The organism is Pseudomonas sp. (assembly GCF_041601375.1).
Classification (GTDB): Bacteria; Pseudomonadota; Gammaproteobacteria; order Pseudomonadales; family Pseudomonadaceae; genus Aquipseudomonas.
Genome location: NZ_JBFIIG010000002.1, coordinates 1 through 57671, shown reverse-complemented (window position 1 = coordinate 57671; position 57671 = coordinate 1). Strand labels below are relative to the sequence as shown.

The window sequence follows — 57671 nt, the reverse complement described above, 5'->3', positions numbered from 1 at the left end:
AGCGAACAGCGCCTGCACCAGGCGCAGGGCTGGTATACGCGCTACGGACGCTGGTCGCTGCTGCTCAGCTGGCTGCCGATCATCGGCGATCCCTTGACCCTGGTCGCCGGGGTGATGCGTGAGCGCTTGTGGGTCTTCCTGCTGATCGTCGGCCTGGCCAAGAGCGGGCGTTACCTGGCGCTGGCCGCGCTGACCCTGGGTTGGGGATCGTTCGTCGCGTCATAGCGCAATAAGCGCAGCAAGAGGCGCACGACTCGCATAGAATGCGCGGCCGTTTTTCTAGGAACAGCGCGTCGCATGATTTTCTCCACTCCCGCCCGCGCCTGCGGCATCGACTTCGGCACCTCCAACTCCACCGTCGGCTGGCTGCGTCCCGACGCCGAGACCCTGATCGAACTGGAAGACGGCAAGATCACCCTGCCCTCGGTGGTGTTCTTCAACCTCGAGGAACGCCGACCGGTCTACGGTCGCCTGGCCCTGCAGGAATACCTGGAAGGCTACGAGGGCCGGCTGATGCGCTCGCTGAAGAGCCTGCTCGGCTCCAAGCTGCTGAAGAGCGAAACCACGGTGCTGGGCAGCGCCCTGCCGTTCAAGGACCTGCTCGGCTTCTTTATCGGCGAGCTGAAGAACCGCGCCGAAGCCGTGGCCGGCAGGCCGTTCGAGGAAGTGGTGCTGGGCCGCCCGGTGTTCTTCGTCGACGACGACCCGGTGGCCGATCTCGAAGCGCAGAACACCCTGGTGGCGGTGGCATACAAGCTCGGTTTCAAGGACGTGTCCTTCCAATACGAACCGATCGCCGCGGCCTTCGACTACGAGTCCGGCATCGAGCGCGAAGAGCTGGTGCTGATCGTCGACATCGGCGGCGGCACCTCGGACTTCTCCCTGGTACGTCTGTCACCGCAGCGACGCAGCGTCGCCGAGCGGCATGACGATATCCTCGCCACCGGCGGTGTGCATATCGGCGGTACCGATTTCGACAAGCAGCTCAGCCTGCAGGGTGTGATGCCGCTGTTCGGCTACGGCAGCCGGATGAAGAGCGACGCACCCATGCCCACCAGCACCCACCTCAATCTGGCCACCTGGCACACCATCAACGCGGTCTACTCGGCGCAGTCGCAGCGGGCGCTGCAGAGCATGCGCTACGACATCGTCGACCCCACCGGCATCGACCGTTTGTTCAAGCTGATCGAACGGCGCGACGGCCACTGGCTGGCGATGCAGGTGGAAGACAGCAAGATCGCCCTGACCGAGCAGACAGAGCGGCCCATCGACCTGGGCCGGGTCGAACCCGGCCTGGTCGCCGAGCTGACCCGCGAACTGTTCGAGGGGGCCATAGCGCCGCTGCTCGAACGCGTGCGCGCCAGCGTCACCCAGTTGCTCGGCGATGCCGGGGTGGGCGTCGAACAGGTCGATACGGTGTTCTTTACCGGTGGTTCCAGCGGCATCCCGGCACTGCGCCAGAGCGTCGCGGCAATGCTACCGAATGCCCGCCATGTGGAAGGCAATACCTTCGGCAGCATCGGCAGCGGTCTGGCCATCGAGGCGCAGAAGCGTTACGGCTAAATAGCATCGCTCTGCAGCCCGGATAAGCGCCAGCGCAATCCGGGGAGCGATTTAGGCTGCCCACCCTACCCGGCTAAACAGCGCAAAAGCTCGCGCCTACAGCGGAACGCCGCCCGGCCCCTCCCACAGACATCCTGGATCCCGTGGGAGGGGCTTTAGCCGCGACAGCCTGTGGCCATTACAAGCCAATCAACGCGGCGCTACAGGCTTCCTCGGCGGCTTCTTGCCTTTGCCCTTGGCGGCATCGGCGCGCTCCTTGGCGGCCTGCTGGTTGCGCGCCTGGGCGGCGGCCTTGGCTTGTTCGCGCTTGTCCCATGGGTTGCCGCCCGCGGCACCGGTGTCGCGCGGCGGCAGGCCGGTGTGCTGGGTCAGCAACGGCCGGGTCTTGTCACCCGCGCCGCGCGCGGCACCACCGACCTTCTTGCTGCCGGCCGGGGTGGAATTCTTGCGGCGTGCACTCTGGTAGCTGTCGGTGGCCGGCTGATGCAGCGGGATCAACTGGTTTTTGCCCGGCCCGATCAGGTCGCTGCGGCCCATGCGCTCCAGCGCCTCGCGCAGCATCGGCCAGCCTTTCGGGTCGTGGTAACGCAGGAAGGCCTTGTGCAGGCGGCGCTGGGCCTCGCTCTTGACGATAGGCACGCCGTCGCTCTTGTAGGTGACCTTGCGCAGCGGATTCTTGCCCGAGTGGTACATGGCAGTGGCGGTGGCCATCGGCGAGGGATAGAACGCCTGTACCTGGTCGGCGCGGAAGCCGCTGCTTTTCAGCCACAGGGCGAGGTTCATCATGTCCTCGTCGCTGGTGCCGGGGTGCGCGGCGATGAAGTAGGGGATCAGGTACTGCTCTTTGCCCGCCTCTTTCGAGTACTTCTCGAACATACGCTTGAACTTGTCGTAGCTGCCGATGCCCGGCTTCATCATCTTGTTCAGCGGGCCTTCTTCGGTGTGCTCCGGAGCGATCTTCAGGTAGCCGCCGACATGGTGGGTGACCAGCTCCTTGACGTACTCCGGCGACTCCACGGCGAGGTCATAGCGTAGCCCCGAGGCGATCAGGATCTTCTTCACCCCCGGCAGCGCGCGAGCCGAGCGGTACAGCTGGATCAGCGCCGAGTGGTCGGTGTTGAGGTTCTCGCAGATGCCGGGGAACACGCAGGACGGCTTGCGGCAGGCGGACTCGATTTCCGGGGTTTTGCAGGCGATGCGGTACATATTCGCGGTCGGCCCGCCGAGGTCGGAAATCACCCCGGTGAAACCCGGCACCTTGTCGCGGATTTCTTCGATCTCGCGGATGATCGACTCTTGCGAACGGTTCTGGATGATCCGTCCTTCGTGCTCGGTGATCGAGCAGAAGGTACAGCCGCCGAAACAGCCGCGCATGATGTTGACCGAGAAGCGGATCATCTCGTAGGCCGGGATCTTTTCCTTGCCATAGGCCGGGTGCGGCACCCGCGCATAGGGCATGCCGAACACGTAGTCCATCTCTTCGGTGGTCATGGGGATGGGTGGCGGGTTGAACCAGACATCCACCTCGCCATGCTTCTGCACCAGGGCGCGGGCGTTGCCCGGGTTGGTCTCCAGGTGCAGCACGCGGTTGGCGTGGGCGTAGAGCACCGAGTCGGCGCGAACCTTCTCGAACGAGGGCAGGCGGATTACCGTCTTGTCGCGCTCCAGCCGTGGGTGCGCCAGCAGCTGCACCACCTTGGCTTCATTCGGGTCCTCTACCGGTCCCTTTTCCTGCTCGATGGCGCAGGCCTGGGTGTCCTGGGTATTGACGTAGGGGTTGATGATCTTGTCGACCTTGCCCGGCCGGTCGATGCGCGTGGAGTCGATCTCCATCCAGTCTTGCGGCGTGTCGCGGCGAATGAAGGCGGTGCCGCGGATATCGGTGATCTCTCCGATCTTGTGGCCGTAGGACAGGCGCTGGGCCACTTCGACGATGGCGCGCTCGGCGTTGCCGTAGAGCAGGATGTCGGCACAGGCGTCGATCAGGATCGAATGGCGGACCTTGTCCTGCCAGTAATCGTAATGAGCGATGCGGCGCAACGAGGCCTCGATGCCGCCGAGTACGATCGGCACGTGCTTGTAGGCTTCCTTGCAGCGCTGGCTGTAGACCAGGCTGGCACGATCCGGGCGTTTGCCAGCCAGGCCGCCGGGCGTGTAGGCGTCGTCGGAACGGATCTTCTTGTCGGCGGTGTAGCGGTTGATCATCGAATCCATGTTGCCGGCCGCGACGCCGAAGAACAGATTGGGCTCGCCGAGCTTCATGAAATCGTCTTTGCTGCTCCAGTCCGGCTGGGCGATGATGCCGACGCGGAAGCCCTGGGACTCGAGCAGGCGGCCGATGATCGCCATGCCAAACGACGGATGGTCGACATAGGCATCGCCGGTGACGATGATGATGTCGCAACTGTCCCAGCCGAGCTGATCCATCTCGTCCCGGCTCATCGGCAGGAAAGGCGCAGGGCCGAAGCACTCAGCCCAGTATTTTGGATAGTCGAATAACGGCTTGGCTGCGTGCATGAAGATGACCGAGATGTCAGGAGTAAACGGCCGCGAAATATAGCACAAAATTTGACCAAATCCGACCCTGGCACTGGGACAAACCCAGGTGACCGCACTTGTGCCCGACACCAGGCATTTGTGATCACATCCAGAGTTATGGCTATACTCGAGCGATTGCCACCGGTGGCGATAGCGGTGCCGGGCACAAGAGGTGCATGCAGTGCAGCGGATAGTCTCCTCATTCATTCTACTGTTGAGCCTGACCTGCCTGCCCGCCGCGGCCAGTGCGGCAACCATCCTGCTCGACAGCGCCAGCAGCGGGCACATGCTCAACGGTCAGATCGAGCTGCTGGAGGACACGGGCGCTCGGCTGAGCATCGCCGACATGGCGGATCCGGCCGTGCAAAGCCGCTTTCAGCCGGCGAATGGCCGTGCCACCGTCGGCCAGAGCCGCCATCCCTGGTGGATCAAGGTCACCCTGCAACGCGGCCGGGGCACACCCAGCCAGTGGTGGCTGGAAAACGCCGGCATCACCATCTTCAACCTGCAACTCTACCTGCCCGACGGCCGGGGTGGCTGGCACACCCGGGCAACGGGCACAGCGGTGCCCTACGCCGAGGGCCGCGACTACGCCTATAGGCGCATGCTGTTCAAACTGCCCGAGTTGGGTGAAGAACCCCTGACCCTGTACTTCCGCAGCCTCGACCCCGCCGGCAACTCCTTCCCGCTGACCATCTGGCAGCTCGGCGACCTCGAGCAACAGGCCAGCAACGAGAATATCGGCTTCGGCCTGGTCTACGGGATGATCCTGGCGCTGCTGCTCTACAATCTGTTCATCCTGATCGCCCTGCGCGACAAGGCCTATCTCTGGTACGTGCTGGCCACCGCCTGCGTGCTGGTGTTCATCCTCAGCATGACCGGTCACGGCTTCCAGTACCTGTGGCCCGACAATGCCGTGCCCTTCTGGCTGGACCGCATCACCCTGCCCTCACTCTGGGGCATCTTCGTCATGCGCTTCACCCAGGAGCTGCTCTACACCAAACGCGGCTTGCTCTGGTCGCATCGCCTGCTGAATGCCGGCTGCGTGCTCTATGTCATCGCCATCGCGATCAACGCCTTCGGCTATCGCGCCGAAGGTGCCCTGCTGATCGCCCTGACCCCGCTGGTCACGGTGCCAACCGCCCTGTTCAGTGCCGGCCTGCGCTGCTACCAGGGTTTCTTCCCGGCGCGCTTCTACCTGCTCGGCTACGGCGCCGTCCTCAGCAGCACAGTGGTGCTGGTGATGCGCGCGGCCGGGCTGATCGAGCCGTACAACTTCACCGCCTACCTGTTCCCATTGTCGGTCGCAGCAGAAACCATCCTGTTCTCCTTCGCCCTGGCCTACCGCATCCAGGTGCTCAAACAGGAGAAGGCCGCAGCGCTAAGACAAGCCGACCGCGAGAAAACCGCGCGCCTGGCGCTGGCCCAGAGCAACGCCGACGAGCTGCAACGCGCGGTGGAGCAACGCACCGCCGAGCTGGAAGCGACCAACCAGCGGTTGCTGCAACGCGAACTGGAACTGCAACATGCCGCCTTCCACGATCCGCTGACCGAGCTGCCGAACCGCCGCTATCTGGTCGAACGTACCGGAACCGCCCTGGCCCAAGCCGAGCGCCACGGAGAAAGCGTGGTCTTGCTGCTGATCGACCTCGACCACTTCAAGCCGATCAACGACCGCTTCGGCCATGATGCCGGCGACCTGATGCTGCAGGTGATTGCCCAGCGCCTGCGCGAGCATGTGCGCAGCGGCGATAGCGTGGCGCGCCTGGGCGGCGATGAGTTCGCCGTGCTGATCTGCGGCGACGAGGCCGAACGGCACGCCCGCGAGATTGCCGCGCGCCTGCTCGCCGAACTGGCCCAGCCGGTACTCTATGGCGCCGAACGGCTGCTGGTGACCATCAGCATCGGCGCGGCCCTCTACCCGCAACATGCCAGTCATTTCACCGGCCTCTACAAGGCGGCCGACGAGGCGCTGTACAAGGTCAAGGCAGGCGGTCGCTCGGGCGCGTCGGTCTGCGGCGACGACGGCGAACTGAGCGACAGTGCACGCCTGCAACTCGACGTGATCAAGGTCAACAGCGGCCTCTAGCATTCAAAGGCCGTGGCAATATCGAGCGCCGTCGCGGGAGCGTCTGCAGGCGATCGCAGCGCAACACCGTAGCGTGCGTCTGGAGGCGATCGCAGTAGGCGAGCGTTTTTTCACAAGATCTCAGGCATTGCGATAACGCCGCGGCACGCGCCGGGTCACCTTGGTCAGCAACTCGTAACCGATGGTGCCGGCCGCCCGGGCCACCTCATCCACCGGCAACTGCGCGCCCCACAGCTGCACTTCGTCGCCGATTTGCGCGGCCGGCAGGTCGGTCAGGTCCACCGTCAGCATGTCCATCGACACCCGCCCCGCCAAGGGCACGCGCTGGTCGCGCACCAGCAGCGGTGTGCCGCTCGGCGCATGGCGCGGGTAGCCATCGGCATAACCGCAGCTGACCGTGCCGATACGCGACGGCCGCTCGGCGCGCCAAGCGGCGCCATAACCCACGCTGTCATCGGCCGCCACTTGGTGAATCGCGATCAGTTGCGCGCTCAGGGTCATGGCCGGTTCGAGGCCCAGCTCCGCGGCGCTCAACTCGGCGAATGGCGTGGCGCCGTAGAGCATGATGCCCGGCCGTAGCCAATCCATATGGGCCGCGGGAATGGTCAGGATGGCCGCCGAATTGGCCAGCGAACGCTGGGCGAAATCGAGGTCGAGCAGATCGAGAAAAGCCTCCAGCTGCCGCTCGCTCTGCTCATGGCCGCGCTCGTCGGCGCAGGCGAAATGGCTTATCAGGTTCACTTCGGCGACTTGCGCCGCCCCCTGCAAACGGCTGTGACAGGCGCGCAACGCCGCCTCGTCGAGGCCCAGGCGGTGCATGCCGCTGTCCAGCTTCAGCCAGGTATTCAGCGGCCGGCTGAGGCTGGCGGCGAGCAACTGCGCGAGCTGCTGCTCGCTGTGCAGCACCAGGTCCAGGCCGAGTTGCGCGGCGAGCGGGTACTCGGCCGCCTCAAAACAACCTTCGAGCAACAGGATGCGTGCCTCGTCATGTAGCGCGCGCACCTCGGCGGCCTCCTCCAGGCTGGCCACGGCGAAACCATCGGCCACCTCATGCAGCGCCGTCACCACCTCGCCCAGGCCATGCCCGTAGGCGTTCGCCTTGACCACCGCAAAGGCTTGGCGACCGGGCGCACAGCGCTTGGCCACAGCGTAGTTATGACGAATGGCGGACAGATCGATGGTGGCGACTAGGGGGCGCATGGAGCGGGCTCTGCAGGGTGATGGGGCGACCATCTTAAACGTCGCCCTGCAAGCTGCAAGCGCCAGGCGCGGTGGGCGGCGCGCAGCCAACCGACATAACCGGGACGCCGGGCGGCGCCCCGGTGCTTCTCAAGCGGTGGTCTTGTTCGCCGCGGCGATCATGGTGTTGGCCATCAGCCCGTAGGCGCTGGTCCAGGCCTGCTCCACTTCCTCGGTAAAGGCATCGCCCAGGCCCTGGCCGAGGGTTTTCAGCAAGGCAGTGCCGACGGTGGCGTAGTGGCTGTCTTCCACGCCGTAGTCGACATGGCCTGCGCCGAGGCGCTGCAGTACCGGCACCAGCACCTCCAGCTCGTTCAGCTTGTCCACGGCCACGCCGATCATCTGCATCAGCTTCTTGCCCTGGGCCAGCATATCGCCCTTGAACAAGGGCTTGAGGCTCGGGTCGGCGGTGAACAGGTTGTGGTAGAACAGCGCCGCGGCCTCGTCGGCAATCGGTGCCACCTTGGCGAAGCTGCCTTGCACCAGCTCGATCTGTTTCGGGGTCATAGTTAGATCCTCTCAAGTTGTGGTGGCAGCGCTCTAGCGGCTCTGCGACACCATATATTTCACCGCGGCGGCCACCTGCGGATCGCTCAGCGCGGCGTTACCACCGCGCGCCGGCATGCTGCCCTCGGCACCCTCGAAGCCATTCAGCGCATGGCCGATCAGCACCTCCATGCCTTGCTCGATGCGCGGCGCCCAGGCCTTGCGATTGCCCTTGGCCGGCGCACCGCCGAGGCCGTTGAGGTGACAGACCTTGCAGGTGCCCTGCCATATCTGTTGGCCGAGTCTCAGCTCGGCCTGCTCCGGGCTCTCGCCGCAACCGGCCAGCAGCAGGCTGCCGGCCAGCCCCGCACTAACCGCCCAGCGGGACACGGATCACCACCCCGCCCAACACGTCGCCGAGCTTGAAGTCGGTACGCGGGCTGTCTTTGTGTTCGTTGTGACAGGAGGCGCACACCGGCGCCACGGCGGCGTCGGGGTAGACGGCGGTGAAGTAGCTCTGCTCGCCGAGTTTTTCCTCGGTGTAGTAGTTCTGCCCCGGGTTATCGATGATGAACTGCAGGCCAATCTTCTCGGCCTCGGTGCGCGGCGCGTTCTGCTTGTTGATCGGCCACAGTGACTGCAGCGAATAGCTGAAGGCGTCGGTCTTGGCCGCCACCGCTTCGGCGCCGAAGCGGAACATCTGCGCCGGCAACGGCAGGGCCTTGTCGTCGATGAAGTGTTCGCTGGGCTTGATCACGCCCTCATCCTTCAGGCGATTGACCACCTGTTTGGTGTAGACGGCGCGGTCGGATTCCATCACCAGATGCAGCATGTCGGTGAGTTGCTGCGGGCTGAAGCCGCTCGGTTTGCTTTCCTGGCAACCGGTGATAGTCAGCAGGCCGGCGGTAACGGCGACGGCGAGCATGGGTCGTAGAGTCGTGTGCATGGTGTTCTCCCTATCAGGTTTTTTTAGGTTGGCAGAGGCATCTGTGCTACTCATCGCCGGGCACGCTCCAGCGCCATGTCCACACTGGGGACATGTTGCGCAGGCGCGCCTCGGAAGTTGTTCTTGAGCAACAGCGGGTCGGCCAGGGCATCGAGGGCGAAGGGCAGCCCGTGACAGTCGAGGCAGACGCCGCGCAGCATTTTTTCGTTGGGACGCAGGTTGGCGTTCTGGTTGTGCTGCACCAAGCGGAGCTCCTGGCCGTGCACCTCGGCGGTCTCGCGCGGCAGATGGCAACTGGCGCAACTCACCCCGCTACCCGGCGGCAGCTCGCCGCGCTGTTCGGCTTGCCAGAGCCGCTGGTGAGGCGAGCCTTGATAAGCCAGCGAGTGCTGGTCGGCATGGCAGCCGAGGCAGGCCTCGACGGCCGCTACCACCCGGTCGACCCTGTGCGCGCCATGGCAGCTGCTGCAGCTCAGTTCATGCCCGGCGCTCTCGGCGGCAAACGCCAGCAAGCCCTGCTCCGGGCGCATCGGCGTCAATTTGACCGGCAGTTGGGGATTCAAGCGCATACCGTGCTTGCCGGCAAAAAAGCCCTGGGCCTCACCGGCATGGCAGCCCTGACAGGTTGCCAACGCCGGCTTGGCTTGCCAGGCGACGCCCTGGGGTTGGTGGCAGCCGCTGCAATTGACCCCGGCTTCGGCATGGCCGCTGGCCAGCCAGTCGGCGACCGCTTCGGCGTTCAGTTGCTCACGCGGCGCATCGGGCAGCGGCACCTCGGCCGGCTTCTGCCAATCCGGATGCTTATCCGCCAACGGCGCCGGCGCGGCGATGCGGGCGATTTCCAGCAGCAGCGGCTGGTCGGCGCCCTTGACCAGGAAGTCTTCGTAGAGCGCGCGGTTGTCGTGGTAGTTGTGGCAGCCGGCGCTGGCGCAAGTATCGAACGCCATACCCTGGTGACTGGGGCGGTCCTCGGCGATCTCGGCATGGCAGTGCACGCAGAAGTCATCGGGCTGGGTCACCGCCATCGGCCGGGTGCGCTCGGGCGCATGCTCGACATGGCAGGCCAGGCAGTAGCGCGCGTCCAGATGGGCCAGGCGGTCGGCGTTGCGCGGATCGGTGAATTTGCTTTGCGGGTGGGCGTCACGGGTGGCTTTCAGTTCGTCGCCGTGGCAATTGACGCAGGCCTTCTGCAGCACCTCGCCGCCGCCCAATGGACTGACATGACAGGCGCCGCAAGCCTGCTCCAGTTGATGATGACCGGCCGACAGCGGCCCCGGATTGAAGGCTTGCAGATCCTCGCCGGCATACAGGCGATAGCCGTACCAACCGGCCACAGCCAGCAGGGTCGACAACCAAAGCGCCCAGATTGCGTACTTCATCGCCCGTCCTTAAAAGTAATAAACCGACAGCACATGTACGCCGAGCAGCGCCGGCCATGGCCAGACCGCGACAATGTGACCCCACAGCAACAGCTGCCGAGCGCGCCGGGCCAGGGCCGGCGGTAATTTGTGTTCGACCGCGAGCAAAGCCGACGCCAGGCCGCCAACGCCAAGCAGCAGAAGGAAATCGAATAGCAGCCAGCGATTGAGGTTCTGTCCGTGGTCCAAGCCGGTGTGCAGCACCAGCAGCGCCAGGGCCAGCACGCCGAGGGCCACATGCAGCAGGCGCCAGTTGGCGAAGGCGCCGAGGGGCAATTTCGGCAGGCGCTTGCGCAGTGACATCAGCAGGCCGAGCAGGGCCAGACCGAGCAGCGAGAAGCCGCTGACCTGACGCCAGAAGCCGTCCTGCCACAGCCAGCTGAGGCCCGCCTGCAATACCGAAGTCGGCGCAGCCAGGGCCGGCAATTGGCTAACGGCCAACACCGCGGCCACGGCCAGGCCACCGCCCAGCGCCAGCCCCGCAGCACCGCGCTCGGCCTGGCGCGGCGCACTGTCGCCCAAGAGGTTCTGCAGCAACGGCTTGCAGCCGCCGCATACCGTACCGGCACCGCATTGCTGCCCGAGCGTCGCGATATCCGTGGCGCCGGCGACAATGCAGGCGCTGAGCTGGCCGCGTTGCACGCCCATGCACTGGCAAACCACGGTGTTCGTTGGCCACTGCGCGACCTGCTCGCTGGCCGCCGGCCACAAACGGCCCTCGCGGCGAAAGCGCCAGAGCATCAGCGGGCCGATGCGCCGCCCTTGCTGCAGGGCATCCAGCCAGCGCCGGCTCTCCGCACACTCGCCCACCGCCAGGGCGCCGAGCAGGCGGCCACGGTGCACCAGCAACTTGCGGTAGCCGCCCTGCTGCGGGTCGTTGTAACTGTATTCGCGCTGGTTGATGCGCTTAAGCGGCTCGACCACTTCGCCGGCGCTGAACACCGGCAAGCCGGCGACCTTGAGCTGGGTCGCCTGCAACGAGCCACGGTAATGCGCCGTTTCGCCGGTCAGCCGCGCGGCCAGCACCGCGGCCTGCTCGAAGCCCGGCGCGACCAGGCCGTAAGTCAGGCCACGGTGCTCGGCGCATTCGCCGATGGCATGGATGTCGGCGTGGGAAGTCAGCAGTTCATCGTCGACCACAACGCCATGGCCGACCCGCAATTGCGCCGCCAGCGCCAGTTCGATATTGGGCCGGATGCCGGTAGCCAGCAGCACCGTATCGCAGGCCAGTTCGCGGCCGTCGCGCAGGCGCACGCCACTGACCCGCCCGGCACCGAGCACACCGCCCAGGCCGGCAGCGAGCAGCACCTCGATACCCAGCTCGCGCACCTGGCGCAGCAACAGCTCGGCAGCAGGCTCGTCCAGTTGCCGGTTCATCAGGCGCGGCGCCTGCTGCACCAGGGTCACCTGGGTATTGCCGCGCTGCATCGCCCGCGCCGCTTCCAGGCCGAGCAGGCCGCCGCCGACCACCACGCAATGACGGCTGCGCGCGGTGCGGGCAAGCAAGGCGACGGTATCGCCCAGATCGCGAAACACGAAAACGCCGGATAAATCGACCCCAGGCACCTCGGGGATATGCGCGCGCGAGCCGGTGGCGAGAATCAGCCGGGAATAGTGGAAACGCCGGCCCTGAGCATCTTCCACATACTTGCTCAGCGGCTCGATATGGCTGACCCGGCAACCCAGATGACTGCTCAACTGGCCTGGCAGACCCGGGGTGGTGATGCCTTCCAGGTCGACCTCGCCGGCCAGCAAGGCGCTCAGGCGCACCCGGTCATAGGGCGCCCAGGGCTCGTCGCCGAACAGCAGGACCTGGCCGGGATAGCCACGACGCAGCAATTCCTGGGCGCAACGCACGCCTACCGGGCCGGCGCCGACGATGATCAAGGGCGCAACGGCGGGTGCCGGCGCGGCCATGGGCAGCGCAATAGGGGATGCAGCGGATGAAATGGCGGTGACACGATCGAGCAGCATCTGCGTCCTCCTCCGCGCACCGCCTGTTCGGCAGGCGCGAGGTTGAGCCGAAAAAAAACGCCGCGGCCGGAGCGCAGGCGAGCTTGCCTGCACCGGTCACGACGTCTTTGTCTGTCAACCCTGCACCGCCATTGGCACAGTCGTTGTGTTGCCAGCTCATTTGCAAGCTTTACGCCAGCTGCCTCAAGCAACTTATAAGTAACTGAATTCGTTTAATTTAGTGCCGAAAACCGCGCTTCGACATGCGCCTCGACGCCCCAGCAACGAGCCATCGCAACACAGCCGTGCAGCAATCCGGAGCAGACAGACCCTACTGACACCAGGCTGTCAGTAGCCCTGGCCTAGAGTGGGCTTCGCAGGCCAGAACGCGCCATCGACGGTGCCGGCCTGCTGACATCCCCCATTCCAAGGAGAGAGAAATGAATGCGATCAACTGGTTCGAACTGTTCGTCAGCGACTTCGAGCGCGCCCGCCGCTTCTATGAGCAGGCGCTGGCAACCCCGCTGGAGACGATGGATGGCATGGGCGGGCGTATGGCCCTGTTTCCCTGCAACCCGCAGAGCGGCGTCGGCGGTTGCCTGAGCGACGCGCCCGAACAGCAAAGCGGCATAGGTGGAACCCGGGTCTACCTGAATGTCGAAGGGCAACTGGCGGCCGTGGTGAACCGGGTTCCGGCGGCGGGCGGCACGATCATCCAGGGCAAGATGTCCATCGCCCCCCATGGTTTCATCGCCGTGATAAAAGACAGCGAGGGTAATGAGGTGGGTCTGCACAGCATGTCCTGAGTTGCCCAGGCGCCGGACAGCCATGCCTTCGTCCGGCCGTTTCTGCCTGCAGCGGTTAGCGCCGCCCCGCAGTGAACCGGAATAGGTTATAACCAGCCCATTCGGGGAGAGTACATGAGACGCGCCGACCGCCTGTTCCAGATCGTCCAGTTCCTGCGCAGTCGTCGCCTGACCACCGCGCAGTGGCTGGCCGAGCGCTTGCAGGTTTCGGTGCGCACCATCTACCGCGACATTCAGGACCTGTCGCTTTCCGGCGTGCCGCTGGAGGGCGAGGCCGGGGTCGGCTATGTGCTGCGCCAACCTATGGATCTGCCGCCGCTGATGTTCGAGCGCGAAGAGATCGAAGCCCTGGTGGTCGGCGCGCGCATGGTCAACGCCTGGGCCGACCCGGACCTGCAACGGGCCGCCGAATCGGCGCTGGCGAAAATCCACAGCGTGCTGCCCGCCGCCCTGCGCGACGAGCTCAACGGCAATCGCCTGTTCGCCCCCGAGGTGAATGTCTATCCGCTGCATTGGCTCGGCCATTTACGTCAGGCGATCCGCCTGCGGCGCAAATTGCACTTGAGTTACCGCGATGAAAGCGGGCAAGCCAGCCTGCGGCGCATCTGGCCGCTGGGCCTGTTCTTCTGGGGGCAGACCTGGACGCTGTGCAGCTGGTGCGAGTTGCGCAACGATTTTCGCAACTTCCGTATCGACCGGGTGGAAAGCCTCGACGACCTCGACGAAACCTACCAGCCCGGCCCCGGGCAACACCTGGAGGATTACCTCGCGCCCTACCTCGGCAGCGAGGGCATGGCCCCCGCCTACAAGTCCTGACCTGAGCCAGAAGCGCCATAGAAAGAGCGTCTCCAGGCGTTCGCGGCAAGGCGCGCTACGTCAGCAGCGGGCGTCTGGAGGCGGTCGCAGCAGGCGAGAGTTTTTCACAAGCTATCAGTCCTCGTCGAACTGATAGCTGCCCGGCGCCAGGTTCTCGAAGCGCGAATACTTGCCGAGGAAGGCCAGGCGTGTGGTGCCGATCGGGCCGTTACGCTGCTTGCCGATGATGATCTCGGCCACCCCCTTGAGCTCGGTCTCCGGGTGATACACCTCGTCGCGGTAGACGAACATGATGATGTCGGCGTCCTGCTCGATCGCCCCGGACTCGCGCAAGTCGGAGTTGATCGGGCGTTTGTTGGGGCGCTGCTCCAGGGAACGGTTGAGCTGCGACAGGGCGATCACCGGGCAGTTGAATTCCTTGGCCAGGGCCTTGAGCGAACGGGAAATCTCGGAGATCTCGTTGACCCGGCTTTCGCTGCTGGAGCCGGGAATCTGCATCAGCTGCAGGTAGTCGACCATGATCATGCCGATCTCGCCGTGCTCGCGGGCCAGGCGCCGGGTGCGCGCGCGCATCTCCGACGGCGAGATGCCGGCGGTGTCGTCGATGAACAGCTTGCGGTCATTGAGCAGGTTGACCGCCGAGGTCAGGCGCGGCCAATCGTCGTCATCCAGGCGGCCGGCACGCACCTTGGTCTGGTCGATGCGCCCCAGGGAGGCGAGCATCCGCATGACGATCGAATCCGACGGCATCTCCAGCGAATACACGACGATGGCCTTGTCGCTGCGCAACACGGCGTTTTCCACCAGGTTCATGGCGAAGGTGGTCTTACCCATGGACGGTCGGCCGGCTACGATGATCAGATCCGCCGGCTGCAGGCCGCTGGTCTGCGCATCCAGATCGTTAAAGCCGGTGGACAGGCCGGTGATCGCATCGCCCGAGTTGAACAGGGTGTCGATGCGGTCGATGGCCTTGACCAGGATGTCGTTGATGCCCACCGGACCGCCGGTCTTCGGCCGCGCCTCGGCGATCTGGAAGATCAGCCGCTCGGCCTCGTCGAGAATCTCCTCGCCGGTGCGGCCCTGTGGCGAATAGGCGCTGTCGGCGATTTCGCCGCTGATGCCTATCAGCTGGCGCAGGGTGGCACGCTCGCGGATGATCTGCGCATAGGCCTTGATGTTGGCCACCGACGGAATGTTCTTCGCCAGTTCGCCCAGATAGGCCAGGCCGCCGACCTGGGACAGCTGGCCTTCCTTGTCCAGTTGCTCGGACACGGTAACCACGTCGAAGGGGTGGTTGCGCTCGGCCAGCTTGTAGATGGCACGGAAGATCAGGCGGTGGTCATGCCGATAGAAATCGCCATCGGACACCGCATCGAGCACCCGCTCCCAGGCATTGTTGTCGAGCATCAGGCCACCCAGCACGGCTTGCTCGGCCTCGATCGAGTGCGGCGGCACTTTCAAGGCGGAGGTTTGCAGGTCGTATTGCTCGGGAATGCTGATGTCGTTCATAGGGCTCTGGAAAAAATCGGCTGCACTGAATTTCGAGAATAGAAAAACAAAGGGCACGGCATCGCTAACGCAATGCCGTGCCCGATGTTAACGAGCCTGCACCTAAGCGCAAGTCCGTTGAGCGGCTAGCTTCAGAGCGAGGCTCTTAGGCGGCTGCAACCACAACGACCCGCACGGTCGCTTCAACGTCGGAGTGCAGGTGCACGGCCACGTCGTATTCGCCGATATGGCGAATGGTACCGTTCGGCAGACGCACTTCGGCTTTGGCCACTTCCACGCCAGAGGCGGTCAGGGCGTCGGCGATGTCGTGCGTACCGATGGAGCCGAACAGTTTGCCCTCATCGCCCGCGGTAGCGGTGATGGTGACTTCCAGTTCAGCCAGCTGAGCGGCGCGAGTTTCAGCAGATGCCTTCTTATCGGCAGCCAGCTGTTCCAATTCGGCGCGACGCGCTTCAAACGCAGCCAGGTTGGCAGCGGTTGCAGCGGTGGCTTTGCCGAATGGCAGCAGGAAGTTACGGCCGTAACCGGCCTTAACGTTCACTTTATCGCCCAGGTTGCCCAGGTTGGCGATTTTTTCCAGCAGGATCAGTTCCATTTGGTAATAACCTCTTAACTTTTAACCTTCACCGTTCGTGGGACCCGAGCCTTGCTTGCGCTCGAAGCGACCACGAAAATCAAACAGGCTGTCGACAATGGCCAAGACCACCAGTAACGGATAAGTCAGCTGCATGAACAGCAGCAGCGTGATGTACAACCCGACCAGCCAGAACTTCGCCAGTCGCCCTTGCGCCACCAGCCCATGCAACAGGGCAACGGCGGCGAACACCAGCGGCACGCTGCACAGCGGAGTCAGCATGGCCATCTGCGGCCCCAGATTGGGGCCCAGTAGCATGCCGACCAGCAGCAACATCGCCGGTGCCAGCGGCAGTCGCAGCGCGCGAAATTCGCGTCCGAAACCGCCAGGGTTATACAACAGCGCCTGCCAATAACGCCCAAGCATCAGGCTCAGCAGGCTGACAATCTGCAGCAACGCCGCCAATAAACCGGTCAGCACCGGTGCGATCAGGCTCTCCAGGCGCGCTCGCTCGTCCACCGACATCTGCTGGTGAACCCCATCGAGCATCTGTGGCAGGAGCTTTTGCAGCTCACCTGCCATCGCCGCGATGGGTTCGCGGAACACCGCACCCAAGACCAACCCGTACACCAGGCCCAATACCACGCTGCACAGCAGCACACGATCCCAGGACAGACTGGCGCGCAACAACATCGCCAGCCCCAGCGCACCGAGCAACACCAACAGGGTGCGCGGTTCACCGAAATACCACCAGCCAATCGCCGGCAGCAGGGCCCAAGCGAGGATGCCCAGGGCATCACTCAGACCGCGCCGCAGGAGCACCAGGCAACCTGCGGCAGCACTTAACCAGAACAGCAGCGGCAATGCCGCCGAAACAACCACCACGAGGATGGCCTGCATGCGGCCGCGCATAATGAATTCAGCTAAGGCGCGCATGTCTCTTATCCCTTACTTCTTGTCGAACACCCGATCTCAGCGGCCGTGGCTGTCGGTGTAGGGCAGCAGGGCCAGGAAGCGGGCGCGCTTGATAGCGGTAGCCAGCTGACGCTGATAACGAGCCTTGGTACCGGTGATACGGCTAGGAACGATCTTGCCGGTTTCCGAGATGTAGGCTTTCAGGGTGTTGAGATCTTTGAAATCGATCTCCTTCACCTCTTCAGCGGTGAAACGGCAGAACTTACGACGACGGAAGAAACGTGCCATGTAATTGGCTCCTCAATAGATCCGTGGATTACTCGTCAGCGTTGTCGCTGGCGTCGCTGTTATCGCGGCGGCTATCGCTGCGGTCGCTGTCATCGCCATCGGCGGAATCGGCACCTTCAGGACGGTCGCGGCGCTCACGGCGCTCACTGCGGTTTTCTTCGGCCTTGAGCATTTCGGACTGGTCGATAACGGCCTCGTCGCGACGGATGACCAGGTTACGGATCACGGCATCGTTGTAACGGAAGTTGTCTTCCATTTCGGCCAGGGCCTTGCCGGTGCACTCAACGTTGAGCATCACGTAGTGAGCCTTGTGGACGTTGTTGATGGCGTAAGCCAGCTGACGACGACCCCAATCTTCCAGGCGGTGGATTTTGCCGCCGTCTTCTTCGATCAGCTTGGTGTAACGCTCAACCATGCCGCCGACTTGCTCGCTCTGGTCCGGGTGAACCAGAAAGATGATTTCGTAATGACGCATAAATGCTCCTTACGGGTTGTAGCCTGCCGCCAAACGCGGTCAGGCAAGGAGTGAATATCACTGTGTGTCTTGCCGCAACAGAGGGGCGCACTAGCGCCTGCCGTCACGGCAAGGGGCGCCATTCTAGAGAAGCGCCCATGCACAAGCAAGGTGGACTGGTGATTATTTGAGCAGCGCGGAGCGCTGTAGCTATAAGCCTCAAGCTGCAAGCTAAAAGCAAAAGCCGCCTGCACACTGATTCGCTTGCAACTTATCGCTTACGGCTTGGTACTACGTCTCTGGCGCAACGCTTCGAACAGGCAGACCCCGGTCGCCACCGAGACATTCAGACTGCTGACACTGCCGGCCATCGGCAGCTTGACCAGGTAATCGCAATGTTCGCGGGTCAGCCGACGCATACCCTTGCCTTCGGCACCCATGACCAGCACGGTCGGCCCGGTCATGTCGTGCTGATACAGCTCCTGCTCGGCCTCACCGGCAGTACCGACCACCCACAGACCACGCTGCTGGAGCTTCTCCAGGCTGCGCGCCAGATTGGTCACCGCCACCAGCGGAATCACCTCGGCGGCACCACAGGCCACCTTGCGCACCGTGGCATTGAGCGTGGCGGACTTGTCCTTGGGCACTATCACCGCCAGCGCACCCGCCGCATCGGCGGTGCGCAGGCAGGCGCCGAGGTTGTGCGGATCGGTCACCCCATCCAGCACCAGCAACAGCGGCGGGCCTATGGCGCGATCGAGCAACTCCTCGAGCATCGCCTCGCCCCAGACCTGGCTGGGACTGACATCCGCGACCACCCCCTGATGCACACCCTCGACCCAGGCATCCATCTCGCGGCGCTCGCACTGGCCGACGGCAACCCGCGCATCGGCCGCCAAGGCCAACAGGGCCTGGACCCGCGGATCATTGCGCCCTTCCGCGAGCCAGATCTGCTTGACCCGCTTGGGGTGATGGCGCAGCAAGGCTTCCACGGTATGCACGCCGTAGATCTTTTCCAGCTGACTCATGATTTCGCCTTACGCTTGCGCGGGGCGCCACCCGCAGCCGGCGCCCCGCTCTTTGGCGGACCCTTGCGGTGCTTGGCGGATTTCGCATCCGCACTCGCCGGCTTGGAGGATTCGCTTTTAGTACCGCGCCCCTTACCCTTGGACTCGGCCAGCAGCGTTTTTTTCAACTCGCGGCTTTTCTCCACATCGGTGCCACCGGCAGCGACAGCTCGCCCGTCCCTGCGCCCGGCTTTAGCCGACTCGAAGCCGCCACGCCGGCGCCCGGCTGGCGCATCCACAACGCTCTGGGCCATTTCGAAGTCGATCTTGCGCTCGTCCAGATCGACCCGCATGACCTTGACCTCGACCGTATCGCCAAGACGGAAATTGCGCCCGCTGCGCTCTCCGGCCAGACGATGATGGACCGGATCGAAGTGGTAGTAATCGCCGGGCAAGGCGGTGACATGCACCAGGCCTTCAACGTAGATATCGGTCAACTCGACGAACAGACCGAAACCGGTCACCGCGGTGATCACCCCGGGGAAGGTTTCGCCGACGCGATCCTTCATGAACTCGCACTTGAGCCAGTTCACCACATCACGGGTGGCCTCGTCGGCGCGCCGCTCGGACATCGAGCACTGCTCGCCGAGCTGCTCGAGGATCGCTTCATCGTAAGGATAGATGCGTGCCTTGGGCATGCTCGCCGCGCCCGCGCGCTTGACGTGCGGGGTGTCGAGTCTGGAGCGGATCACGCTGCGGATCGCCCGATGGATCAGCAGATCCGGGTAGCGGCGGATCGGCGAGGTGAAGTGGGCATAGGCTTCGTAGTTCAGGCCGAAGTGGCCCTGATTGTCGGCGCTGTACACCGCCTGGCTGAGCGAACGCAGCATCACGGTCTGGATCAGGTGGTAATCCGGGCGACCGCGAATGCTTTCCAGCAGCGCCTGGTAGTCCTTGGGCGTCGGACCGTCCTTGGACTTGCCGCGATGCAGGGACAGACCCAACTCGGTGAGGAAAGCCTTGAGCTTTTCCACACGCTCGGGCGGCGGACCATCGTGCACACGGTACAGCGCCGGAATTTCATGCTTCTGCATGAATGCGGCGGTGGCCACGTTGGCGGCCAGCATGCACTCCTCGATCAGCTTGTGCGCATCGTTGCGCTGGGTCGGGCGGATCTCGGCGATCTTGCGGTCGACACCGAAGACGATCCGCGTCTCCTGGGTCTCGAAATCGATGGCGCCACGCTCGTGACGCGCCGCCAGCAATACCTGATACAGCGAGTAGAGCTGTTTGAGGTGCGGCAGTACTTCCTTGTACTCACTGCGCAAGGCCTTGCCTTCGCTGCCTTTCGGCTCTTCGAGCATGGCACTGACCTTGTTGTAGGTCAGGCGCGCGTGGGAGTGGATCACCGCCTCGCAGAACTGGTAGTCGATCATCTTGCCGGTCTTGGAGATGCTCATCTCGCAGACCAGGGCCAAACGATCCACCTGCGGATTCAACGAACAGAGGCCGTTGGACAGCTCCTCCGGCAGCATCGGGATCACCCGCTCGGGGAAATACACCGAGTTGCCACGCACCTGCGCCTCGGCATCCAGCGCCGAATCGACTTTCACATAATGGGAGACGTCGGCAATCGCCACGTACAGCTTCCAGCCGCCGGAGAACAGCCGCCAGTTACTGCCATTCTTCTCGCAATAGACCGCATCGTCGAAATCACGGGCATCTTCGCCGTCGATGGTGACGAAGGGCAGATGACGCAGATCGATGCGCTTTTCCTTGTCCTTGTCTTCGACTTCAGGCTTGAGCTTGCGCGCTTCCTTGACCACGGCCTCGGGCCAGACATGTGGAATGTCATAGCTGCGCAGCGCGACATCGATTTCCATGCCCGGCGCCATGTAGTTGCCGACCACTTCGACCACATCGCCCTGTGGCTGGAAACGCGGGGTCGGCCAATGGGTGATCTTCACCTCGACGAACTGACCCTGTTTGGCCCCGGCATTGCGCCCCGGGGTGACCAGCACTTCCTGCTGGATCTTCGGGTTGTCGGCGACCACAAAACCGATACCGCTCTCTTCGTAATAGCGTCCGACGATGGCTTCATGAGCACGGGTCAGCACTTCGACGATGCCGCCTTCGCGGCGCCCACGCCTATCCAGGCCGGTAACCCGGGCCAAGGCACGGTCGCCGTCGAAGACCAGGCGCATCTGCGCCGGACTGAGGAACAGGTCATCGCTGCCGTCGTCCGGAATCAGAAAGCCGAAACCGTCGCGGTGGCCGCTGACGCGTCCGAGGATCAGGTCCAGCTTGTCCACCGGTGCATAGGTGCCACGACGGGTATAGATCAACTGGCCGTCGCGCTCCATGGCGCGCAGTCGACGACGTAGCGCCTCGACCTGCTCTTCGGTGGTCAGGCCGAACTCGTCGAGCAACTGCTCACGGCTTGCCGGGGAACCACGCTCGGCGAGGTGCTGCAGAATCAGCTCGCGACTCGGGATGGGGTTTTCGTATTTTTCCGCTTCACGAGCGGCCTCAGGGTCGAGGGATTGCCAGTCGGCCATTAGAGAGAGTTCACCTTTTCTATATAAATTCGGTTTGCCATGTGCCTATTGAAGCGCGAAACCACTATCCGGGTCAGCACAGCAGGCAGAATAAAATTTTTTGAGCACAGGGGTTTACAAGTAAAAAGTCGATCCGTATTATGCGCGCCACAACGACGGGAAACGAAGTTAACCGAGTTGTAGTTGATAGCAAACAAGCAATATTTGCAATCAATGCCCAGGTGGTGAAATTGGTAGACACGCCAGCTTCAGGTGCTGGTGACCTTACGGTCGTGGAAGTTCGAGTCTTCTCCTGGGCACCAATTCAAAAAAACCGAGCCAAGTGCTCGGTTTTTTCTTGCCTGCGATTTAGCACAGCAATCGCGCCGGAGCCCGGCAGACAAGCAGGAGCCGGTACGCGCATACGCATTGCCGGCCGGACCGCGCAGCCCGACACGCTCTTGTCGGGCTCGGCGCCTCAGCGCCAATCAGGCATGCGCAGCCATTGCTAAACGCGGAACTGCCCCAGACTGGCTTTCAGTTGCTTGGCCAGACCATCCAGCACCCGTCCGCTGTCGGCCGTGGCAGCCACCGCCTCGGCCGCTCGCTGGGCCTCAGCATGGATCACCTCGACCCGCCCACGCACCGCATCGGCACCTTGCGCCTGATGCGCCGCCGCCTGAGTCGCCGCATTGATGGCGCCATGCACCTCCTCCACCGCCGCCTGCACCGACCGCTGCACCTTGGCGCTTTCCAGCAGCGCAGCCAGCCCCTGATCCGCCTGCTGCCCGGCCTGCCCGATGGCGCCAACCGCCTCACGCGCGCCTTTTTGCAAGGCACCGATATGCGCCTTGATGTCGCCGGTCGACTGCTGGGTCTTGCTCGCCAGCGCACGTACCTCGTCGGCGACCACGGCGAAACCACGGCCGCTCTCGCCGGCGCGGGCCGCCTCGATGGCGGCATTCAAGGCCAGCAGGTTGGTCTGCTCGGCGATGCCATGGATCACCGTCAACACCACCTCGATCTGCTCGCTCTGCCTGGCCAGACGCTCGATCACCGCCGCACCGTCGCCAACCCGCAGCACCAGGGTCTCCATCGCCCCACCGACCCGCGCCGCAATCGCCGCATTATCCTGGGTCGCCTGACGAATCGCCGCCACCCGGCGCAGCGCCTCTTGCATCGCCTGGCTTTCCGCCTGGGCTTCACCCGCCATCTGTGCCAAGGCCTGCAGACTACCCGCCACCTCGTCGCGCTGACGTCCGGCGGCAGCCTCGGCCGCCGCACTGCGTGACGCCAGACTGCCGATCTCCTGCCCGGTGAGCACCGCCACCTCGCCCGCCTCGCGCACTATGGGTTGCAACCTGGCGACAAACCGATTGACCGCGGCCGCCATCTCGCCCACCTCGTCACGACTGTCCAACTCGACCCGCCGGGTCAGGTCCCCCTCGCCCTCCGCCAAGTCCTGCAAGGCCGCGATCAGCAATCGCAGGCGACTCAACACCCGCCAGCCGAGCACCAGCGCCACCGCCAGCAACGCCAACAGACCAACCACCAAGAGCCCGACGGCGATGCGCCAGCGCAAGCTCTCGGCAGCGGCCCTGACCGAACTCAGACTACCCTGCGCCATACCCTCGGCCGCCTGCTGCGCCTCGCTTAGACGGCGCTGTAGTGCCTGGGTGCTGTCGCGTGCCGCGCCGACCAGACTGGCATCCACCAGCTCGCCCGCATCGTCCACCAGCGCGGAGAAACGCTGATCCAGCGCTTGCAACTCCTGCTCCACAGCCGACCTGGACAGACCCAGCTGGACCTTGCCGATCCGCGCCCCCATGGGATTGATGTCCTTCTCGACCATGTACACCTGCGGATCGCGCGCCGCCGCCTCGATCAGTTTGTCCAGCGGGGTATCGCCTTGCCCCGCAGCGACCAGGGCCCGCACCCGCGCATCGCTGCGGTTGAAATTGCGCGTCAGGCGCCGCCCCTCGGCGTCGTAATACACCGCAAACAAGACCGCCGGATCGCGCTGGACGATGCGCGTGAACGCGGTCAGCGCCGGCGAATCGTCATCCCAGATGGCCTTGGGGGCGACACCGGCCAGCAACTGCGCCATGGCGCTGCCCGACTGCTTGAGATTCTCCTCGAGCACGCCGCGCAACTGCTCCTGCTCGGCCTTGAGTCGCCCGGATAACGCCGCGGCGAGGCTCTCCCGGGTATTGGCCGAGAGCGCGGCCAAGCTCTGCACCACCTCACGCTCGGCAGTGCCCAGCTCGCCACCCAGGCGCTGGCTATCGGCCTCCAGGCGCGTCGCCAGGTCGGCAACCAGGTCATCTACAGTGGTGCGGGTCAACCACACGGCCAGGAATACCTGCACCAGCATGGCCACGCCCAGGGCAATGAATACCGGACGCAACAAACGGCTGTGCAGCAATGCGAACATGGCGGACAAGGCTCCACTCCTTTTTCAAATCAGAACAGCTTGTAAGCAATGATCGGCCGCAAAATAGAAAACTGAAGCCATCGCCTCAAACGACAAAGGGCCGCCCATGGCGACCCGTTGCTGTACAGCTCACGACAATCAGAGGCTGTGAAAATATCGAGCGCCGTAGCGAGAGCGTCTCCCGCTGTTCGCGGCAAGGCGCGCTATGAGAAAAACAGGGGAGTTTAGTGAGCTAAATGACCCTGCTTTTCGCTTAACGCAACACCAGCAGCGGACGCCAGGGGGCGGTCGCAGTAGGCGCGAGTTTTTTCACAAGCTCTCAGGCGAACGGGTGACGCAGCACGATGGTCTCGTTGCGATCCGGGCCCGTGGAGATGATGTCGACCGGCGCACCAACCAACTCTTCCACGCGCTTGATGTAGGCACGCGCACTGGCCGGCAATTCGTCCAGGGTCTTGGCGCCCAGGGTCGACTCGCTCCAGCCCGGCAGCTCTTCATACACCGGCTGCAGACCCAGATAGCTGTCGGCATCGGTCGGCGCATCGACCAGCACCTCGCCGTACTGATCCTTGTAACCGACGCAGATCCGAATGGCCTCGAGACCATCGAGCACATCGAGCTTGGTCAGGCACAGACCGGAAATGCTGTTGATCTCGATGGCGCGACGCAGGATCACCGCATCGAACCAGCCGCAACGACGGGCACGCCCGGTGGTGGAACCGAACTCATGGCCGCGCCTGGCAAGAAAAGCACCGGTTTCATCGAACAGCTCGGTCGGGAACGGCCCCGCACCAACGCGCGTGGTATAGGCCTTGGTGATGCCGAGGATGTAATCCAGGTACATCGGACCGAAACCCGAACCGGTGGCAATACCGCCGGCGGTGGTATTGGAACTGGTGACGTAGGGGTAGGTACCGTGGTCGATGTCCAGTAGCGAACCCTGGGCACCCTCGAACATGATGTCCTTGGATTCGCGACGCATCTCATGCAACACGGCGGTCACATCGGCCATCATCGGCTTGAGCAGCTCGGCGTATTCCATGCACTCGTCCAGAGTCTTCTGGAAATCGACGGCCGGCTCCTTGTAATAGTTCTGCAGCACGAAGTTGTGGTAGTCCAGCAACTCGCCCAGCTTGGCGGCGAAACGCTCGCGGTGGAACAGGTCGCCGATACGCAGACCGCGACGCGCCACCTTGTCTTCGTATGCCGGACCGATGCCGCGACCGGTGGTACCGATCTTGAGATCGCCACGGGCCTTCTCGCGCGCCTGATCCAGGGCCACGTGATAGGGCAGGATCAGCGGGCAAGAGGGGCTGATACGCAGACGCTCGCGTACCGGCACGCCCTTTTCTTCCAGCTTGATGATTTCGCGCATCAGCGCGTCAGGGGCAACCACCACGCCATTGCCGATCAGGCACTGGACATTCTCGCGCAGGATGCCCGAGGGGATCAGGTGCAGTACGGTTTTTTCGCCGTCGATCACCAAGGTATGACCGGCATTATGGCCACCCTGGTAGCGCACGACAGCTGCCGCCTGTTCGGTGAGCAGGTCGACGATCTTGCCCTTGCCCTCATCACCCCACTGAGTGCCCAGGACTACGACATTCTTACCCATAAAACTTGTCCTCTTCGCGCAAGCTTGATGCCGACCACAGCCGACGGAAACAATTTGTTGGGGACGACCAGTTTGGACGGCCTGTCAGGACGGCCCGCCTGGGCAGCCCACCAAGATGATCAGTGTGAACGACCCGCAGCGGGATAGCGCCAGCACCTGACCAACCTGGATCAGCTCAATCGACCAACGGCATTACCTGCCAGCGGCCATCACTCAGCAATAATTGACGATCACAGCCCACCTCGTGAGCATCGGCCAAAGCCTGCCCAGGCAGCGCCTGCACCACGCGCTCGCCCTCACCGCGCAGGCGCTGCACCGCACGCCACAGGTACAGATCATGCTGGTCCGGCGCCCAGATGCCCGCCGGCAGCTCACCGAGCGGCATCTGCCCAAGACTGACCAGGGTCTTCAGATCGGTGGAGAACCCCGTCGCCGGACGCGCCCGACCGAAATCCGCGCCGATATCGTCATAGCGACCGCCCTGGGCTATCGACTGACCGACACCCGGCACGAAGGCCGCAAAGACCACGCCGGTGTGATAGCGATAGCCGCGCAACTCACCCAGATCGAAGTACAACGGCAACTCCGGATAGCGCAGGCTCAACGCATCGGCAATCGCCAGCAAGTCATCCAGCGCCGCATGCACATCATCCGGCGCCTCGACCAGGCACGCCTGCGCCAGGTCAAGCACTTCCCGACCGCCGCAGAGCTCGGCCAGGGCGCGCAACATCTTGCATAGCGCAGCCGGCAGGGCCTCGGTCAGCAGCACAATCTCATCCATGGCCTTGCGCTGCAGCGCATCGAACAGCTGCTGCTCGACCTCGCCAGACAAGCCGGCGGCACGCGCCAGGCCACGGTAGATCCCGACATGACCGAGATCCATATGAATATCGGGCACCTGTGCCAGCTCCAGGGTATCCACCAGCAGGCTGATGACCTCTACATCACTGGCCGGACTGGCATCGCCATACAACTCGGCACCCAACTGAATCGGGCTGCGCGAGGTGGTCAATGCCCGCGGCTGCGCATGCACCACGCTGCCTGCATAGCACAGCCGGCTCGGCCCTTCGCGGCGCAGGGTGTGCGCGTCGATCCGCGCCACTTGCGGCGTGATATCGGCACGAAAGCCCATCTGCCGACCCGACAGCGGGTCGGTCACCTTGAAGGTGCGCAGATCCAGATCCCGGCCCGCGCCGGTCAGCAGCGATTCCAGGTATTCGATATGCGGCGTCACCACGAATTCATAGCCCCAGCGCTGGAACAGATCCAGCACCTGACGGCGCGCGACTTCGATGCGCGCCGCTTCCGGCGGCAGTACTTCTTCGATGCCATCTGGCAGTAGCCAGCGGTCTACCGTTGCCATTTCGCCATTCCCCTCTTGAACCGGGCGGCACAAGCCTTCAGTGAAGCAGATAAAGGAGAGCTGTACCCAGCAACATGCTGGCCAGCCCCATCAGTCGCAGTCGTCGATCCGACAGCCGTGCAAGCTGTGCGACTGCCTCACGCCAATGGCGCGGGCAGAGGAAGGGCAGGATGCCTTCCAGAACCAGCAATAGACAAAACGCAATGCCCAATTCCTGCCACATGAGACCCACAGACGCAAAAAAGCCGGGATTTTCCCGGCTGCCCAATGATAACACGCGCAAAGCCGCAAGCCACAAGCTTCAGGCTGCAAGTAAGCATCCAGCGCCTACTTGCAGCCTGCAGCTGCCTCAGGGCTTGGACTTTTCCAGATAGCGGAAGAAGTCACTGCTCGGATCAAGCACCAGCACATCACGCTTATCCGCGAAGCTCTCGCGGTAAGCCCTCAGGCTGCGATAGAACGAGTAGAACTCCTGGTCCTGGCCATACGCCTTGGAGTAGATGGCCGCCGCCTGGGCATCGCCATCACCGCGCAGCTCTTCGGCCTGGCGATAGGCATCGGCCAGCAGCACGCGGCGCTGACGATCGGCATCGGCCCGAATACCTTCGGCCAGCTCCTTACCCTTGGCCCGATGCTCGCGAGCCTCACGCTGACGCTCGGAACTCATGCGATCGAACACGCTGCGGTTGACCTCTTTCGGCAGGTCGATGGCCTTGACCCGCACATCCACCACCTCAATACCCAGCTCACGCTGCGCCGCACGGTTGAGCGAAGCCGTAACGTCCGCCATCAGTGCATCACGCTCGCCGGACACCGACTCGTGCAGCGTGCGCTTACCGAACTGGTCACGCAGCGAAGCCTCCAGGCGCCGCGCCAGACGCTCGTCGGCGATCTGCTTGATGCCGGAAGTCGCAGTGTAGTATTGCTCGGCATCGAGTACCCGCCACTTGGCGAAGGCGTCGACCATCAGCGCTTTCTTTTCCAGGGTGAGGAAACGCGAGCTGGAAGCATCCAGGGTCAGCAGGCGTGCATCGAACTTGCGCACCTGATTGACGTAAGGAATCTTCACATGCAAACCCGGCTGCACGTCCGGCTGGACGATTCGACCGAACTGCAGCAGCACCGCACGCTCGGTTTGCGCCACGATATAGAAGCTGTTCCAGGCAACCAGCGCCAGGACTACGCCGACAATCAGGGCGATCAGCGATTTATTGCTCATCAGCGGCTCTCCCTTGTACGCAGCTCAACCTGACCCGGATTACTGCTCGTGCGCGCCCCCAGTTCGGCGGCCCCTGCACCCGACACGGCACTGGCTCCAGCGCTGCTACGACCGTCGATCATTTTATCCAGCGGCAGATAGAGCAGGTTGTTCTGCCCCTTGTCGCCGGTCACCAGCACCTTGCTGGTATTGCTCATCAGTTCCTGCATGGTGTCCAGGTACAAACGCTCACGCGTGACTTCCGGCGCCTTGCGGTACTCGGCCACCAACGCGGTAAAGCGATCCGCCTCACCCGTTGCGCGGGAAACCACTTCATCACGGTAACCGCTGGCATCTTCGATCAAGCGCTGGGCTTGACCACGGGCCTCCGGCACCACGCCGTTGGCATAGGTTTCCGCCAGGTTCTTCTCGCGCTGCTCGTCTTCACGGGCACGGATCACGTCATCGAAGGCGTCCTGCACTTCGCGCGGCGCCGCCGCACTCTGCAGGTTGACCTGAGTGACATTGATGCCGGTGCGATAAGTATCGAGGAAGCGCTGCAAACGATCCTTGACCTCGCTGGCCATCAGCTCACGACCTTCGGTCAGCACCTGATCCATCTCGGTGGAGCCAACCACGTGGCGTACCGCGCTGTCGGTCGCATGCTGCAAGCTGACCTCGGGCTGATCGACGTTGAGCACGAAATCCTGCAGGTTGCTGATCTTGTACTGCACGGTCAGCGGCACCTCGATGATGTTCTCGTCCTCGGTGAGCATCTGCCCCTGCTTGCTGTAGGCACGCTCGCGGGTGACGTTCTCCTGGAACTTGCGATCGATCGGCGGGAAGTAGATGTTCAGGCCCGGCCCTACGGTCTCGTGGTACTTGCCGAAACGCAGCACTACGGCCTGTTCCTGCTCATCGATCACGTAGATCGCGCTATACAGCCAAACGGCCGCGAGCACGGCCAAGCCGACGAATAGCAGACCGAAACCACCGCCCCTGCCAGCACCGTCATCACCGCCACGTTTCTTACCGCCACCGAACAGCCCGTTGAGGCTTTCCTGCAGCTTGCGGAAGGCCTCGTCGAGATCCGGCGGCCCCTTGCGATCACCGCCTTTGCGGCCGCCCCAAGGATCCTGATTGTTCGAGTTGCCACCCGGCTCATTCCAAGCCATAGCGCTCTCCATCTAATAAAGCAAAGACGCGCCCACGGCGCGCCGACCAATGCTACCGAATGCCAGCCGCCAGCGGCAAAGCCACTGACGCAGGCTTTATTGCAAAGTGTGTTGCTCGATAAATTCCAATGGTTTCAAACCTGCCCGGGTGACCAGCCGATTCAACTCGACCCGCGGCAGGCGTACTGCCAGCAGACTGCTGCCATCCTCGGCATGCTCCTCGCTTTGCACCGCACCCAGGGCAAAAAATTGCGCGCGCAGCCGCGCCAGGCCCTGCGGCAACTGCAATGTAGCGATAAACAGGTCATCGCCCAACAACTCGGCAATGGCCTGCTTCAACAAAGGCAGACCACGCCCGTCACGGGCAGACAACCAGACCCGCTGCGGCTTGCCGTCGGCGTCGCGCTGAATTTGCGGCTCGACCCCCTCGAGCAGATCAAGCTTGTTGTATACCTCGAGCAGCGGCAACTCGTGCGCACCGATCTCACCCAACACCGCCATGACCTGCTCGATCTGCTGATCGCGCTCAGGCTCATGCGCATCGATCACATGCAGGAGCAGGTCTGAGTTGCTCGACTCCTCCAGGGTCGCCCGGAAGGCTTCGACCAGTTTATGCGGCAGGTGACGGATAAAGCCCACGGTATCGGCCAACACCACCGGCCCCAGATCGTCCAGCTCCAAGCGCCGCAGAGTCGGGTCCAGGGTGGCGAACAACTGATCGGCAGCGTAGACATCGGATTCGGTCAGGTTATTGAACAGGGTCGACTTGCCGGCGTTGGTATAGCCGACCAAAGACACCGAAGGGATATCCGCGCGTCTGCGCCCTCGCCGGGCCTGCTCGCGCTGGCTGCGCACCTTCTCCAGCTTCTGCTTGATCTGGCGAATGCGCACCCGCAACAGACGCCGGTCGGTTTCCAGCTGAGTCTCACCCGGACCGCGCAGACCGATACCGCCCTTCTGCCGCTCCAGGTGGGTCCAGCCACGCACCAGCCGGGTGCTCAGGTGATCCAGCTGGGCCAGCTCGACCTGCAGCTTGCCTTCGTGAGTGCGCGCGCGCTGAGCGAAAATATCGAGAATCAGCCCGGTTCGATCCAGCACCCGGCACTCGAAAACCCGCTCGAGGTTGCGCTCCTGACTGGGCGTGAGGACGTGATTGAAGATCACCAGATCGGCCTCGAGCACCTTGACCTGATCGCGCAACTCCGCGACCTTGCCACTGCCAATCAGGTATTTTGCCGTCAGCCGGCTACTCGGCACGCTAAGGAAGGCCACCGCATCGGCCCCGGCCGAGATGGCCAGCTCCTGAAACTCTTGCGGATCTTCACGCGCCGCGGAGTCTTGACCGTCCAGATGAACCAGGACGGCCCGCTCACCCCCTTCATGGCGCTCGAAGAACAATACGACCTCCTAAATCAGGCGTTGCCCGGCTCGGCTTCGGCCAGCTCAGCCTCGGAAACGCTCGGCAAACGCACTGGGCGGCTGGGCACCACAGTGGAGATAGCATGCTTGTAGACCATCTGGCTGACAGTGTTTTTCAGCAAAATCACGAACTGGTCGAAGGATTCGATCTGACCTTGCAGCTTGATGCCATTGACCAGATAGATGGAAACCGGGACGCGTTCCTTACGCAGGGTATTCAGGTAAGGGTCTTGTAGCGAATGCCCTTTTGACATGTGTCGCACTCCTTTGAAAAATCAATAATTAATAGTTTTAGTAAGACAATAAACAACTTCAGGCCGCCATACCCCCAAGGATAGACGGCCAATGGCAAGGTCTCAGGTCAATATGGAGTCCGCTGCCAGGTATTTCAAGGCGCGCGGCAAATTGTCACAAGCCAAGCTATCCAGCCAGTGCACATCGGCCCAGCTGCGCAACCAGGTAAACTGTCTTTTGGCCAGCTGCCGCGTGGCGATGATGCCACGCTCGCGCATCTGCGCCTCGCTCAGATTACCCTCGAGATAATCCCACACCTGGCGATAGCCCACCGCTCGTATAGACGGCAATCGCGGATGCAGGTCACTTCTCTGGCGCAGGCCTTCGACCTCCTCGACAAAGCCTTGTTCCAACATCGCCTGGAATCGTTGCGCAATTCGCGCATGCAGCATCTGGCGCTGCGCCGGAGCAATGGCCAGGTGCGCGACAGTATAAGGGAATTGCCCCGCAGCGGATGCGCCCATCAGATGATTTTGCTCGGCCTGGCGCTGACGGTGCGCGGTCATGCTCAAACCGCTGACGCGGTAGACCTCCAGCGCCCGAACCAGGCGCTGCGGGTCATTGGGATGGATACGCGCCGCGGACTCCGGATCGACCGCCTGCAACTCGCGGTGCAGGGCCTGCCAGCCTTCGGCCTGGGCGCGCCCTTCCAGCTCGGCGCGCACCTGCGGATCGGCGCCGGGCATATCGGCCAGCCCCTCGAGCAACGCCTTGTAATACAGCATGGTGCCGCCGACCAGCAGCGGAATGCGCCCGCGCGCGCTGATCTCGGCCATCGCCGCCAGGGCGTCGGCACGAAACTCGGCGGCCGAGTAGCTCTCGGCCGGGTCGCGGATATCGATCAGGCGATGGGGGAATTCGGCCAGGGTGGCTTTATCGGGCTTGGCGGTGCCGATGTCCATGCCGCGATAGATCAAGGCCGAGTCGACACTGATCAACTCGCACGGCAGCACCCGCGCCAGCTCGAGGGCCAGATCGGTCTTGCCGGCGGCGGTGGGTCCCATCAGGAAGATGGCGGGGGGCAACTGGGGCATCGGCGGACTCTGAAAAATGGGCGAGCTGTAGGATGAGGGGGCCGCCTACGCGGCCCGCCCCATCCTACGACTGGGGACCGAGCAACATTTTCGTAGCAACGGGCGGACGCGCAGCCCCATGCCCGCGAACCTGGACAATCGCGGCCATGGGCTTCGGCCCGCCCCTACAAGTTCAACCACCAGCGCGTTTCACCGGCCACGCAGGAACAGCTTATCCAGATCATCCATGCCCAACTGGGTCCAGGTCGGCCGCCCATGGTTGCACTGGCCGCTGCGCTCGGTGTGCTCCATGTCACGCAGCAGGGCATTCATTTCCGGCAGGGTCAGGCGCCGATTGGCGCGTATCGCCCCGTGACAGGCCATGGTCCCAAGCAACTCGTTGAGGTGCGCCTGGATCCGGTCACTGGTGCCGTACTCGAGCAGATCGGCCAGCACATCGGCGACCAATCGATTGGCCTCGGCCTGTTTGAGCAGCGCGGGGATCTGCCGGATCGCCAGGCTTTCCGGGCCCAGACGCTGCAACTCGAAGCCCAGACGCTGGAACCAGGTCACATGTTCCTCGGCGCAATCGGCCTCGCGCTGACTGACGGCCAGCGACTCGGGCACCAGCAACGGCTGGCCGCGCAGGCCCTCGCTGGCCATGGCGACCTTCAGTCGCTCATAGGTGATGCGCTCGTGCGCCGCATGCATGTCGACCAGCACCAGGCCCGGCACGTTCTCGGCGAGGATATACACGCCCTTGAGCTGGGCGACGGCATAACCGAGCGGCGGCACATCGCCCTGAGCCTCGGGCAGGCTCGCCGGCGCGGCCGCCAGCGGCGCGAAAAACTCGCGGTAGGCGCCCTGCGTCTCGCCGGCCGACGACCCGGCTGGCGGCCGCTGCCCCTGATAACCGGCCCCCGGCGAGCGCCAGACCGACTCGCGCGGCGTCGGCTCGAGCAAACTGGCGGCCAGGCCGATCTCACCCTGCGGGCCGAACTCGCCGGCCGCCTGCCCGGTCGGCACCAGCATGCCGCTCACCGCTGCCGGTGCGGCCAGTTGATCCTCCGGACGTACATCGCCCAGGGCGCGGTGCAGGGTGCCGTAGAGGAAGTCATGGACCATGCGCCCGTCGCGAAAGCGTACTTCGTGCTTGGTCGGGTGCACGTTGACATCGACCACCGCGGGGTCGATCTCCAGAAACAGCACGAAGGTCGGATGACGGCCATTGAACAGCACGTCGCGATAGGCCTGGCGCACCGCATGGGCGACCAGCTTGTCGCGCACCGTGCGCCCGTTAACGAAGAAATGCTGCAGATCGGCCTGGCTGCGCGAGAAGGTCGGCAAGCCGACCCAGCCCCACAGGCGCAGGCCATTGCGTTCGACCTCGATGGGCAACGCCTGTTCGAGAAAGGCCGCCCCGCAAACCGAGGCCACCCGCCGCGCACGACTGACATCGTCATGCGCCTCGTGCAAGCCGAGCACGGTCTTGCCGTTATGGCGCAGGTGAAAGGCCACGTCGAAACGCGCCAGCGCCAGGCGCTTGATGACTTCCTGCAGGTGATCGAATTCGGTTTTTTCGGTCTTGAGGAATTTGCGCCGCGCCGGGGTATTGAAGAACAGGTCGCGCACCTCCACCGAGGTGCCCACCGGGTGCGCCGCCGGCTGCACGCGCGGCTGCATGTCGCGACCTTCGGTCTCCACCTGCCAGGCCTGTGCGGCATCGGCCGTGCGCGAGGTCAGGGTCAGGCGCGCGACCGAGCTGATCGAGGCCAGGGCCTCGCCGCGAAACCCCAGGCTCATGACCTGCTCGAGGTCCTCGAGCTCACGGATCTTGCTGGTGGCATGCCGGGCCAACGCCAGCGGCAGATCGTCCGCCGCGATGCCGCTGCCGTCGTCGCGCACGCGCAGCAGCTTGACCCCGCCCTGCTCGATATCCACCTCGATACGCTTGGCGCCGGAGTCCAGGCTGTTCTCGAGCAATTCCTTGATCACCGAGGCGGGCCGCTCGACCACCTCACCGGCAGCGATCTGGTTGGCCAGGCGCGGGCTCAGCAGCTGGATACGCGCATCACCGCTCATGGCTGAACCGCCAGCGCCGTGGCCGGAACCTGCAGGACCTGGCCGACCTTGATCACGTCGGAGCGCAGCGAATTGGCGCTGCGCAGGGCGCCGAGACTGACCTGATAACGCAGGGCGATCAACGCCAGGCTCTCGCCGGAGCTGACCACGTGTTCGCGCGGACCCTGGACGATCTTGCCGTTATCGCGCTGCCAGGCGAGGTAGCTGCCGGGTGGCGGGTTCTGTTGGAAGAACTGGCGCACCCCGGTCACGATGGAGCGTGCCAGCGCCTGCTGGTGGCCCGCACTGGCCAGCTTGCGGGCTTCCTGGGGGTTGGAGATGAACCCGGTCTCGACCAGGATCGACGGCATGTCCGGCGACTTGAGCACCATGAAACCGGCCTGCTCGACCCGCCGCTTATGCAGCGGGGTGATGCGCCCCATATTGCTCAATACCTTGTTGCCGACATTCAGGCTGGACGACAGCGACGCGGTCATCGACAAATCCAGCAACACCCCGGCCAGCATGCGGTCCTTATCGTCCAGGCTGACATTGCCGGCGCCGCCAATCAGGTCCGACTGGTTCTCCGAGTCGGCCAGCCAGCGCGCAGTCTCCGAGGTGGCGCCGCGATCCGACAGGGCATACACCGAGGCGCCAAAGGCCGCCGCCCGCGGCGCCGCATCGGCATGAATCGAGACGAACAGATCGGCGCCCTTCTTGCGCGCGATGTCGGTGCGTTTGCGCAACGGGATGAAATAGTCGCCGGTGCGCACCAACTCGCCGCGAAAGCCTTTCTCGGCGTTGATCTGGCGCTGCAGTTCCTTGGCGATAGCCAGGGTCACGTGCTTCTCGAACTGGCCCTTGACCGGCGACAGAGCGCCCGGGTCTTCGCCGCCGTGACCGGCATCGATGGCGATGACGATATCGCGCTTGCCGCTGGGCAGCGGGGTCAATTTCGCCGGCACCCGGGTCGGCGTGACCGGCACCACTGGCGCACTGGCCACCTGAGTCACGGGCAGGCCGGGAGCAGCACCCGCCGCCTGATCGAACAGATCGACCACCAGGCGATGGCCGTATTGCTGATTGGGCGCCAGGACGAAGCTCTTCGGCGTGACCTGCGCCGACAGGTCGATCACCACGCGCAACTCGTCGGCCGTGCGTTGCGCCGAACGCACGCCGGTAATCGGCGTATTGCTCAGCGCCAGGTTATCGAAGCCGGTCGCCAGCTTGGCGCCACTGACATCGATGACGATGCGGTTCGGCGCCGTGAGGGTAAAGACACTGTGCTGCACCGGACCGGACAGGTCGAACACCAGGCGCGTGTTGTCCGGCGCACGCCACAGCCTGACGCTGCGCACATCCGAAGCGGCAAAAACCTCGACAGCCAGCGCCGCCAGCACCACTCCAACCGCGATGAAACGCGCGCCTATGCGCATACCCGACCCCATTTTGTTTTGATCATGCCCCGGAAGCCAAAGTGGCACACCAGGTTTTGCCACGTTCGCCTTGCGCCCGCAGATGCAGGCAGCGGCCGGACGCTTGCGCGGTAATGGTAATGTCCATGTCGGCCTTTGGCAAAACGCCTGCGCCACGCTCCGGCCACTCGACCAGGCACAAGGCATCGCCCTCGAAGTAGTCGCGTATCCCCAGGTACTCCAGTTCCTCCGGGTCGACCAGGCGATACAGGTCGAAATGGAACACCCGGATCGCACCGATCTCGTATGGCTCGACCAGGGTGAAGGTCGGACTCTTGACCGCCCCGGCATGGCCCAGGCCGCGAATGATCCCGCGCGACAGGGTGGTCTTCCCCGCCCCCAGGTCGCCATGCAGATAGATCACCCCACACCCGCCACTGACCGCGGCAATACGCGCACCCAGGGTCAACATCGCCGCCTCATCGGCGGCATACAGCTCTAACTCGGACAAACCGACTGCTCCTGCAACAATTGACGAATGGCGGCGCACAGATCGCTCGCCGCCAACCCACAGCCCTGTTCGGCCAGACGCTCGCCGGCACGCGCATGCAGCCAGACCGCCAGACTGGCCGCCGCCATCGCCGGCAAGCCTTGGGCCAGCAGCGCGCCGACCAGGCCGGCCAGCACATCGCCCAGGCCGGCGCCGGCCATGGCCGGGTGACCGCGATCGCAGAGCAACAGCTGCCCGTCAGGATCCGCCACCAGGCTACCCGCGCCCTTGAGCACGCACACCGTCTGGTAGCACCGGGCCAGGGCCCGCGCCGCCGCCGGACGATCGGCCTGTACCTCGGCGGCACTGATACCCAGCAGGCGCGCGGCTTCGCCCGGATGCGGGGTGATCACGCCACCAGCCGGCATCTTGACCGCCGCCGCGGCCAGCAGGTTCAAGGCGTCGGCGTCCCACACCTGCGGCGCCTCGGTGATCGCCGCCAGCGACAGCAGGCTGCGCCCCCAGGCTCCCTGCCCCAGGCCCGGCCCGACCACCCAGACGCTGGCCGCGGCGCCCAAGGCCCGCAGTTGATTGGCCGAGGCCACGGCGGCGCTCATCACCTCGGGCACGCGCGCCTGCGCCGCCGCCAGGTGCTCACCGCGGGTCGCCAGGGAAACCATCCCGGCACCGCTGCGCAAAGCGCTCTGCGCTGCCAACAGGGCGGCGCCGGCCAAGCCGCGATCGCCGCCGACCACCAACACATGGCCCAATTGCCCCTTGTGCACCGTGCGCGGCCGCGCCGGCAAGCGCGGCACATTGGTTCCGTCCAGACGCTGCGCCACGCAAGCCTGCGCAGCGACCAGCGCCGGCTCGGCCTGCAGGTCAGCGAAGACCAGCTCGCCCACCCAATCCGCTGCCACTCCGGTGAACAACCCCAGCTTCAGGCCGATCAGGGTCACCGTCAGCTGCGCACGCACGGCCACGCCCAGCACCTGACCGCTGTCGGCACACAGACCCGAGGGAATATCCACCGCCAGGACCGGCAGGCCGCTGGCGTTGAGCAGGCCAATCGCCTGGGCATAGGGTTCGCGCACCGCACCGCTGAGGCCGGTGCCGAGCAGCGCATCGACCACCACCCCGCTCAGCTCGGCGCACTCACTCCAGGACTGGATCGTCACGCCGGCGGCCTGCGCCTCGTCGCGCGCCTGCGCCGCATCGCCCTGCAGCTGCAGCGGATCGCCCAGCGCCAGCAGCCGCACCTGCCAGCCGGCCCGCAGCGCCAGGGCCGCCACCAGGTAGCCGTCGCCGGCATTGTTGCCGCGCCCGGCCAGCACCGTCAGCGTCCCGGCGTCCGGCCAACGACGGCGCAGCGCCCGCCAGATGGCATGGGCGGCGCGGCTCATCAGCTCGAAGCCCGGGGTACCGGCGGCGATCAGGCGCGCATCCAGCTCGCGCACCTGGGTGGCGCTGTATAAGGCGAGGGGAAGATTGTCTGGCGATTGCGGCATGCGTCGGCTCCGATGTCTGGCAGAATTATACCTACCTCCGCCCCGGTTACCCGCCCCATATGACAACTGTCGCACTCGACCTCACCGCCCTCGCCCAGTCGATCAAGAATTGGGGTCGCGAGCTGGGCTTTCAACAGGTCGGCATTGCCGGGCTGGAGCTGAGCGAGCACGAGGCGCACCTGCAACGCTGGCTGGACGCCGGCTACCAGGGCGAGATGGACTACATGGCCGCCCACGGCAGCAAACGCTCGCACCCCGAGCAACTGGTGCCCGGCACCTTGCGCGTGGTCTCGCTGCGCATGGACTACCTGCCCGGTGACACGCAGATGGCCCAGCGCCTGGGCGAACCGGAGAAAGCCTATGTATCGCGCTACGCCCTGGGCCGCGATTACCACAAGCTGATCCGCAAGCGCCTGCAACAACTGGCCGAGCGCATCCAGCAGCAGATCGGCCCGTTCGGCTACCGCGCCTTCGTCGACAGCGCGCCGGTACTGGAAAAGGCCATCGCCGAACAGGCCGGACTCGGCTGGATCGGCAAGAATACCCTGGTGCTCAACCGCGGCGCCGGCAGCTACTTCTTCCTTGGCGAGCTGTTCGTCGACCTGCCCCTGCCGGTCGATGCGCCGCACGCCAGCGAACATTGTGGGCGCTGCACCGCGTGCCTGGACATCTGCCCGACCGGGGCCTTTGTCGGCCCTTACGTGCTGGATGCGCGACGCTGCATTTCCTACCTGACCATCGAATTGAAAGGCGCGATCCCCGAGGAGCTGCGTGCGCCGATCGGCAACCGCGTGTTCGGCTGCGACGACTGCCAACTGGTCTGCCCGTGGAACCGTTTCGCCCGCCCTACCGAGCAGGGCGACTTTCAGCCACGCCATCACTTGGACAACGCCGAGCTGGCCGCACTGTTCCGCTGGAGCGAAGAGGAGTTCCTCAGCCGCACCGAAGGCTCGCCACTGCGCCGTGCCGGCTACGAGCGCTGGCTGCGCAACCTGGCCGTCGGCCTGGGCAATGCCCCCTCGAGCATCCCGGTGCTCGAGGCGCTGCAAGCCCGCCGCGACCACCCCTCGGCGCTGGTGCGCGAGCATGTCGAGTGGGCGCTGGCACAGCATCGGCGCCGCGGCCAGGGTTAACGGGAATGGGGCCAAAAACCCTCATCCCGCGCCTGCCCTAGGCCCAGCCTGCAGCGCCCTTAATCGGCTTTCGGCGCCTCGGCATGTGCTCCCTGCGCGCCAACTTTGAGGAAATGCTCGCGGTAGTACTGGAGTTCGGCGATGGACTCGCGGATATCGTCCAGCGCCTGGTGGCTGGCTTTTTTCAGAAATCCTTCCTTGAGTTTCGGCGCCCAGCGTTCGGCGAGGATTTTCAGGGTCGAGACATCCAGATAGCGGTAGTGGAAATAGGCTTCCAGATCCGGCATGTAGCGATAGAGAAAGCGCCGATCCTGACCGATGCTGTTGCCGCAGATCGGCGACTGGCCCTTGGGCACCCACTGCTCGAGAAAGGCGATGGTCTGCGCCTCGGCCTCGGCCTGACTGATCCTGCTCTCCCGCACCCGCTTGACCAGGCCACTGTCGCCATGGGTGCGGGTGTTCCATTCATCCATGCCGGCAAGCGCCTCGTCACTCTGATGCACCGCAAGCACCGGGCCTTCGGCCAGAATGTTGAGCTCGCTATCGGTAATGATCGTGGCCATTTCGATGATCACGTCCTTCTCCGGATCGAGCCCGGTCATTTCCAGGTCGATCCAGATCAGATTCTGCGGGTTCTGCATGTTCTACTCCTCGGCTGATGCCGGCAGTTTAGCGAATAAAGTCGCCCGCGAAGCGGCGGACTTGTCCGCACCACGCCCGGTCACGCCCGAGCGACTGCCGGCATCCGCCATAACAGCAGACGCGAGCGGCGCCAGTCATGCAGTTCGACTTGCTGATCGGCCGGCACGCCGGGCACCTCGAAGCTGTTGCTGACCAGCCAGGCACCGACGGCCATCTGCGCCACGGCCTTGGTCCAGAGCGCCGCCATCGGCGCCGGCGAGAGGAAGCAATAAACCACGTCGAATCCCGCCAGATCGGTGCGCCAGAGATTCTGGTAGCGAATCCGGCAGTTGCTCTGCGGCAGGGCGCGCAGCCAGGCGATGAGAAACGGCAAGGGCGCGGTCTCCACCCCGACGAACTGCGCCCGGGGAAAGCGCCGCGCCAGCCAGAGCAAGGTGCCCGCCGGACCACAGCCGAGGTCGACGAAGCGGAAAGCGGCCGCTTGCCCGGCGAGCCACTCGGCCAACTGCTGGCGACTGCGCGCGCCGGTCATATACAGCGGCACCCGCTCGCCGACACTGTTCCAGTTGCCCAGCAACAGCAGCAGGAAGCCGGCTAAAAACACCCAGGACGGCAGCGCCGCACCACCGAGCAGCAGCAGCGCCGGGACAAACCCCAGGTTCAGCCACCACCACCATGACGCCAGACCGAGCCAACGAGCGACACTCGCCGCCAGCAAGCCCTGGACCAAACCGGCGGCCAAAGCGCTGGGGCGCCAGCTCGAAAACTGCACCGCCAGGACGATCGCCCCGCCCACCAGCAGCGCCGCACACAGCTGCGCCAGCAACGCCAGCAGGGCCGGATGGCGGCCGGCCACTCGAGCAATCATCGCTACACGCGCAACCATCTATCGCCTCCATTTCGCCTCTAACTGTCTATCGTCACTGCGCTGCAGTCTAACCCCCGGCACTAACTCTCGGCATCCGGCAACGCAGCAGCGCGAGTCGGCACGTGCCGCGTGCTAGACTCGCTGGCGGATTTCACCGCAAGTCAACCTCGGAACTTTCATGGCCAAACGCCAACTCAACCGCCGGCAAAGCTGGCGCATCGACAAAATTCAGGGCGAACGAGCCGCCCGCGCGGCCAAGCGCGAGTCGCAGGCCGTGCAAACCCTCGAGGGTGGCGACCTCGGCCCGGAACAGCTAGGCCTGGTCATCGCCCACTTTGGCGTGCAGGTCGAAGTCGAAGCCACAGACGGCGAACTGGCCGGCCAGGTATTTCGCTGCCACCTGCGCGCCAACCTGCCCGCCATGGTCACCGGCGATCGCGTGGTCTGGCGCGCCGGCAACCAGGGCATCGGCGTCATAGTCGCGCAACTGCCGCGTAAAACCGAACTGTGCCGCCCGGATACCCGCGGCCAGCTGAAGCCGGTGGCGGCCAACGTCGACCTGATCGTGATCGTCTTCGCACCGCTGCCCGAACCCCACGCCAACCTGATCGACCGCTACCTGGTGGCCGCCGAACACGCCGGCATCCGCCCCTTGCTGCTGCTGAACAAGGCCGACCTGATCGACGAGCAGAACGCCGTGGCGCTGAATGTCCTGCTCGGCGTCTATCGCCAGCTCGGCTATCCCGTGCAGGAAGTCTCGGCCCATCAGGGCGACGGCATGGAGCAGCTCAAGCAGCAGCTCGACGGCCACGTCAGCGTCTTCGTCGGCCAGTCCGGGGTTGGCAAGTCGTCGCTGGTCAACAGCCTGCTGCCAGGCGTGGACACCCGGGTCGGGCCGCTGTCGGAACTGACCGGCAAGGGCACCCACACCACCACCACCGCCCGCCTGTTCCACTTCCCGGGCGGCGGCGAGCTGATCGACTCGCCCGGCATCCGCGAGTTCGGCCTGGTGCACGTCAGCCGCGCGGATGTCGAAGCCGGCTTCATCGAGTTCAACGAACTGATAGGCCAGTGCCGCTTTCGCGACTGCAAGCATGACCGCGAGCCTGGCTGCGCCCTGCTCAAGGCCCTGGAAGACGGCCGCATCCAGCCACAACGGATGGCCAGCTACCGACACATCCTGGCCAGCCTGCCCGAAGCGGACTACTGATAAGGCTGTGCAAACTCTCGCGCGATATTTTCACAAGCGCTGACACGACCGGGCCGCGATCACTCGCGGCCCGGGGCGTACGACCGGCGACTCATTCGCTCGGCTGATCGAACTGCAACACCCCGTCCTCGAAAATATTCAAGCGCTCGCGCACCTCATCCGTCCCGGCCGGATCCGCGCCAGGCGGCTGCGGCCCATCAGGCGCGGCAGTGCTGCCAGCCCCCTCAACCCCCTCAGGCTCTGGGTCGCCAGCGCCATCCTGCTCGCCCTCGATGGCGCGCTGTGCCTTCTTCGTCAACACGACGATGTCGATACGCCGATTGACCGGGTTCAGCGGGTTGTCTCGATCGAACAACGCCGACGACGCATAGCCAACCACCCGGGCCACCTGCGCCTCGTCATAACCACCGGCGATCAGGGCGCGCCGAGCGGCATTGGCCCGATCCGCCGAGAGCTCCCAATTGCCGAACTCGGCGGCACCGGCAAACGGCTTGGCATCGGTGTGGCCGCTGACGCTGATTTTGTTCGGCACCGCCCTGATGGTGTCGGCCAGGGCCAGCAGAATGTCCTCGAAATACGGCTGCAAGCGTGCACTGCCGCTAGCGAACATCGGCCGGTTCTCGGCGTCCATGATCTGGATACGCAAGCCGTCCTGGGTGATCTCGAACAGAATCTGATCCTTGAAGCGCTGCAGCTGCGGATTCTCCTCGACCTTGTTCTGCAGCTCCTGCAGCAACAGCTCGAGGCGCTCGCGCTCCACTTCCTCGGCCTTGCCGTCGGCCTGCGCGGGGCTGGGCTGCGCCGGCTCGATCTCGACTTCCTCGCCCTCGGTCTGATCGTCGACCTGCTGATTGAGCGTGCGATCCGGCGCCGGCGTGGGCGAGCCGCCGAGGTCGATGACGAAGGGACTGGCGCTTTCGGAAAAGCCGATCGGATCCTTGAAGTATCCGGAGATCAACTTCTTCTGCTCGGGGGTAGCCACGGACATCAGCCACATCACCAGGAAGAATGCCATCATCGCCGTGGCGAAGTCGGCGAAGGCGATTTTCCAGGCCCCGCCATGATGGCCAGCAGCGGCCTTCTTGACCCGCTTGACGATGATCGGCTGATTGTTGTCCATTTTCCGTTAGTTTCCGCGCATCGCCTGCTCGAGCTCGGAAAAGCTCGGGCGATGGGCCGGATAGAGCACCTTGCGCGAGAATTCGACGGCCAGCGACGGCGGCATGCCGGACGCCGAAGCGACCAGGCCAGCCTTGATCGCTTCGTATATGTTCAGCTCTTCCTTGGCGTCATGCTCCAGCGCCCCGGACAGCGGCCCGAAGAAACCGTAGGAGGCGAGAATCCCGAGGAAGGTGCCGACCAGCGCCGTACCCACCTTCTGGCCGATCTGCGCGTTGTCGGCTTCGGCGAGGATCGACATGGTGATCACAATCCCCAGCACCGCCGCGACGATCCCCATGGCAGGCATGGCATCGGCGACCTTGGCCACGGCATGAGCGGGATGTTCCAGTTCTTCCTTGAGGCTGGCGATCTCCATGTCGAACAAGCCTTCCAGCTCATGCGGCGCCATATTGCCGGAGGACATGATGCGCAGGTAATCGCAGAGATAGGCCGTCATCCGCTCGTCTTTGAGGATGCTCGGATACTTGCTGAAGATCGGACTGGCCGCAGGCTCCTCGATATCGGCCTCGATGGCCATCATGCCTTCGCGCCGACTCTTGTTGAGGATCTCGTAGACCAGCTTGAGCACTTCCAGGTAATAGGCGTGACTGAAACGCGAACTGAACATGCTCAAGGATTTCTTGAACACGCGCATGAACATGCTACCCGGGTTGGCCTGCAGAAAAGCCCCCAGCGCGGCACCGCCGATGATCAATACTTCAAACGGATGCACCAGCGCCATGAACTGGCCGCCGGACAGCATGAATCCGCCGAGCACGCTAGCAATTACAACGATGATGCCAATGATTTTTGCCATAGAAAGGAAACTTGCGCGAGCCTGGAGTGAGGGTTATGCAAAACAACCCTTCTATTTATCGGAACTAATGCGCGAGACTATAGGCAGTTAAGTCTAAAAGCCAGCATGGCTAAGCACAGATGCCCACCTCAAAACCCCTACCACGCACCCTCGAAGACTGGCTCGCACAGCTGGACAAACACTTGTTGCCAGTGCCCGTCGAACAACACTTGAATGTCTGTCGCGCCCTGTCCGACAGCCGCCGCTCGCTGCGTGAAATTGCCGATTTGATGCAGGCCAGCCCAGCCCTGGCACTCTGCGTGCTACGGGAGGCCAATCGACAGGCAGGCAGTTTCAGCGCCTGCGCCGAAAGCCTGGAAAGCGCGCTCAGTCGACTGGGCCTGCAGCGCACCCTGGAGCTGGTCAAACGCCAACCCGCTCGCCCCCTCGAGGAAATTCCCCTGGCGCTGCGGCAGGTCCAACTGATCAGCCAACACGCCGCGCAGCAAGCCAGCGGCTTGTTCAGCGGACGCCTGGCGCGGCTCTGGCAGGAAATCCACTGGGGCAGCCTGCTGTTTCTCGCGCCTATCTGGCCGTTGCTGGCAGCCCACCCCGAGCTGTTCGAGCAATGGGAGCAACGGGTGCTGGCCCGAGCCGAACCGGCCGCCAGCGTCGAGCAGGATCTGCTCGGCGTGCCCCTGCTCGCCCTGTGCCTGGCATTGGCCGAGCGCTGGCGCCTGCCCGACTGGGTGATTCAGGGCTACCGCCTGCTGGTGGCAGACCGCCGCCAACTGGTCAAAGCCCTGCACATCGCCCGCGACAATCAGCACCCCCTGCATCAGCAGCAAATGCTCGATGCCGACACGCCACTGCGGCGCTGGCTAACCCAGCCAGCCAATAGCATTTTACTGGCCAATGGCCTGGCACTGTCTGCCCATCACGCCTGGAACAGCCCGCACAGCCTGCGCTGGCAACACCTGACCGGGCTCTACCTGCAGCTGCCGCTGGGCGACGTGCAGCAACAGATTCACCAGCACGCGGCGCAGAGCGCGCGCCAGCATGCCACGCCAGCACTCTGGCACCCTGCCCAAGCCCTGCTCTGGCCCTGGGACGCTCGGCGCCTGCAAGGCAAGCCCGCCGCTTCACCGGCGAGGACAGCGCCGGCAGACAGTGGATGGCGGCAACACTGCGCGCAATTGCTCGTACAGCCGAGTGCGTTCCACAACCTCGACCAGCTCACCAGCACCACCACGCAAGCCCTGCAAGCCTGCGGCATGTCGCGGGTGCTGCTGCTCCTGGCCGACCGCAGCCACAGCCGCCTGCGAGCGCAGCAACAGGCCGGCCTGGACAAGTCGGCCAGCAGCCTGGTCATCGACCCGCAGCACAGCCAGGTGCTGCGCCGCCTGCTCAAGGCACCGGCACAGCTGCGCCTGACACCGGCCACTATCGCGCAATTCTCGGCCCTGCTGCCGGGCTCACTGAAAGCGCTATTCCCCAGCGAACACCTGCTGATCCGCTCACTGGCCAGCAACGGCCACGTGGTGATGATCATCGTCGCCGACCAGGACGGCGCCGTACTCGGCGATGCCAACGTGCAGGCCTTCGGTAAAACCGCGCAATGCATTCAGCGCGCCCTGGACAGCTTTGCCAAACGTGAGAGGTTGTGAAAAAACTCCCGCCTACTGCGACCGCCTCCTGCCGCCCGCTGCTGGCGTTGCGATACGCGAACACCAGGAGACGCTCTCGCGACGGCGCTCGATATTTTCACACCCTCTGAACACTAGGCTTTCCGCTACAATCCGTCTTCTTGTTCGTCTTGTCACAACTTGCCATCAAAGAGGCCCGGCATGACTGCCTTCGCTGCATTGCCATTGGTTATCGAACCGGCCGAACTGGCCGCGCGCCTGGATGCCCCCGAACTGATTCTGGTCGACCTGACCAGCAACGCGCGCTATGCCGCCGGCCACATTCCCGGCGCGCACTTCGTCGACCCCAAACGCACCCAGCTGGGCCAGCCGCCGGCCCCCGGCCTGCTGCCGGAGCTCGCCCAACTCGAACAGCTATTCGTCGAGCTGGGTCATAACCCGAACGCCGTCTACGTGGTCTACGATGACGAAGGCGGCGGCTGGGCCGGACGCTTCATCTGGCTGCTGGACGTGATCGGCCACAGGCATTACCACTACCTCGACGGCGGCCTGCAGGCCTGGCTGGCCGAGGATCGCCCGCTGAGCACCGAGCAGCCCGCCGCCTGCACCGGCACACTCGAGCTGACGCTCGACGACGGCCCGACAGCCAGCCGCGAATACCTGCAACGCCGCCTGGGCGCCGCCGACCTGGCGATCTGGGATGCCCGTTCACCTGCCGAGTACAGCGGCGAAAAGGCCTTGGCCGCCAAAGCCGGACACATTCCTGGCGCGATCAACTTCGAGTGGACGGCCGGCATGGATCCGGCCCGCGCCTTGCGCATTCGCCAAGACCTGCCCACGCTGCTCGCCAGCCTCGGCATCAGCCCGGACAAGGAAATCATCACCCACTGCCAGACGCACCACCGCTCCGGTTTCACCTACCTGGTGGCCAAGGCGCTCGGCTATCCGCGAGTCAAGGCCTACGCCGGCTCTTGGGGCGAGTGGGGCAACCACCCCGACACCCCAGTGGAACGCTGAGCCAGCAAGCAGCTGCCATTCGCATGCCATCGAATCCTCAAGGAACACCCATGAAGCAACGCCTGTTCATCCTCAGCCAGTACCTGCTGCCGCACCACCTGCTGTCGCGCCTGATCGGCTGCGCAGCCGAATGCCGTACAGTCTGGTTCAAGAACCGCCTGACCAGCTGGTTCGCCAAGCGCTACCAGGTCGACATGAGCGAGGCACAGATCGAAGACCTGAGCGCCTTCGAGCACTTCAATGCGTTCTTCACCCGCGCCCTGAAAGAGGGCGCACGCCCACTGGACACCACCCCAGGCGCGATCCTCAGCCCGGCCGACGGCGCCGTCAGCCAACTGGGCAAGATCGAGCACGGCCGGATATTCCAGGCCAAGGGCCACGGCTTCAGCGTCCTCGAACTGCTCGGTGGCAACAGCGAATGCGCCACTCCGTTCATGGGCGGCGAATTCGCGACCATTTATCTGTCGCCCAAGGACTACCACCGCGTGCACATGCCACTGACCGGCACCCTGCGGGAAATGGTCTATGTGCCGGGCCGGCTGTTTTCGGTCAACCAGAACACTGCGGAAAATGTCCCGGAACTGTTCGCCCGCAACGAGCGGGTCGTTTGCCTGTTCGACACCGAACGCGGGCCGATGGCCGTGGTGCTGGTCGGCGCGATGATCGTCGCCTCGATCGAAACCGTCTGGGCCGGCCTGGTCACGCCACCCAAGCGCCAGCTGAAAACTTTCCGCTATGACGAGGCCGCGCGCGCGCCCATCGTTCTGGAGCAGGGGGCGGAACTGGGCCGCTTCAAGCTGGGCTCGACGGCGATCGTATTGTTCGGCCCCGATCAGGTGAACTGGGCGCCCACCCTGAGCGCCAACAGCAGCGTGCAGATGGGTCAGAGCATCGGCCACAGCCAGGCCGGCTAACCCGCGCCCTGCCCGGCCCCGGGTAGGGCTGCGGTCGCAGCCAGATACTGCTAAAGTTTGCAGCATTAGTTACCAAGAGAATGACTCGGCTTAACTCCGGGCGTTGGAGTATCCAAGCTAGATGGATAAACAGACTTCCCACCTGCTGCTCCGCGTCCCCACCCCGCACAAGCCAGGCCTGTCTTTCTGCGATGCCAACCCGCGCGACCTCAAGCGCTGGATTGCCAACCTGCCGAAAGCCAATATCGGAGAAACAGCCCGCCAGCTTTACCAGGCCCTGGTCGAACTCAACCAGCTGCGCAGCACAGCGGATAACCGCCTGCAGTTACTGGAGCTGTTGCGTCCGGAGGTGTATTTCGTCTGTAAACACCTGGAGCGACATTTCCTCAATCAGGCGATTGTCCTCGATGAACGCCCACGCAAGGTGGCCAATCTCTGCCAGGCCCTGCAAAACCATCTGGCCATCGGTTACAAACTGATCATTGCCAGCCTGGCCCCGCAAGACAATGGCGAGCGCAACCCGCTATTGAGCGTCGCCCTGCAGCGCGCCACCCACAGCCTGTGCGGCCCATTGGTTCGCGCCAGCCAACTGTATTGCCCCGTACCCGAAGGCCTCTGGCTGGAACTGCACCAGATCTACCAGATCGCCCGTGAGCGGCGCCTGCACAAACTCGCGATCCGCGATCCGCTGGCCCGCCACACTCAAAGCATGAGTACCGAGCAGAGCTATGTGGTCGCCTTGCTGCTCGGCTGCGCCCGCTGCAATCAGATGCGCCAGAACGGTATCGCGCGCCTCGCCGAAGTCCTCGAACCCTGGAGCGCGCTGGTTAGCCTGCAAGCCGGCAATGCACCTTCGAGCCTGTTTGCGCTGGCCCCGCAAGTGGATGGCCCGCCGCGCTACACCTCGCTGTTTCAGGAAAAAGAGCTGGCCAATGCTCTGGGCATCGACCCACACCTACTGGTCGATGCGATCCAGGAGTACCTGTCGCTACCTGCCGAGAATGCCAGCCGGTCACGCCTGCTGGTACCCGAAGGGTTCAGCACGGACATGCTGCAACACCTCAGCGCCGCCTGGGGCGACGTCTCCGAACGGACCTTCAATCGCACCCACGGCCAAGGCAGCCTGACCCTGTGTATAGGCATGAGCGCCCTGCACTTTTTCCTGGCAAATGAGCGTCCGTTCAACGAGATCCTGCAACAGCCGAGCGAAACCAAGACGGCGGTATTTGACTCCGATGCCGATGTCAGTGTTGAGGATGTCTGGGCGAAGGCCTTCGACACCCAGAAGAGCACCAGCTGGGACAGCAAGCTGCCCTTCGAGGAAATCGAGTACAGCAAATCCGCCAATCAAGGCAGCCAGACAGCGTCCGCCGGCGCCGAGAGCTACCCGACCTTCGCCCTGCCGATCGTCAACCACAGCCCCGGCGGCTACTGCCTGTCCTGGCCGAAAGAAGTGCCGAGCCAACTGCAGGCCGGCGAACTGCTCGGCGTGCAGGATTCGCCGGAACAGGGCTGGAGCGTGGCCGTGGTGCGCTGGATTCGCCAGGTACGCGGCGGTGGCACGCAGATGGGCATCGAACTGATCGCCCCACATGCACAAGCCTGTGGCCTGCAACTGCTGCGCAGGACCAAAGCCGAACATAACAGCCAATACCTGCGCACGCTGCTGTTACCGGAAATCAGTGCGATCTCCCGACCCGCCACCCTGATCACCCCACGCCTGCCCTTCCAGGAAGGCAACAAGGTGGTGATCAACTTCAATGGCACAGAACGCCGCGCCTTGCTCAGTCGCCGACAAGCCAGCACCGGCAGCTTCAATCAGTTCGAATACCGCGATATCGAACAGAAACCCGGCGAGCCGGGGAAACCCGTCACAGCCCGAGCCAGCCAAGACGCCAGCGGGGAGGAAGACTTTGACTCGCTATGGAAGTCGCTGTAGATTGCCGGCACATCAATTTTTGTCGCCTTTTCGCGCCCGTTTGCCGCAGATTTGACTCCTGATATGGCCATCGAAAAAAAAACCATTCGGCTGCTGATCCTCGAAGACTCGCAGAACGAGGCCGAGCGGCTCGTCAGTCTGTTTCGCAACGCCGGCCGCGCCACGCGCGTGCATCGCCTGACCTCCAGCGATGATCTGGCCGAGACCCTGCAGCACAGCTGGGATCTGCTGATCTGCGCCCCCAGCAGCCAACACCTCGAGCCGAGCGAAGCGATCAACGCCATTCGCCGCCAGGCAAAAGATATCCCCGTTATCCAGCTGCTCGCCGACAACGACTCCGACAGCATCACCGCAGCCTTGGCACTGGGCGCCCAGGACGCGCTGCCGCAGGGCGAAGACGAGCGCCTGGTGCTGGTGGCCAGACGCGAACTGGCCAACCTCGAAGAACGCCGCGCCCGGCGCGCCGCCGAAGTGGCCCTGCGCGAGGCGGAGAAACGCTGCCAGCTACTGCTCGACAGCTCGGTCGACGCGATCACCTACGTGCATGACGGCATGCATATCTATGCCAACCGCGCCTACCTCGAACTCTTCGCCTACCAGGATGGCGATGAGCTGGAAGGCATGCCGATGATCGACCTGATCGCCGCTGCCGACCAAAGCAACTTCAAAGACTTCCTGAAAAACTACCAGAACATCGAAAGCAACGCCGAACTGGCCTGTACCGGCGTTCGGGCCAGCGGCCAGACCGTCCCGGTGCGCATGAATTTTTCGCCGGCCACCTATGATGGCGAGCCCTGTATCCAGGTGGTGATCCACGCCGAAAGCGGCAACGCCGAACTGGAAGAGAAGCTGCGCGAGATCAGCAGCCAGGACCTGGTCACCGGCCTGTACAACCGCAGCCACTTCCTCGGCCTGATGGATGCCGCCGCCGAACGGGCGGTGAATGCCGGCCAGCCGGCCAGCCTGGCCTATATCCGCATAGACCGTTATGCCAGCCTGCTGGCAGAGGTCGGTCTGGCGGGCATCGACTTGCTGCTCACCGACTTGGCCAACCTGCTGCGCGGTCACTTCAGTCATGAGGCGCAACTGGCGCGCTTTGGCGACGATGTATTCACCGTCCTGCAGCCCGGCAAGACCCCGCAACAAGCCGAAGCCGACCTGGCGAGCCTGTTGAAAAAGGTCGAAAGCAACCTGTTCGACATCAACGGCCGCACGGCACAGAGCACCCTGTCGATTGGCGTCGCCGGGCTTAACGAGAAAACCTCGAAAGCCCAGGAAGTGGTCGACCGTGCCCAGCGCTGCGCCGACGAACTGGATCAGGGCAACGCCCTCAAGCTGTTCAACCCTGGCGATGAACTGGCTGCGGCGGCCAACCGCGGCAACATAGTCGCCATGGTGCAACAGGCCTTGGAGCACAACAGCTTCCGCCTGCTGTTCCAGCCGATCATCAGCCTGCGCGGCGACAGCCACGAATACTATGAAGTCTTGCTGCGCCTGCTCAGCCCGCAAGGCGAAGAGGTGCCGCCGGACGAATTCCTCAACGCCGCCAAAGAGGCCGGCCTGGGCGAGAAGATCGACCGTTGGGTGATCCTCAACTCGATCAAGCTGCTCGCCGACCACCGCAACAAGGGCCACAACACCCACCTGTTCGTCCACCTGTCGAGCGCCAGCCTGCAGGATCAGACCCTGCTGCCGTGGCTCAGCGTGGCCTTGAAAGCGGCACGCCTGCCCTCGGACGCGCTGGTCTTCCAGCTCAGAGAACCGGATGCCATCGCCTACCTCAAGCAGGCCAAGGCGCTGACCCTGGGCTTGAGCGAACTGCACTGCAAGGTGGCGCTCAGCCAGTTCGGCTGCGCGATCAATCCCTTCAACACCCTCAAGCACCTGCACATCGACTTCGTCAAGATCGACGGCTCCTTCTCCCAGGACCTGTCCACGCCTGAGAGCCAGGAAGCCCTGAAAACCCTGCTGGCCAGCCTGCACGCCCAGGCCAAGCTGACCATAGTGCCCTTCATCGAGAGCGCCAGCGTGCTGGCCACGCTCTGGCAGGCCGGGGTCAACTATATCCAGGGTTACTACCTGCAAGGCCCCAGCCAGTCGATGGACTACGACTTCTCTGCCGGCGACGAATAGGAATAGAGCAGCGGCAAGCGGCAAGCGTGCTGCACTCAAGCTTTTGCTCTTACTTGCCGCTTATAGCTTGAGGCTTGCGGCTCTCCTATTCACTCCAAGCCGTCGCGGTCGCGAAAGCCAAGCAGATAAAGGATGCCATCCAGGCCCAGGGTCGAGATGGCCTGCTTGGCCGACTGCTTGACCAGCGGCTTGGCCCGAAAGGCCACGCCCAGGCCGGCGATGGCCAGCATCGGCAGGTCGTTGGCGCCATCGCCGACGGCGATGGTCTGCTCCAGGCGCAACCCCTGCTTTTCCGCCAGCTCGCGCAGCAAGTCGGCCTTGCGCTGGGCGTCGACGATCGGCTCGACGGCCACGCCGGTGACCAGACCGTCGACGATCTGCAGTTCGTTGGCGAAGACGTAGTCGATGCCCAGCTTGGCCTGCAGCTGCTTGGCGAAATAGCTGAAACCACCGGAGAGGATTGCAGTCTTGTAGCCAAGGCGACGCAACTCGCTGAACAGCGTCTCGGCGCCCTCGGTCAGGCGCAAGGAGGCACCGATATCGGCCAGCACGCTTTCCGGCAGGCCCTTGAGCAGGGCCAGACGCTCCCTGAAGCTGGCGGCAAAATCCAGCTCGCCGCGCATGGCCCGCTCGGTGATCGCCGACACCTGCTCGCCGACCCCGGCAGCCTTGGCCAGTTCATCGATCACCTCGGCCTCGATCAGTGTCGAATCCATGTCGAATACCGCCAGGCGGCGATTACGCCGAAACAGCGAATCACGCTGGAAGGCGATGTCGACATTGAGCTCCTGGGCCACGCTGAGGAACTCGGCGCGCAAGGCCGCCGGGTCGGCCGGCTCGCCGCGCACGGAAAACTCGATGCAGCCCTTGCCCTGCTCGGCCGGCATATCCAGCGGCATACGCCCGGAGAGACGATCGATATGGTCGATGTTCAGGTCGTACTTGGCGGTAATGGCGCTGACCCGTTGCAACTGCTCGGCAGTCACCTTGCGGGTCAACAGGGTCACGATATGCCGCGCCTTGCCCTGACCGCCGACCCACTGCTGATAATCCGCCTCGGACACCGGCGTGAAGCGTACCTGCTGGTCAAGCTTGTAGGCGGTGAACAGCAGATCCTTGAGTACCGAGGAGCCCTGTTCGGTTGGCGGAATCTCCACCAGAATGCCGAATGACAGAGTGTCGTGGATCACCGCCTGGCCGATGTCGAGGATATTCACCCCGCCTTGGGCCAGCACACCGGTGATGGCGGCAGTCAGACCGGGGCGGTCTTCGCCGGTAATATTGATCAGGACGATCTCGCGCAAGGCGCACCCTCCGGGGCTCGGTTAATGGTCGACAGGCTGCCGGCAGAGCAAGCTTGCCAAAAAGCCGTACATTCTACCCATTTTCACGGCCATACGGACACGCGCGGTGCTTTGCCCTATGCAGGGCGGTCGCTATACTGCGCGGCACCTACAGTCGATAAGAGCCGAGCTCTGTGAACCGGCCCGCCCCCGTCAAACCCGATAACTTCTTCCTGCTGCTGTTCCAGGCCCTGCGCCAACGCCGCGTGCCCCTGGTCCTGCGCATCGCCAGCCATAGCCTGTTACTCGTGGCCCTGGCGCTGGTGATCTACGCCTGGGTGATCGGCATGCAGTTCAAGCATGCGATGGAGCAGCAGGCTGAGGCCCTGGGCACCAGCCTGATCACCCAGACGGCGTCGTCGGCCACCGAACTGCTGGTGTCCAATGACATCCTCAGCCTCAGCGTGCTGCTGAATAACCTGGTGAAAAACCCGCTAGTGGCTCACGCCGCCATTTACAGCGTGGATAACCGGGTACTCGCCGAAGCGGGCTCGCGCCCGAACAAAACCATGCTGGGCGAGACCGAGGGCCTGTACTCGACCCCGATTACCTTTCAGGAGGTGATCGCCGGCCAATTGCGCATCAGCCTGGATATGCGCCAGTTCCAGCAACCGATGACCATCAGCTTGCAGAGCATGGGCATCCTCAGCCTGATTCTGCTGGCACTGGCCCTGTCCCTGAGCATGCGCCTGGGCCGACACATCTCCACCCCGCTGCTGCAGCTGCGCGTCTGGTTGCGCGACCCGGATGACCCGGCGCCCGGTGCCGGCCGCCAGGACGAAATCGGCGATCTGGCGCGCCAGCTGCAAATGCGCCTGGTGCCAGCGAAACCAGAGCCTGAAGCAGAGCCCCAGGACTTCCACGACGACGAGCATGAGTTCGGCGATGACGAAGACGACGACGATGGGCCGACCTTCGAGGTGCGCGACCTGCACGACGAGCGCTTTGACGCCCTCAACCAGGCAGACGACGACAGCCCGCTCGGTCGGCCGAACGATGACGACCCCTTCTCCGACCTGCGCGACCAGGGCGATGAATCGGCAGCCATTCCCACGCTGACCGTCAACGCCCCCCAACAAAGCGCCGTACTGGCCATTCAACTGGGTGCCCAGGAGCAGCTCCGCCGCCTGCCTCGCGCGCGCCTGCTGGATCTGCTGCAGCGCTATCGCGGTTGCCTGAACCAGGCCTCGGCGCTCTATCAAGGCGAGTTGCACACCCTCAACGACGGCAGCAGCCTGATGCTGTTCCATCGCCGGGACGGTGGTGAGGATTACCTGACCCACGCCATCTGCTGCGGCGAACTGCTGCGCGCACTCGGTCATGCCTTGCAAATCGAGGTTGCCGACAGCGGCATCACCCTCCAGCTGCAACTGGGCCTGACCCAGGGTGAAGACCTGCTCGACTTGAGCCAGGGCGACCTGTTGCTCAGCGAAACCGCCCAGGATGCCCTGGCCCTGTCCCAGCACAGCCGAAACCTGCTGCTGCTCGAACGGCGCGTGGGAGATGATGCGCTGGTACGTCAGCGCGCGCGCATCCGCACCATCGCCAGCCCGGAAGGTGCCTGCTGCGTGGAGCGCCTGCTGGACCCTTATCCGTCACTGCTGGAGCGTCAACTGGCGCACATGCACGAACACCCTCAGCGCTGAGACTCCCGTCTGCTGCGATCGCCTCCACACAACCTGCGCGCCGAGCCATTACCTCGAGCAATGCGCCAACCCTGAAGCAGTCCGCGATCCTTAGGGTGTACTCGCCGCAGGCAGTACACCGTGGATTATCGCCGGAGCACAAATTATGGGGGTTGTCGCTTCGCGCCGAACGGATCGCCGCCCGGACCACCCCTACAGCCTGGACCACTCCGCAAGACCCGGGGAAGTCCGTAATGTGTAGGGCGTCACTCGCCGCAGGCAGTGCACCATTGGCTTACCCACCGAATCCGACCAGTACAGGCGCTTAGAAGCGGAACACTTCCATTTGCTTGGCTGGTTCGATCAGCGGTGTCGGCGGCTTGCTCTGCGGACGCTTGGCCGGCGCGGTGGCGGCCGGCTTGCGCGCAGGAGCGGCCTGGGCGACCGGCATGGCCTTGATTGCGCTCGCCAATTCGCCAGCCAACTGCTGGAGCAGCTGGCTCTGGGCACGCACCTGATCGATCACCGCACCCGAATGCTCGGCCTGCAGACGCACAACCCGGCTGCTCCGCTGTACCCCGGCAGAATCGAGCAAGCGCCATTGCGCTTCCAGTACCGCAGGCTGCTGCACACCCGAGTCCAGCCGGCTGATGCTCAGCACAACCTGTACCTGAGTGGCGAAACCGACGCGATCCGGATACAGCGCTACGCGGCTGGTATCGAGCTGCCCGGCCAGTTGGCGCAGCAGCAATTGGCCGACATCGTCCTGCAGACTACCGGCCCAGCGGGTCTTCTGACTGAGCGAGAGGCTGTCATCGAGCTCGCGCTGCACCAGATTCTCACGCTGCAGATAATCCGCCAGCTTGACCGGACCGAGCAGTAACGCCGGCCCTTTATCGTTCTGCGGCAGCTTTGGGCTGCCCTGCTCGAGCTGATAGAATTGCGACGCCGGCTGCAGCGCAGCACAGCCCTGCAGGGTGAGCGCCGCGAGAAGCAATAACAGCGGCGGCGAAAAATGCAACGGTCTCATCACAACATTACCTTGATTTGCCAAATATGAGCGATTGGGGCTGCTGATCAAGCCCTTCCATCGTGCGCTGCAGCGCTTTCCCAGCCTGGCTGAGCTCCTGCAGGGCACGCAATGCCTCGTACTGTACCTCGGATTCCGGGCCGAGACTGCGACGACTGTCAGCCGCCAGCTGGTTGATCTGCTGCAAAGCCTGCCCGGCATTCTGCGCCGCGCGACGAATTTCGCCTACTGCGTCACGCAGGTCAACGCTGCTCTGCTGCACATTATCCATGATCGGTGGCAGTTGTTGTTCCAGGCGGCCACTCAGGCGATCGAGTTTAACCAGCAACTGACTCATGCTCACCAGGCCTTGTTGCAATTCCGGCGAGCTGGTCAGCCTCTCCAGCGCTTGCAGCGTCTGCGTGGCCGAGGCGACCATCTCCTGCAACGGCAATTCACGCAGGCTGCCGGCCAACTCGCGCAGCACATCGGCAATCTCATCGATCCGCGAGGGCACGCTGGGAATGGTCGGCAGATCCAGCTCGTGTGGCGTACGCACATAGCCGGCCTGATCCGGAAACATGTCCAGCGCGACTATCGCCTTGCCGGTCAGCAGACTGGGGGTCTGCAGCTGGGCACGCAGACCCCGCCCGACCAGTTGATCGATGAACTGATCGAAGCCGCGAGGACCGGTCTGCTGCCGCTCGGGAGCATTGATGCGCAGCACCACCGGCATGACCACATCCCCGAGCTGACGGTCGTAGGACAAGCGAATCTCGCGCACCATGCCGACCTTGACCCCGCGGTAAGTGACATCGGCGCCGACGTCCAGGCCGTCCAGGGCCCCGGTGAAATACACCACGTACTCGCTGGGCTGGCTGAACCAGCTGTCGCGCGACAGCAGCAGCAGACCCGCGGCCAGCAGGGCCAGGCCGCCAAGCAGGAAGGCGCCAATCATAAAGGGTTTGCGCGCTTCGCTCATGACGCCTCCATTCGGTGAACCGCTTCGCCCCGCCGCAGAAAGCGCTGCACCTGCTCCGGCCCATCGGCCAGCAATTCCTGCAGGCTGCCCAGGGCAATCTGGGTGTGGCTCTGATTGTCGAGAAACAGACAGGTATCGGCCACCGCCTGGATGCTCGGCAACTCGTGGGTCACCAGCACGATGCTCGAGCCCAGGCTGTCGCGCAACTGCAGGATCAATTCATCGAGGGCCTGTGAACTGATCGGATCGAGGCCGGCCGAGGGCTCATCGAAGAACAACACCTGCGGATCGAGCGCCAGCGCTCTGGCCAGAGCGGCGCGCTTGCGCATGCCTCCGGACAGCTCGGACGGATACAGTTCATCGCAACCGGCCAGCCCGACCAGCGCCAGCTTCAACGCCGCCAGCTCGACCCGTTCGGCCGGCTGCAGATGCCTACGGTAGGCAGCCAGCGGCAGGCAGATATTTTCGCGCAGGGTCATCGCTCCCCACAAGGCGCCATTCTGGTAGAGCACGCCGAACTGCTGCTGCAAGGCGGCGCGCCTGTCCTCGTCACCCGCCCAGAAGTCCTCGCCATCGAACAGCACCCGCCCCGCCAGCGGCGCCTGCAGGCCGATCAGGTGACGCAACAGCGTGCTTTTGCCGCAGCCGCTGGCACCCATGATGACGAACACCTCGCCACGGCGGATGGTGAAATTCAGGTCGTGCTGGATCACCAGGCTGCCGTAGCCGGCACTGAGATCCTCGACGACCAACAGCGCATCGCTCATCTCAAACCCCCAGCCGGGTGCAAATCAGGGTGATCAGCGCGTCACTGACCACCAACGCCACGATGATGCTGACCACCGCCCGGGTGGTCGCCTGCCCCACCGCCTGGGCGTTGCGCCCGCAAGCCAGGCCGTAGTGGCAGCCAATCAGGCCGATCAGCACGGCGAACACCAGGCTCTTGCCGATGCCCACCAGGAAATCGCCGAGGCTGAGCATCTCCAGGGTCTGCTTGAGATAGAGCTGTGCGGAAATGTCGAACAGGCCGGAACCGATGATGAAACCACCGAGAATACCGAGGGCATCGGCGAACACGCAGAGCAGCGGCATGCTCACCAGCAACGCCAGCACGCGCGGCAGGACGAGAAACTCCAGCGGCGGGAAGCCGAAGGTCTTCAGCGCATCGATCTCCTCGTTGGCCTGCATGCTGCCCAGCTCTGCCGCATAGGCGGCGCCGGTGCGCCCGGCCATGATCACCGCTGTCATCAGCGCGCCCATCTCGCGGGTCATGCCGATGGCCACCATGTTGGCGATATACAGCTGGGCACCGAAGGCCTCCAGCTGGGCGGCGCCGACAAAGGCCAGAATCAGGCCGACCAGAATGGCGATCAGCGCCACTATCGGCAGCGCGCCGGGTCCGCACTGCTGCAGGGCCAGCCAGAAATCGCTAGGGCGCATGCGCCCGCGCCCGCGCAGCTGCCGCCCGAGGGCCAGCAGCACCTCTCCGAGAAAACGACAAGCCTGGCCGCTACTGGCCAGCACAGCGAGCAACAGCAGGCCCAGGCGGGTTACCGGGCCGTACGCCGGGACCGGCGCCTCCAGGGCCTGGGTAGACGGCTTGGCGGCCATCTGCAACAGCCGCTCGACGCCGTCCGGCAAGCCTTGCCAGCGCAGCTCCACGTCCCGCACCACGGCCAGGCGTTGCAGGCGGCGCAGCAGCGCCAACAGACTGCTGTCCCAGGCAGCCACGGCGACATCCACCTGCACCTGCGCGGGCAGTTGTCGCTGGCTGTACCAGATGGCCTCGAGGTCGGGCTTGGCCGCCTGTAGCAGCCAGACACCGTCCACCCGCAACCGTGCCGGTCGGCCTTCCTCCAGCGACCATTGCAGCCCTGCGCCCTGCCCGCCCTCAGCCATGTCCGCGCCCCCTGTTAGCCCTGCTATTCCACCAGCAGCGCATCGACCCGTTGGAAGCCACGCGGCAGCTTGTTGCCGCGCCGGCCGCGTTCACCCTTGTAGTGTTCCAGGTCATCCGCCTTGAGCGACAAGGTCCGCTTGCCGGCCTGCAACACCAGGGTCGCCCCGCCCGGCAACACCACCAGATCGGTGAGGTATTCCTCGCGGCTGGCGACCCGTTCGCCGGGGATG

Annotated in this window: 50 protein-coding genes, 1 tRNA gene and 1 pseudogene (1 of these 52 running past the window's edge); 14 read left to right on the top strand and 38 right to left on the bottom strand. The window is 64.2% G+C overall.

Translation table 11 applies throughout. The features are described from left to right. Positions 1–225: the final stretch of a YqaA family protein gene (locus tag ABZE94_RS00735; RefSeq protein WP_372873622.1), read on the top strand. The gene continues 228 nt to the left of window position 1, outside the view; only the last 225 of its 453 coding nucleotides appear in the window; its start codon lies beyond the left edge, outside the window; its stop codon occupies positions 223–225. A 72-nt stretch (positions 226–297) separates the two neighbouring features. Further along, positions 298–1563 (top strand): Hsp70 family protein, encoded by a 1266-nt coding sequence (locus tag ABZE94_RS00730; RefSeq protein WP_372873621.1) that lies wholly within the window; start codon positions 298–300, stop codon positions 1561–1563. Between the two features lie 189 nt (positions 1564–1752). On the opposite strand, the gene ABZE94_RS00725 is transcribed toward ABZE94_RS00730, so the two are convergent. Then, positions 1753–4080: a YgiQ family radical SAM protein gene (locus tag ABZE94_RS00725; protein ID WP_372873620.1), complete on the bottom strand. Its 2328-nt coding sequence runs from the start codon at positions 4078–4080 to the stop codon at positions 1753–1755. A 202-nt stretch (positions 4081–4282) separates the two neighbouring features. On the opposite strand from ABZE94_RS00725, the gene ABZE94_RS00720 reads away from it, so the two are divergent. Further along, positions 4283–6190, top strand: a complete 1908-nt coding sequence (locus ABZE94_RS00720; protein ID WP_372873619.1) for a diguanylate cyclase domain-containing protein — start codon at positions 4283–4285, stop codon at positions 6188–6190. 120 nt (positions 6191–6310) lie between these two features. Here the strand turns inward: ABZE94_RS00720 and alr are convergent, their stop codons facing one another. The 6 genes from alr to ABZE94_RS00690 all read right to left on the bottom strand — a co-directional run bounded on the left by alr (position 6311) and on the right by ABZE94_RS00690 (position 12253). Then, positions 6311–7390, bottom strand: a complete 1080-nt coding sequence (gene alr, locus ABZE94_RS00715) for an alanine racemase (RefSeq protein WP_372873618.1) — start codon at positions 7388–7390, stop codon at positions 6311–6313. A gap of 129 nt (positions 7391–7519) precedes the next feature. After that, the gene (locus ABZE94_RS00710; RefSeq protein ID WP_372873617.1) at positions 7520–7936 is read right to left on the bottom strand and encodes a globin family protein; all 417 of its coding nucleotides are present in this window, start codon (positions 7934–7936) and stop codon (positions 7520–7522) included. 33 nt (positions 7937–7969) lie between these two features. Then, positions 7970–8305: a cytochrome c5 family protein gene (locus ABZE94_RS00705; RefSeq protein ID WP_372873616.1), complete on the bottom strand. Its 336-nt coding sequence runs from the start codon at positions 8303–8305 to the stop codon at positions 7970–7972. Next, entirely contained in the window at positions 8286–8861 is a 576-nt protein-coding gene (locus tag ABZE94_RS00700) for a DUF3365 domain-containing protein (RefSeq protein ID WP_372873615.1), read from the bottom strand. The genes ABZE94_RS00705 and ABZE94_RS00700 overlap by 20 nt, the downstream gene beginning before the upstream one ends. 50 nt (positions 8862–8911) lie before the next feature. Then, complete coding sequence (locus ABZE94_RS00695) at positions 8912–10240, bottom strand: cytochrome c3 family protein (RefSeq protein ID WP_372873614.1); 1329 nt, start codon at positions 10238–10240, stop codon at positions 8912–8914. A gap of 9 nt (positions 10241–10249) precedes the next feature. Further along, on the bottom strand, positions 10250–12253 hold the full coding sequence (locus ABZE94_RS00690) for an FAD-dependent oxidoreductase (protein ID WP_372873613.1): 2004 nt from the start codon (positions 12251–12253) through the stop codon (positions 10250–10252). A 419-nt stretch (positions 12254–12672) separates the two neighbouring features. Between ABZE94_RS00690 and ABZE94_RS00685 the strand changes: the two genes are divergently transcribed. Both ABZE94_RS00685 and ABZE94_RS00680 read left to right on the top strand, forming a co-directional pair. Further along, positions 12673–13038 carry a VOC family protein gene (locus tag ABZE94_RS00685; RefSeq protein WP_372873612.1) on the top strand — a complete coding sequence of 122 codons (366 nt, stop codon included), beginning with the start codon at positions 12673–12675 and terminating at the stop codon, positions 13036–13038. A 114-nt stretch (positions 13039–13152) separates the two neighbouring features. Continuing rightward, positions 13153–13854 carry a helix-turn-helix transcriptional regulator gene (locus ABZE94_RS00680; RefSeq protein WP_372873611.1) on the top strand — a complete coding sequence of 234 codons (702 nt, stop codon included), beginning with the start codon at positions 13153–13155 and terminating at the stop codon, positions 13852–13854. A gap of 114 nt (positions 13855–13968) precedes the next feature. Here the strand turns inward: ABZE94_RS00680 and dnaB are convergent, their stop codons facing one another. From dnaB to rnr, 7 genes are all read right to left on the bottom strand, one after another. Beyond that, complete coding sequence (gene dnaB / locus ABZE94_RS00675; RefSeq protein ID WP_372873610.1) at positions 13969–15363, bottom strand: replicative DNA helicase; 1395 nt, start codon at positions 15361–15363, stop codon at positions 13969–13971. A gap of 145 nt (positions 15364–15508) precedes the next feature. Continuing rightward, positions 15509–15958 (bottom strand): 50S ribosomal protein L9, encoded by a 450-nt coding sequence (gene rplI / locus ABZE94_RS00670; RefSeq protein ID WP_372873609.1) that lies wholly within the window; start codon positions 15956–15958, stop codon positions 15509–15511. Between the two features lie 21 nt (positions 15959–15979). Beyond that, complete coding sequence (locus tag ABZE94_RS00665) at positions 15980–16873, bottom strand: hypothetical protein (protein WP_372873608.1); 894 nt, start codon at positions 16871–16873, stop codon at positions 15980–15982. Positions 16874–16909: 36 nt separating this feature from the next. Next, the gene (gene rpsR, locus ABZE94_RS00660; protein WP_069519637.1) at positions 16910–17140 is read right to left on the bottom strand and encodes a 30S ribosomal protein S18; all 231 of its coding nucleotides are present in this window, start codon (positions 17138–17140) and stop codon (positions 16910–16912) included. 28 nt (positions 17141–17168) lie between these two features. Continuing rightward, positions 17169–17615: a 30S ribosomal protein S6 gene (gene rpsF / locus ABZE94_RS00655; protein ID WP_372873607.1), complete on the bottom strand. Its 447-nt coding sequence runs from the start codon at positions 17613–17615 to the stop codon at positions 17169–17171. A 257-nt stretch (positions 17616–17872) separates the two neighbouring features. After that, entirely contained in the window at positions 17873–18622 is a 750-nt protein-coding gene (rlmB, locus tag ABZE94_RS00650) for a 23S rRNA (guanosine(2251)-2'-O)-methyltransferase RlmB (RefSeq protein ID WP_372873606.1), read from the bottom strand. After that, positions 18619–21159 (bottom strand): ribonuclease R, encoded by a 2541-nt coding sequence (rnr, locus tag ABZE94_RS00645; RefSeq protein WP_372873605.1) that lies wholly within the window; start codon positions 21157–21159, stop codon positions 18619–18621. The genes rlmB and rnr overlap by 4 nt, the downstream gene beginning before the upstream one ends. A 215-nt stretch (positions 21160–21374) precedes the next feature. On the opposite strand from rnr, the gene ABZE94_RS00640 reads away from it, so the two are divergent. After that, a tRNA-Leu gene (locus ABZE94_RS00640) sits at positions 21375–21461 on the top strand. 185 nt (positions 21462–21646) lie between these two features. On the opposite strand, the gene ABZE94_RS00635 is transcribed toward ABZE94_RS00640, so the two are convergent. From ABZE94_RS00635 to ABZE94_RS00570, 14 genes and pseudogenes are all read right to left on the bottom strand, one after another. Then, a complete protein-coding gene (locus tag ABZE94_RS00635) occupies positions 21647–22531 on the bottom strand; it encodes a methyl-accepting chemotaxis protein (RefSeq protein WP_372873642.1) in 885 nt (294 codons plus the stop codon). Next, positions 22505–22765 (bottom strand): annotated as a pseudogene (locus ABZE94_RS00630) (HAMP domain-containing protein); the annotation flags it as partial. The gene ABZE94_RS00635 and the pseudogene ABZE94_RS00630, both read right to left, overlap by 27 nt. Positions 22766–23891: 1126 nt before the next feature. Further along, on the bottom strand, positions 23892–25187 hold the full coding sequence (locus tag ABZE94_RS00625; protein WP_372873604.1) for an adenylosuccinate synthase: 1296 nt from the start codon (positions 25185–25187) through the stop codon (positions 23892–23894). A gap of 175 nt (positions 25188–25362) precedes the next feature. Next, positions 25363–26550, bottom strand: coding sequence for an ATP phosphoribosyltransferase regulatory subunit (locus tag ABZE94_RS00620; RefSeq protein ID WP_372873603.1), 1188 nt, complete (start codon positions 26548–26550; stop codon positions 25363–25365). A 37-nt stretch (positions 26551–26587) separates the two neighbouring features. After that, positions 26588–26773: a DUF2065 domain-containing protein gene (locus ABZE94_RS00615; RefSeq protein WP_372873602.1), complete on the bottom strand. Its 186-nt coding sequence runs from the start codon at positions 26771–26773 to the stop codon at positions 26588–26590. Between the two features lie 126 nt (positions 26774–26899). Beyond that, positions 26900–27769, bottom strand: a complete 870-nt coding sequence (gene hflC, locus ABZE94_RS00610) for a protease modulator HflC (RefSeq protein WP_372873601.1) — start codon at positions 27767–27769, stop codon at positions 26900–26902. Further along, on the bottom strand, positions 27769–28923 hold the full coding sequence (hflK, locus tag ABZE94_RS00605; RefSeq protein ID WP_372873600.1) for an FtsH protease activity modulator HflK: 1155 nt from the start codon (positions 28921–28923) through the stop codon (positions 27769–27771). Before hflK ends, hflC begins: the two co-directional genes overlap by 1 nt. A gap of 96 nt (positions 28924–29019) precedes the next feature. Then, positions 29020–30321: a ribosome rescue GTPase HflX gene (gene hflX, locus ABZE94_RS00600; RefSeq protein WP_372873599.1), complete on the bottom strand. Its 1302-nt coding sequence runs from the start codon at positions 30319–30321 to the stop codon at positions 29020–29022. Between the two features lie 14 nt (positions 30322–30335). Beyond that, complete coding sequence (gene hfq, locus ABZE94_RS00595; RefSeq protein ID WP_305256397.1) at positions 30336–30596, bottom strand: RNA chaperone Hfq; 261 nt, start codon at positions 30594–30596, stop codon at positions 30336–30338. Positions 30597–30698: 102 nt separating this feature from the next. Beyond that, positions 30699–31670, bottom strand: coding sequence for a tRNA (adenosine(37)-N6)-dimethylallyltransferase MiaA (gene miaA, locus ABZE94_RS00590; protein WP_372873598.1), 972 nt, complete (start codon positions 31668–31670; stop codon positions 30699–30701). Between the two features lie 189 nt (positions 31671–31859). Next, positions 31860–33731, bottom strand: a complete 1872-nt coding sequence (mutL, locus tag ABZE94_RS00585) for a DNA mismatch repair endonuclease MutL (RefSeq protein ID WP_372873597.1) — start codon at positions 33729–33731, stop codon at positions 31860–31862. Then, complete coding sequence (locus tag ABZE94_RS00580) at positions 33728–35158, bottom strand: N-acetylmuramoyl-L-alanine amidase (RefSeq protein ID WP_372873596.1); 1431 nt, start codon at positions 35156–35158, stop codon at positions 33728–33730. The genes mutL and ABZE94_RS00580 overlap by 4 nt, the downstream gene beginning before the upstream one ends. 10 nt (positions 35159–35168) lie before the next feature. Next, complete coding sequence (tsaE, locus tag ABZE94_RS00575) at positions 35169–35636, bottom strand: tRNA (adenosine(37)-N6)-threonylcarbamoyltransferase complex ATPase subunit type 1 TsaE (protein ID WP_372873595.1); 468 nt, start codon at positions 35634–35636, stop codon at positions 35169–35171. Further along, a complete protein-coding gene (locus ABZE94_RS00570; RefSeq protein ID WP_372873594.1) occupies positions 35624–37123 on the bottom strand; it encodes an NAD(P)H-hydrate dehydratase in 1500 nt (499 codons plus the stop codon). Before ABZE94_RS00570 ends, tsaE begins: the two co-directional genes overlap by 13 nt. Before the next feature lie 59 nt (positions 37124–37182). Here ABZE94_RS00570 and queG point away from each other — a divergent pair, with 59 nt between their 5' ends. After that, complete coding sequence (gene queG / locus ABZE94_RS00565) at positions 37183–38256, top strand: tRNA epoxyqueuosine(34) reductase QueG (RefSeq protein WP_372873593.1); 1074 nt, start codon at positions 37183–37185, stop codon at positions 38254–38256. 59 nt (positions 38257–38315) lie between these two features. Here the strand turns inward: queG and orn are convergent, their stop codons facing one another. Then, positions 38316–38897 (bottom strand): oligoribonuclease, encoded by a 582-nt coding sequence (gene orn / locus ABZE94_RS00560; RefSeq protein WP_372873592.1) that lies wholly within the window; start codon positions 38895–38897, stop codon positions 38316–38318. 80 nt (positions 38898–38977) lie between these two features. Continuing rightward, positions 38978–39784, bottom strand: a complete 807-nt coding sequence (locus ABZE94_RS00555; RefSeq protein WP_372873591.1) for a trans-aconitate 2-methyltransferase — start codon at positions 39782–39784, stop codon at positions 38978–38980. Between the two features lie 160 nt (positions 39785–39944). Between ABZE94_RS00555 and rsgA the strand changes: the two genes are divergently transcribed. Next, entirely contained in the window at positions 39945–40976 is a 1032-nt protein-coding gene (rsgA, locus tag ABZE94_RS00550) for a small ribosomal subunit biogenesis GTPase RsgA (RefSeq protein ID WP_372873590.1), read from the top strand. 91 nt (positions 40977–41067) lie between these two features. Here the strand turns inward: rsgA and motB are convergent, their stop codons facing one another. After that, complete coding sequence (motB, locus tag ABZE94_RS00545; protein ID WP_372873589.1) at positions 41068–42096, bottom strand: flagellar motor protein MotB; 1029 nt, start codon at positions 42094–42096, stop codon at positions 41068–41070. Between the two features lie 6 nt (positions 42097–42102). Next, positions 42103–42954, bottom strand: coding sequence for a flagellar motor stator protein MotA (gene motA, locus ABZE94_RS00540; protein ID WP_372873588.1), 852 nt, complete (start codon positions 42952–42954; stop codon positions 42103–42105). Positions 42955–43073: 119 nt separating this feature from the next. On the opposite strand from motA, the gene ABZE94_RS00535 reads away from it, so the two are divergent. The 5 genes from ABZE94_RS00535 (at position 43074) to ABZE94_RS00515 (ending at position 50582) form a co-directional block, all read left to right on the top strand. Further along, positions 43074–44600 (top strand): HDOD domain-containing protein, encoded by a 1527-nt coding sequence (locus ABZE94_RS00535; protein ID WP_372873587.1) that lies wholly within the window; start codon positions 43074–43076, stop codon positions 44598–44600. Positions 44601–44780: 180 nt separating this feature from the next. Continuing rightward, positions 44781–45596: a rhodanese-like domain-containing protein gene (locus tag ABZE94_RS00530; protein WP_372873586.1), complete on the top strand. Its 816-nt coding sequence runs from the start codon at positions 44781–44783 to the stop codon at positions 45594–45596. A gap of 50 nt (positions 45597–45646) precedes the next feature. After that, positions 45647–46510 carry an archaetidylserine decarboxylase gene (gene asd, locus ABZE94_RS00525; RefSeq protein WP_372873585.1) on the top strand — a complete coding sequence of 288 codons (864 nt, stop codon included), beginning with the start codon at positions 45647–45649 and terminating at the stop codon, positions 46508–46510. A gap of 121 nt (positions 46511–46631) precedes the next feature. After that, entirely contained in the window at positions 46632–48449 is a 1818-nt protein-coding gene (locus tag ABZE94_RS00520) for a molecular chaperone (RefSeq protein WP_372873584.1), read from the top strand. Between the two features lie 63 nt (positions 48450–48512). Beyond that, a complete protein-coding gene (locus tag ABZE94_RS00515) occupies positions 48513–50582 on the top strand; it encodes an EAL domain-containing protein (protein WP_372873583.1) in 2070 nt (689 codons plus the stop codon). 89 nt (positions 50583–50671) lie between these two features. Here the strand turns inward: ABZE94_RS00515 and serB are convergent, their stop codons facing one another. After that, a complete protein-coding gene (gene serB / locus ABZE94_RS00510) occupies positions 50672–51886 on the bottom strand; it encodes a phosphoserine phosphatase SerB (protein WP_372873582.1) in 1215 nt (404 codons plus the stop codon). A 173-nt stretch (positions 51887–52059) separates the two neighbouring features. Between serB and ABZE94_RS00505 the strand changes: the two genes are divergently transcribed. Beyond that, a complete protein-coding gene (locus ABZE94_RS00505; RefSeq protein WP_372873581.1) occupies positions 52060–53571 on the top strand; it encodes an AhpA/YtjB family protein in 1512 nt (503 codons plus the stop codon). Between the two features lie 304 nt (positions 53572–53875). On the opposite strand, the gene ABZE94_RS00500 is transcribed toward ABZE94_RS00505, so the two are convergent. The 5 genes from ABZE94_RS00500 to ABZE94_RS00480 form a co-directional block, all read right to left on the bottom strand. After that, positions 53876–54580 (bottom strand): membrane integrity-associated transporter subunit PqiC, encoded by a 705-nt coding sequence (locus ABZE94_RS00500; protein ID WP_372873580.1) that lies wholly within the window; start codon positions 54578–54580, stop codon positions 53876–53878. Between the two features lie 7 nt (positions 54581–54587). Further along, complete coding sequence (locus tag ABZE94_RS00495; protein ID WP_372873579.1) at positions 54588–55541, bottom strand: MlaD family protein; 954 nt, start codon at positions 55539–55541, stop codon at positions 54588–54590. Then, a complete protein-coding gene (locus ABZE94_RS00490; protein WP_372873578.1) occupies positions 55538–56308 on the bottom strand; it encodes an ABC transporter ATP-binding protein in 771 nt (256 codons plus the stop codon). Before ABZE94_RS00490 ends, ABZE94_RS00495 begins: the two co-directional genes overlap by 4 nt. A 1-nt stretch (position 56309) precedes the next feature. Further along, positions 56310–57440, bottom strand: coding sequence for an MlaE family ABC transporter permease (locus ABZE94_RS00485; RefSeq protein ID WP_372873577.1), 1131 nt, complete (start codon positions 57438–57440; stop codon positions 56310–56312). A gap of 23 nt (positions 57441–57463) precedes the next feature. Next, on the bottom strand, positions 57464–57671 hold a 208-nt coding region (locus tag ABZE94_RS00480; RefSeq protein ID WP_372873576.1), incomplete at its 5' end, for a hypothetical protein.

What these genes read in the sequence shown, in the direction of transcription:
- ABZE94_RS00730 (WP_372873621.1), top strand. Translation starts at nt 298, where the DNA reads ATGATTTTCTCCACTCCCGCCCGCGCCTGCGGCATCGACTTCGGCACC.
- ABZE94_RS00725 (WP_372873620.1), bottom strand. Translation starts at nt 4,080, where the DNA reads ATGCACGCAGCCAAGCCGTTATTCGACTATCCAAAATACTGGGCTGAG.
- alr (WP_372873618.1), bottom strand. Translation starts at nt 7,390, where the DNA reads ATGCGCCCCCTAGTCGCCACCATCGATCTGTCCGCCATTCGTCATAAC.
- ABZE94_RS00710 (WP_372873617.1), bottom strand. Translation starts at nt 7,936, where the DNA reads ATGACCCCGAAACAGATCGAGCTGGTGCAAGGCAGCTTCGCCAAGGTG.
- ABZE94_RS00700 (WP_372873615.1), bottom strand. Translation starts at nt 8,861, where the DNA reads ATGCACACGACTCTACGACCCATGCTCGCCGTCGCCGTTACCGCCGGC.
- ABZE94_RS00695 (WP_372873614.1), bottom strand. Translation starts at nt 10,240, where the DNA reads ATGAAGTACGCAATCTGGGCGCTTTGGTTGTCGACCCTGCTGGCTGTG.
- ABZE94_RS00690 (WP_372873613.1), bottom strand. Translation starts at nt 12,253, where the DNA reads ATGCTGCTCGATCGTGTCACCGCCATTTCATCCGCTGCATCCCCTATT.
- ABZE94_RS00685 (WP_372873612.1), top strand. Translation starts at nt 12,673, where the DNA reads ATGAATGCGATCAACTGGTTCGAACTGTTCGTCAGCGACTTCGAGCGC.
- ABZE94_RS00680 (WP_372873611.1), top strand. Translation starts at nt 13,153, where the DNA reads ATGAGACGCGCCGACCGCCTGTTCCAGATCGTCCAGTTCCTGCGCAGT.
- dnaB (WP_372873610.1), bottom strand. Translation starts at nt 15,363, where the DNA reads ATGAACGACATCAGCATTCCCGAGCAATACGACCTGCAAACCTCCGCC.
- rplI (WP_372873609.1), bottom strand. Translation starts at nt 15,958, where the DNA reads ATGGAACTGATCCTGCTGGAAAAAATCGCCAACCTGGGCAACCTGGGC.
- ABZE94_RS00665 (WP_372873608.1), bottom strand. Translation starts at nt 16,873, where the DNA reads ATGCGCGCCTTAGCTGAATTCATTATGCGCGGCCGCATGCAGGCCATC.
- rpsR (WP_069519637.1), bottom strand. Translation starts at nt 17,140, where the DNA reads ATGGCACGTTTCTTCCGTCGTCGTAAGTTCTGCCGTTTCACCGCTGAA.
- rpsF (WP_372873607.1), bottom strand. Translation starts at nt 17,615, where the DNA reads ATGCGTCATTACGAAATCATCTTTCTGGTTCACCCGGACCAGAGCGAG.
- rlmB (WP_372873606.1), bottom strand. Translation starts at nt 18,622, where the DNA reads ATGAGTCAGCTGGAAAAGATCTACGGCGTGCATACCGTGGAAGCCTTG.
- rnr (WP_372873605.1), bottom strand. Translation starts at nt 21,159, where the DNA reads ATGGCCGACTGGCAATCCCTCGACCCTGAGGCCGCTCGTGAAGCGGAA.
- ABZE94_RS00635 (WP_372873642.1), bottom strand. Translation starts at nt 22,531, where the DNA reads ATGGCGGCCGCGGTCAATCGGTTTGTCGCCAGGTTGCAACCCATAGTG.
- ABZE94_RS00625 (WP_372873604.1), bottom strand. Translation starts at nt 25,187, where the DNA reads ATGGGTAAGAATGTCGTAGTCCTGGGCACTCAGTGGGGTGATGAGGGC.
- ABZE94_RS00620 (WP_372873603.1), bottom strand. Translation starts at nt 26,550, where the DNA reads ATGGCAACGGTAGACCGCTGGCTACTGCCAGATGGCATCGAAGAAGTA.
- ABZE94_RS00615 (WP_372873602.1), bottom strand. Translation starts at nt 26,773, where the DNA reads ATGTGGCAGGAATTGGGCATTGCGTTTTGTCTATTGCTGGTTCTGGAA.
- hflC (WP_372873601.1), bottom strand. Translation starts at nt 27,769, where the DNA reads ATGAGCAATAAATCGCTGATCGCCCTGATTGTCGGCGTAGTCCTGGCG.
- hflK (WP_372873600.1), bottom strand. Translation starts at nt 28,923, where the DNA reads ATGGCTTGGAATGAGCCGGGTGGCAACTCGAACAATCAGGATCCTTGG.
- hfq (WP_305256397.1), bottom strand. Translation starts at nt 30,596, where the DNA reads ATGTCAAAAGGGCATTCGCTACAAGACCCTTACCTGAATACCCTGCGT.
- miaA (WP_372873598.1), bottom strand. Translation starts at nt 31,670, where the DNA reads ATGCCCCAGTTGCCCCCCGCCATCTTCCTGATGGGACCCACCGCCGCC.
- mutL (WP_372873597.1), bottom strand. Translation starts at nt 33,731, where the DNA reads ATGAGCGGTGATGCGCGTATCCAGCTGCTGAGCCCGCGCCTGGCCAAC.
- ABZE94_RS00580 (WP_372873596.1), bottom strand. Translation starts at nt 35,158, where the DNA reads ATGGGGTCGGGTATGCGCATAGGCGCGCGTTTCATCGCGGTTGGAGTG.
- ABZE94_RS00570 (WP_372873594.1), bottom strand. Translation starts at nt 37,123, where the DNA reads ATGCCGCAATCGCCAGACAATCTTCCCCTCGCCTTATACAGCGCCACC.
- queG (WP_372873593.1), top strand. Translation starts at nt 37,183, where the DNA reads ATGACAACTGTCGCACTCGACCTCACCGCCCTCGCCCAGTCGATCAAG.
- orn (WP_372873592.1), bottom strand. Translation starts at nt 38,897, where the DNA reads ATGCAGAACCCGCAGAATCTGATCTGGATCGACCTGGAAATGACCGGG.
- ABZE94_RS00555 (WP_372873591.1), bottom strand. Translation starts at nt 39,784, where the DNA reads ATGGTTGCGCGTGTAGCGATGATTGCTCGAGTGGCCGGCCGCCATCCG.
- rsgA (WP_372873590.1), top strand. Translation starts at nt 39,945, where the DNA reads ATGGCCAAACGCCAACTCAACCGCCGGCAAAGCTGGCGCATCGACAAA.
- motB (WP_372873589.1), bottom strand. Translation starts at nt 42,096, where the DNA reads ATGGACAACAATCAGCCGATCATCGTCAAGCGGGTCAAGAAGGCCGCT.
- motA (WP_372873588.1), bottom strand. Translation starts at nt 42,954, where the DNA reads ATGGCAAAAATCATTGGCATCATCGTTGTAATTGCTAGCGTGCTCGGC.
- ABZE94_RS00535 (WP_372873587.1), top strand. Translation starts at nt 43,074, where the DNA reads ATGCCCACCTCAAAACCCCTACCACGCACCCTCGAAGACTGGCTCGCA.
- ABZE94_RS00530 (WP_372873586.1), top strand. Translation starts at nt 44,781, where the DNA reads ATGACTGCCTTCGCTGCATTGCCATTGGTTATCGAACCGGCCGAACTG.
- asd (WP_372873585.1), top strand. Translation starts at nt 45,647, where the DNA reads ATGAAGCAACGCCTGTTCATCCTCAGCCAGTACCTGCTGCCGCACCAC.
- ABZE94_RS00520 (WP_372873584.1), top strand. Translation starts at nt 46,632, where the DNA reads ATGGATAAACAGACTTCCCACCTGCTGCTCCGCGTCCCCACCCCGCAC.
- ABZE94_RS00515 (WP_372873583.1), top strand. Translation starts at nt 48,513, where the DNA reads ATGGCCATCGAAAAAAAAACCATTCGGCTGCTGATCCTCGAAGACTCG.
- ABZE94_RS00500 (WP_372873580.1), bottom strand. Translation starts at nt 54,580, where the DNA reads ATGAGACCGTTGCATTTTTCGCCGCCGCTGTTATTGCTTCTCGCGGCG.
- ABZE94_RS00495 (WP_372873579.1), bottom strand. Translation starts at nt 55,541, where the DNA reads ATGAGCGAAGCGCGCAAACCCTTTATGATTGGCGCCTTCCTGCTTGGC.
- ABZE94_RS00490 (WP_372873578.1), bottom strand. Translation starts at nt 56,308, where the DNA reads ATGAGCGATGCGCTGTTGGTCGTCGAGGATCTCAGTGCCGGCTACGGC.
- ABZE94_RS00485 (WP_372873577.1), bottom strand. Translation starts at nt 57,440, where the DNA reads ATGGCTGAGGGCGGGCAGGGCGCAGGGCTGCAATGGTCGCTGGAGGAA.